At 68.4% G+C, this 56,540-nt stretch carries 51 protein-coding genes (1 of these 51 running past the window's edge); 28 read left to right on the top strand and 23 right to left on the bottom strand.

The window, feature by feature from the left end; translation table 11 throughout:
- The 3 genes in view from KHO18_RS09490 to KHO18_RS09480 are tightly spaced (at most 18 nt apart) and all read left to right on the top strand, a layout consistent with a single transcriptional unit that may run on beyond the window.
- A protein-coding gene (locus KHO18_RS09490) for a penicillin acylase family protein (protein ID WP_211943068.1) crosses the window boundary here: on the top strand, positions 1–674 show its 3' portion. The gene continues 1,789 nt to the left of window position 1, outside the view; 674 of the gene's 2,463 nt are visible here — the last part of the coding sequence; its start codon lies off the left edge, out of view; its stop codon occupies positions 672–674.
- An 18-nt stretch (positions 675–692) separates the two neighbouring features.
- On the top strand, positions 693–1,406 hold the full coding sequence (locus KHO18_RS09485; protein WP_211943067.1) for a glutamine amidotransferase: 714 nt from the start codon (positions 693–695) through the stop codon (positions 1,404–1,406).
- Entirely contained in the window at positions 1,403–2,143 is a 741-nt protein-coding gene (locus KHO18_RS09480; RefSeq protein WP_144195133.1) for an MOSC domain-containing protein, read from the top strand. Before KHO18_RS09485 ends, KHO18_RS09480 begins: the two co-directional genes overlap by 4 nt.
- Here KHO18_RS09480 and KHO18_RS09475 read toward each other — a convergent pair.
- Positions 2,130–2,354, bottom strand: a complete 225-nt coding sequence (locus KHO18_RS09475; RefSeq protein ID WP_144196212.1) for a DUF1289 domain-containing protein — start codon at positions 2,352–2,354, stop codon at positions 2,130–2,132. The genes KHO18_RS09480 and KHO18_RS09475 overlap by 14 nt on opposite strands.
- 188 nt (positions 2,355–2,542) lie before the next feature.
- Between KHO18_RS09475 and KHO18_RS09470 the strand changes: the two genes are divergently transcribed.
- Positions 2,543–2,977, top strand: a complete 435-nt coding sequence (locus KHO18_RS09470; RefSeq protein ID WP_144195135.1) for a PaaI family thioesterase — start codon at positions 2,543–2,545, stop codon at positions 2,975–2,977.
- A 49-nt stretch (positions 2,978–3,026) separates the two neighbouring features.
- On the opposite strand, the gene KHO18_RS09465 is transcribed toward KHO18_RS09470, so the two are convergent.
- The 5 genes from KHO18_RS09465 to prpB all read right to left on the bottom strand — a co-directional run bounded on the left by KHO18_RS09465 (position 3,027) and on the right by prpB (position 10,468).
- On the bottom strand, positions 3,027–4,178 hold the full coding sequence (locus KHO18_RS09465) for an asparaginase (protein WP_144195137.1): 1,152 nt from the start codon (positions 4,176–4,178) through the stop codon (positions 3,027–3,029).
- A 248-nt stretch (positions 4,179–4,426) separates the two neighbouring features.
- Positions 4,427–5,623 (bottom strand): 2-methylaconitate cis-trans isomerase PrpF, encoded by a 1,197-nt coding sequence (gene prpF, locus KHO18_RS09460; protein ID WP_211943066.1) that lies wholly within the window; start codon positions 5,621–5,623, stop codon positions 4,427–4,429.
- 28 nt (positions 5,624–5,651) lie between these two features.
- Positions 5,652–8,249, bottom strand: coding sequence for a Fe/S-dependent 2-methylisocitrate dehydratase AcnD (gene acnD / locus KHO18_RS09455; protein WP_211943065.1), 2,598 nt, complete (start codon positions 8,247–8,249; stop codon positions 5,652–5,654).
- A gap of 66 nt (positions 8,250–8,315) precedes the next feature.
- Complete coding sequence (gene prpC, locus KHO18_RS09450; RefSeq protein WP_144195143.1) at positions 8,316–9,470, bottom strand: bifunctional 2-methylcitrate synthase/citrate synthase; 1,155 nt, start codon at positions 9,468–9,470, stop codon at positions 8,316–8,318.
- Between the two features lie 89 nt (positions 9,471–9,559).
- Positions 9,560–10,468, bottom strand: a complete 909-nt coding sequence (prpB, locus tag KHO18_RS09445; protein ID WP_144195145.1) for a methylisocitrate lyase — start codon at positions 10,466–10,468, stop codon at positions 9,560–9,562.
- Between the two features lie 351 nt (positions 10,469–10,819).
- Between prpB and prpR the strand changes: the two genes are divergently transcribed.
- Positions 10,820–12,772 (top strand): propionate catabolism operon regulatory protein PrpR, encoded by a 1,953-nt coding sequence (gene prpR / locus KHO18_RS09440; protein ID WP_244844661.1) that lies wholly within the window; start codon positions 10,820–10,822, stop codon positions 12,770–12,772.
- A 125-nt stretch (positions 12,773–12,897) separates the two neighbouring features.
- On the opposite strand, the gene egtB is transcribed toward prpR, so the two are convergent.
- Both egtB and KHO18_RS09430 read right to left on the bottom strand, forming a co-directional pair.
- Complete coding sequence (gene egtB / locus KHO18_RS09435; protein ID WP_144195147.1) at positions 12,898–14,187, bottom strand: ergothioneine biosynthesis protein EgtB; 1,290 nt, start codon at positions 14,185–14,187, stop codon at positions 12,898–12,900.
- A gap of 311 nt (positions 14,188–14,498) precedes the next feature.
- Positions 14,499–15,119, bottom strand: coding sequence for an FMN-dependent NADH-azoreductase (locus tag KHO18_RS09430; RefSeq protein WP_144195149.1), 621 nt, complete (start codon positions 15,117–15,119; stop codon positions 14,499–14,501).
- 166 nt (positions 15,120–15,285) lie between these two features.
- Between KHO18_RS09430 and KHO18_RS09425 the strand changes: the two genes are divergently transcribed.
- From KHO18_RS09425 to KHO18_RS09415, 3 genes are all read left to right on the top strand, one after another.
- Positions 15,286–16,305 carry a LysR substrate-binding domain-containing protein gene (locus tag KHO18_RS09425; RefSeq protein ID WP_144195151.1) on the top strand — a complete coding sequence of 340 codons (1,020 nt, stop codon included), beginning with the start codon at positions 15,286–15,288 and terminating at the stop codon, positions 16,303–16,305.
- Positions 16,306–16,426: 121 nt separating this feature from the next.
- A complete protein-coding gene (locus KHO18_RS09420; RefSeq protein ID WP_144195153.1) occupies positions 16,427–16,840 on the top strand; it encodes a DoxX family protein in 414 nt (137 codons plus the stop codon).
- 4 nt (positions 16,841–16,844) lie between these two features.
- A complete protein-coding gene (locus KHO18_RS09415) occupies positions 16,845–17,444 on the top strand; it encodes a DUF4136 domain-containing protein (protein WP_144195155.1) in 600 nt (199 codons plus the stop codon).
- On the opposite strand, the gene KHO18_RS09410 is transcribed toward KHO18_RS09415, so the two are convergent.
- Positions 17,401–18,651, bottom strand: coding sequence for an EAL domain-containing response regulator (locus KHO18_RS09410; RefSeq protein WP_244844655.1), 1,251 nt, complete (start codon positions 18,649–18,651; stop codon positions 17,401–17,403). The genes KHO18_RS09415 and KHO18_RS09410 overlap by 44 nt on opposite strands.
- Positions 18,652–18,821: 170 nt before the next feature.
- Between KHO18_RS09410 and KHO18_RS09405 the strand changes: the two genes are divergently transcribed.
- The 3 genes from KHO18_RS09405 to KHO18_RS09395 all read left to right on the top strand — a co-directional run bounded on the left by KHO18_RS09405 (position 18,822) and on the right by KHO18_RS09395 (position 24,021).
- The gene (locus KHO18_RS09405) at positions 18,822–21,950 is read left to right on the top strand and encodes a DNA translocase FtsK 4TM domain-containing protein (protein ID WP_211943063.1); all 3,129 of its coding nucleotides are present in this window, start codon (positions 18,822–18,824) and stop codon (positions 21,948–21,950) included.
- Positions 21,951–21,980: 30 nt separating this feature from the next.
- Positions 21,981–22,370, top strand: coding sequence for a cupin domain-containing protein (locus KHO18_RS09400; RefSeq protein WP_211943062.1), 390 nt, complete (start codon positions 21,981–21,983; stop codon positions 22,368–22,370).
- 166 nt (positions 22,371–22,536) lie between these two features.
- A complete protein-coding gene (locus tag KHO18_RS09395; RefSeq protein ID WP_211943087.1) occupies positions 22,537–24,021 on the top strand; it encodes a glycine betaine ABC transporter substrate-binding protein in 1,485 nt (494 codons plus the stop codon).
- 18 nt (positions 24,022–24,039) lie between these two features.
- Here KHO18_RS09395 and KHO18_RS09390 read toward each other — a convergent pair whose 3' ends face one another.
- On the bottom strand, positions 24,040–25,452 hold the full coding sequence (locus KHO18_RS09390; RefSeq protein WP_144195163.1) for an aminotransferase-like domain-containing protein: 1,413 nt from the start codon (positions 25,450–25,452) through the stop codon (positions 24,040–24,042).
- A 188-nt stretch (positions 25,453–25,640) separates the two neighbouring features.
- On the opposite strand from KHO18_RS09390, the gene KHO18_RS09385 reads away from it, so the two are divergent.
- Together KHO18_RS09385 and KHO18_RS09380 are read left to right on the top strand one after the other, a co-directional pair.
- On the top strand, positions 25,641–26,918 hold the full coding sequence (locus KHO18_RS09385) for a cytochrome c (RefSeq protein ID WP_211943086.1): 1,278 nt from the start codon (positions 25,641–25,643) through the stop codon (positions 26,916–26,918).
- A 5-nt stretch (positions 26,919–26,923) separates the two neighbouring features.
- Positions 26,924–28,786 carry a flavin monoamine oxidase family protein gene (locus KHO18_RS09380; protein ID WP_211943061.1) on the top strand — a complete coding sequence of 621 codons (1,863 nt, stop codon included), beginning with the start codon at positions 26,924–26,926 and terminating at the stop codon, positions 28,784–28,786.
- 26 nt (positions 28,787–28,812) lie between these two features.
- On the opposite strand, the gene KHO18_RS09375 is transcribed toward KHO18_RS09380, so the two are convergent.
- Positions 28,813–29,253, bottom strand: coding sequence for a MarR family winged helix-turn-helix transcriptional regulator (locus KHO18_RS09375; RefSeq protein ID WP_092297785.1), 441 nt, complete (start codon positions 29,251–29,253; stop codon positions 28,813–28,815).
- Between the two features lie 481 nt (positions 29,254–29,734).
- Between KHO18_RS09375 and KHO18_RS09370 the strand changes: the two genes are divergently transcribed.
- Complete coding sequence (locus KHO18_RS09370) at positions 29,735–30,934, top strand: BamA/TamA family outer membrane protein (protein ID WP_211943060.1); 1,200 nt, start codon at positions 29,735–29,737, stop codon at positions 30,932–30,934.
- Positions 30,935–30,972: 38 nt separating this feature from the next.
- On the opposite strand, the gene KHO18_RS09365 is transcribed toward KHO18_RS09370, so the two are convergent.
- On the bottom strand, positions 30,973–31,509 hold the full coding sequence (locus KHO18_RS09365; RefSeq protein ID WP_211943059.1) for a carboxymuconolactone decarboxylase family protein: 537 nt from the start codon (positions 31,507–31,509) through the stop codon (positions 30,973–30,975).
- Between the two features lie 153 nt (positions 31,510–31,662).
- Between KHO18_RS09365 and KHO18_RS09360 the strand changes: the two genes are divergently transcribed.
- From KHO18_RS09360 to KHO18_RS09345, 4 genes are all read left to right on the top strand, one after another.
- Entirely contained in the window at positions 31,663–32,601 is a 939-nt protein-coding gene (locus KHO18_RS09360) for a helix-turn-helix transcriptional regulator (RefSeq protein WP_144195171.1), read from the top strand.
- A gap of 136 nt (positions 32,602–32,737) precedes the next feature.
- Positions 32,738–33,667: a non-homologous end joining protein Ku gene (gene ku / locus KHO18_RS09355; protein WP_144195173.1), complete on the top strand. Its 930-nt coding sequence runs from the start codon at positions 32,738–32,740 to the stop codon at positions 33,665–33,667.
- Between the two features lie 45 nt (positions 33,668–33,712).
- Positions 33,713–34,552, top strand: coding sequence for a tetratricopeptide repeat protein (locus tag KHO18_RS09350; protein WP_144195175.1), 840 nt, complete (start codon positions 33,713–33,715; stop codon positions 34,550–34,552).
- A gap of 18 nt (positions 34,553–34,570) precedes the next feature.
- The gene (locus tag KHO18_RS09345) at positions 34,571–36,151 is read left to right on the top strand and encodes an EAL domain-containing protein (protein WP_211943058.1); all 1,581 of its coding nucleotides are present in this window, start codon (positions 34,571–34,573) and stop codon (positions 36,149–36,151) included.
- A gap of 325 nt (positions 36,152–36,476) precedes the next feature.
- On the opposite strand, the gene KHO18_RS09340 is transcribed toward KHO18_RS09345, so the two are convergent.
- Positions 36,477–37,310 (bottom strand): class I SAM-dependent methyltransferase, encoded by an 834-nt coding sequence (locus tag KHO18_RS09340; protein ID WP_211943057.1) that lies wholly within the window; start codon positions 37,308–37,310, stop codon positions 36,477–36,479.
- A gap of 81 nt (positions 37,311–37,391) precedes the next feature.
- Here KHO18_RS09340 and KHO18_RS09335 point away from each other — a divergent pair, with 81 nt between their 5' ends.
- From KHO18_RS09335 to KHO18_RS09310, 6 genes are all read left to right on the top strand, one after another.
- Positions 37,392–37,814: a helix-turn-helix domain-containing protein gene (locus KHO18_RS09335; RefSeq protein WP_211943056.1), complete on the top strand. Its 423-nt coding sequence runs from the start codon at positions 37,392–37,394 to the stop codon at positions 37,812–37,814.
- A 155-nt stretch (positions 37,815–37,969) separates the two neighbouring features.
- Complete coding sequence (locus tag KHO18_RS09330) at positions 37,970–38,932, top strand: tripartite tricarboxylate transporter substrate binding protein (protein ID WP_377731484.1); 963 nt, start codon at positions 37,970–37,972, stop codon at positions 38,930–38,932.
- Between the two features lie 72 nt (positions 38,933–39,004).
- Positions 39,005–39,826 carry an enoyl-CoA hydratase/isomerase family protein gene (locus KHO18_RS09325; protein ID WP_211943055.1) on the top strand — a complete coding sequence of 274 codons (822 nt, stop codon included), beginning with the start codon at positions 39,005–39,007 and terminating at the stop codon, positions 39,824–39,826.
- A gap of 3 nt (positions 39,827–39,829) precedes the next feature.
- Complete coding sequence (locus KHO18_RS09320; RefSeq protein WP_144195189.1) at positions 39,830–41,992, top strand: acetate--CoA ligase family protein; 2,163 nt, start codon at positions 39,830–39,832, stop codon at positions 41,990–41,992.
- The gene (locus KHO18_RS09315; protein ID WP_244844654.1) at positions 41,989–42,819 is read left to right on the top strand and encodes an alpha/beta fold hydrolase; all 831 of its coding nucleotides are present in this window, start codon (positions 41,989–41,991) and stop codon (positions 42,817–42,819) included. Before KHO18_RS09320 ends, KHO18_RS09315 begins: the two co-directional genes overlap by 4 nt.
- A 43-nt stretch (positions 42,820–42,862) precedes the next feature.
- The gene (locus KHO18_RS09310; RefSeq protein ID WP_244844653.1) at positions 42,863–43,687 is read left to right on the top strand and encodes an IclR family transcriptional regulator; all 825 of its coding nucleotides are present in this window, start codon (positions 42,863–42,865) and stop codon (positions 43,685–43,687) included.
- Here the strand turns inward: KHO18_RS09310 and KHO18_RS09305 are convergent.
- Positions 43,674–43,958, bottom strand: a complete 285-nt coding sequence (locus KHO18_RS09305; RefSeq protein ID WP_144195194.1) for an FmdB family zinc ribbon protein — start codon at positions 43,956–43,958, stop codon at positions 43,674–43,676. The genes KHO18_RS09310 and KHO18_RS09305 overlap by 14 nt on opposite strands.
- 238 nt (positions 43,959–44,196) lie before the next feature.
- Between KHO18_RS09305 and KHO18_RS09300 the strand changes: the two genes are divergently transcribed.
- Positions 44,197–44,724 carry a DUF3016 domain-containing protein gene (locus KHO18_RS09300; RefSeq protein WP_186296727.1) on the top strand — a complete coding sequence of 176 codons (528 nt, stop codon included), beginning with the start codon at positions 44,197–44,199 and terminating at the stop codon, positions 44,722–44,724.
- On the opposite strand, the gene KHO18_RS09295 is transcribed toward KHO18_RS09300, so the two are convergent.
- Together KHO18_RS09295 and KHO18_RS09290 are read right to left on the bottom strand one after the other, a co-directional pair.
- On the bottom strand, positions 44,721–46,145 hold the full coding sequence (locus KHO18_RS09295; protein WP_211943083.1) for a sensor histidine kinase: 1,425 nt from the start codon (positions 46,143–46,145) through the stop codon (positions 44,721–44,723). The two genes, KHO18_RS09300 and KHO18_RS09295, sit on opposite strands and share 4 nt — an antisense overlap.
- A 55-nt stretch (positions 46,146–46,200) precedes the next feature.
- Complete coding sequence (locus KHO18_RS09290) at positions 46,201–46,905, bottom strand: response regulator (RefSeq protein ID WP_144195200.1); 705 nt, start codon at positions 46,903–46,905, stop codon at positions 46,201–46,203.
- A gap of 211 nt (positions 46,906–47,116) precedes the next feature.
- Here KHO18_RS09290 and KHO18_RS09285 point away from each other — a divergent pair, with 211 nt between their 5' ends.
- Positions 47,117–48,178, top strand: a complete 1,062-nt coding sequence (locus tag KHO18_RS09285) for a porin (protein WP_211943054.1) — start codon at positions 47,117–47,119, stop codon at positions 48,176–48,178.
- Positions 48,179–48,276: 98 nt separating this feature from the next.
- On the opposite strand, the gene KHO18_RS09280 is transcribed toward KHO18_RS09285, so the two are convergent.
- Positions 48,277–49,611, bottom strand: a complete 1,335-nt coding sequence (locus tag KHO18_RS09280; RefSeq protein ID WP_144195202.1) for a PQQ-dependent sugar dehydrogenase — start codon at positions 49,609–49,611, stop codon at positions 48,277–48,279.
- 99 nt (positions 49,612–49,710) lie between these two features.
- A complete protein-coding gene (locus tag KHO18_RS09275; RefSeq protein ID WP_144195203.1) occupies positions 49,711–50,196 on the bottom strand; it encodes a GFA family protein in 486 nt (161 codons plus the stop codon).
- 308 nt (positions 50,197–50,504) lie between these two features.
- Between KHO18_RS09275 and KHO18_RS09270 the strand changes: the two genes are divergently transcribed.
- Positions 50,505–50,855, top strand: coding sequence for a hypothetical protein (locus KHO18_RS09270; protein ID WP_144195204.1), 351 nt, complete (start codon positions 50,505–50,507; stop codon positions 50,853–50,855).
- Between the two features lie 32 nt (positions 50,856–50,887).
- Here KHO18_RS09270 and KHO18_RS09265 read toward each other — a convergent pair whose 3' ends face one another.
- From KHO18_RS09265 to KHO18_RS09245, 5 genes are read right to left on the bottom strand one after another with little or no spacing between them, the layout of a single operon-like run.
- Positions 50,888–51,823 (bottom strand): LysR family transcriptional regulator, encoded by a 936-nt coding sequence (locus KHO18_RS09265; RefSeq protein WP_144195205.1) that lies wholly within the window; start codon positions 51,821–51,823, stop codon positions 50,888–50,890.
- Entirely contained in the window at positions 51,823–52,725 is a 903-nt protein-coding gene (locus KHO18_RS09260; protein ID WP_144195206.1) for a 2-hydroxy-3-oxopropionate reductase, read from the bottom strand. The genes KHO18_RS09265 and KHO18_RS09260 overlap by 1 nt, the downstream gene beginning before the upstream one ends.
- Positions 52,726–52,749: 24 nt before the next feature.
- Positions 52,750–53,538 (bottom strand): 2-dehydro-3-deoxyglucarate aldolase, encoded by a 789-nt coding sequence (gene garL / locus KHO18_RS09255; RefSeq protein WP_144195207.1) that lies wholly within the window; start codon positions 53,536–53,538, stop codon positions 52,750–52,752.
- Between the two features lie 22 nt (positions 53,539–53,560).
- A complete protein-coding gene (locus KHO18_RS09250) occupies positions 53,561–54,655 on the bottom strand; it encodes a malate/lactate/ureidoglycolate dehydrogenase (protein ID WP_144195208.1) in 1,095 nt (364 codons plus the stop codon).
- 3 nt (positions 54,656–54,658) lie between these two features.
- Positions 54,659–55,654: a Bug family tripartite tricarboxylate transporter substrate binding protein gene (locus KHO18_RS09245; RefSeq protein ID WP_144195209.1), complete on the bottom strand. Its 996-nt coding sequence runs from the start codon at positions 55,652–55,654 to the stop codon at positions 54,659–54,661.
- A gap of 279 nt (positions 55,655–55,933) precedes the next feature.
- Here KHO18_RS09245 and KHO18_RS09240 point away from each other — a divergent pair.
- Positions 55,934–56,540 (top strand): thiamine pyrophosphate-binding protein (locus KHO18_RS09240; RefSeq protein WP_244844652.1); only part of this gene is annotated, 607 nt, incomplete at its 3' end.

The following is a 56,540-nucleotide window of genomic DNA, read 5'->3' as shown; positions in this document are numbered from 1 at the left end:
TGGCGGCAGACCGCGCCGAGCCGCTGGTCGCCACCGCATGGCTGCGCGAGTTGTCGCGCCTGCTGTTCGAAGACAAGCTGGACGAGACCCAGTTCAACCGGCTCTGGGACCAGCGCAACGTGCAGTTGCCGATGCTCAACGCGCTGCGTGCCCCGCGCGGCGCCGGTGCGTTCTGGTGCGACAACACCCGTACGCCGGCGCACGAGACCTGCGCCGAAACCATCGGCCTGGCCTGGCAGCGCGCCATCGCCGACCTGGACGCCCGCTATGGCAGCAATCCGGAAACATGGCGCTGGGGCCAGGCCCATACCGCGCGCGCCGAGCACAAGCCGTTCGGCAAAGTTTCGTACTTGTCAGGTTTTTTTAACGTGCGCGTGCCGACCGGCGGTGATACGTATACGGTGGATGTCGGCCGCCACAGCCTGCGTGACGAGGCCGCACCTTTCGAGAGCGTACATGCGGCCAGCCTGCGCGCGATCTATGACCTTTCAGATTTGTCCCATTCCCGCTTCATGACGTCGACGGGACAATCGGGCAATGCCTTGTCTCCGCACTACCGCGACTGGACCGAGCGGTGGGCGGCGGTACAGTTCATTACGATTGGCGCGCCACGCCGCAATCCCGGCGGCGACGCGTTCGACACACTGGTGCTCCGGCCAGCCGGCGCACCCTAAGCTTCAGGAGAGTTGACGATGACCGAGACCCGACGCCGCACCGACGTAATCCAGCATGTGCCGTTCGAGCATGCCGGCGTGATTGCCAATGCCGTGCGCGACCGCGGGCACGAGATCCGCGTGTTCCAGGCCGGCGTGGACGACCTGACGCTGGTCGCGGCCGATCCGGCGGACCTGCTGGTGGTGCTGGGCGGGCCGATCGGCGTCTATGAAACCGAGGCCTATCCGTGGCTGGAGGCCGAGATCGCGGTCATCCGCGAGCGGCTCGGCACGCGGCGGCCCATGATCGGCGCCTGCCTGGGCGCGCAGTTGATCGCGGCGGCGTCTGGCGCGCGCGTCTATCCGGGCACGCGCGAGATTGGCTGGGGGCCGGTCACGCCGACCGAAGCCGGCCTGCGCTCGCCGCTCGCGGCCCTGGCGGACGCGGACTGGCAGGTGCTGCACTGGCACGGCGATACCTTCGACCTGCCGGCCGGCGCCGAACTGCTGGCCTCCACCGCCGGCACGCCGCACCAGGCGTATGCGATCGGCCAGCACGTGCTGGCGCTGCAATTCCACCCCGAGGTGCTGCCCAGCGACATCGAGACCTGGCTGATCGGCCATACGGTGGAACTGGCCAAGGCCGGCATCGACCCGCGCACCATCCGCCGCCGTACGGCCGAGATCGGCGCCACTGTGGCGGCCGCCGGGGAACGCATGTTCATGCGCTGGCTCGACGAGGCCGGGCTGTGACGGTGCAGGTCATCGACATCGCCATTGATGCCTTGCTCGCCGGCAAGGTGCGCCCATTCGGCCCGAAGGCAGTGCCAAGCGGCATCGACAAGCAGTTGCAGGACGGCCCGCTGCGCGTGACCACGCGCGGGCTGGCCGGGGACGAGCAGGGCGATCCGCGCCATCACGGCGGCCCGGAAAAGGCCATTCACCACTATCCGCGCGACCATTACCCGGCCTGGGCGGCCGAACTGGCCGCAGAGGAGGGCGTGACCGTGACCGATGTACTGTCGCGCCCTGGTGCCTTCGGCGAAAACCTGAGCACCCGGGGTTTGACGGAGGCGGACGTGTGCATTGGCGACCAGTTCCGGCTCGGCTCGGCGCTGGTGGAGGTCTCGCAGGCGCGACAGCCATGCTGGAAGCTCAATCACCGCTTTGGCTACGCGGGCATGTCGCGCGCGGTGCAGCAGAGCCAGCGCACGGGCTGGTACTACCGGGTGGTCGAGGAGGGCGAGGTACGCGCCGGGGACCGGCTGGTGCTGGCCGCGCGGCCCTATCCGCAATGGACCCTGCAGCGGCTGCTGCACGTGCTCTATGTCGACCGGCTCAACCACGCGGCGCTGGCCGAGATGGCGGAACTGGCGCCGCTGGCGGAAAGCTGGCGAAAACTCGCCCGCGAGCGCGTGGCGCGGCGCGAAGTCGAGGATATGGAGAAGCGGCTGACCGGGGTCATCCCCGGATCCCTCAGCCCTGGCTGAAGCGGCGCGCGGTGCCCTCGCGCGTGATGCGGTCCCAGATCACCTGCTTTTCGGCATCGGAGTAGAACACCCAGTTACTGACCTCGGCGGCGGTGCGGCCGCAACCCTGGCAGATCTCATCGAACAAGGTGGAGCAGATGCCGATGCAGGGGCTGTCGGGCCGGTCGCTGAGACCCTGGGCTTCGGTAATGTCGGACGGTTCGGCAGGCATGCAGAGGCGGGGCGGGAACGGCAGGAACGATTGGGGGGCCATTATACCGGCCGACGCCCCGGCGGCTGGGTGTGCTGCCGGAGGCTCAGGACGTTCAACTACCCATCAGGTCATTGAGCGAATGGGCAGCGCCGGCTACGCTGGGTGGAATCGAATTCGTCCCATGCCGTATGTTCTGGAGCCTTGCCATGCCTGAATCGACCGTGGACCCGCGTCTGGCCGCGATGGTGGCGTCCGTGCTGATGGAATCGCCGGTGGCGCGCACGCTGGGCATCCGCCTGGATGCGCTGGCGGTAGACCGCGTGGAACTGGTGCTGCCGTTCAGCCCGAACAACGTCACGGTGCGCAAGGTCGTGCATGGCGGAGTGATCGCCACGCTGATCGACGTGGCTGGCGCCGCGGCTGCGTTCTCGAACGTGGATCTGGAGGTGGTACGCGGCGGCGCCACCGGGGCGCTGTCGATCCAGTATCTGGCGCCCGCCGATGGCGTGGCCTTGCGCGCGGTGGCGGAGGTGATCCGCCGGGGCAAGCGGCAGGTGTCGCTCGAGGTATCGGTCTACGCCGACGGCGCCGACGAGGGGCCGCTGGTGGCCAAGGCGCTGATGACCACGGCGCTGTTTTGAGGGGGCAGTGAGGATGCCCCCTCCCGCAAGCAGGAAGGGGCGGGGGACATCAATACTTCCAGAACATCTGCTGCAGCGCCTTCGGGTCGTTGGTCTTGGTCAGCGCCAGCGCCATCAGGATGCGAGCCTTTTGCGGGAGTTGGTCGTCGGTGACGATCCAGTCGTACTTGTCGTCCGGCTGCTCGGCGTTGCGCACCACCACGCCGCTGCCCGTGCGCGAGGCGCGCACGATCTGCACGCCCTTGGCGCGGGCCGCCTTGAGCGGCTCCACCATGTAGTCGCCCACGCTGCCGTTGCCGGTGGCGGCATAGACGATGGCCTTGGCGCCATTCTTCACTGCCGCGTCGATGCTGGCCGGGTTCACGTTGCCGTAGGCGTAGACCACGGCCACTTCGGGCAGCTTGTCGATCTTGTCGATGTCGAACTCGGTCTGCGTGGTGTGCGGGCGGGCCAGCGTGCGGTAGTACAGCGTGCGGCCTTCCACCACATAGCCGAGCGGGCCGAACGGCGAGCGGAAGGTCTCGGTCTTGAACGTGTTGGTCTTGGTCACGTCACGGCCGGTGTGGATCTCGTCGTTGAGCACCACCAGCGTGCCCTTGCCGCGCGACTCGGGCCGGGAGGCCACCAGCACCGCGTCATACAGGTTCAGCGCGCCATCGGCGCCCAGCGCCGTACCCGGCCGCATCGAGCCGACTACCACCACCGGCTTGTCGCTCTTGAGCGTGAGGTTCAGGAAGTACGACGTTTCCTCGATGGTGTCGGTGCCGTGCGTGATGACGATGCCATCCACATCCGGTTGCTTCAGCAGTTCGGACACGCGCTTGGCCAGCTTCAGCAGGCGCTCGTTGTTGAAGCTTTCCGAGCCGATCTGGAAGATCTGCTCGCCCTTGACGTTGGCGACCTTCGAGATCTCGGGCACCGAGGCGATGATCTTGTCCACCGGCACCACGGCCGACTGGTAGGCCGCCGTGTTGGTGGCCGATGCGCCGGCGCCGGCGATGGTGCCGCCCGTGCCGATGATGACCACATTGGCCTTGCGCGCCTCGGCGGGGGCGGCAGCGGTGGTGGCCGGGGCCGCGCCCGGGGCCGGAGCCAGTTGCGCATGGGCCAGGCCGGACATCAGCCCGGCGGACAGCAGCAGTGCGGCGATGGGTGTTGCCATCGGCTTGACAAGCGATTTCAGGCAGGCAGTACGTTGCATGATGCTCCTCATGTCGGCAGGTTCGGGCGTCTTGTGGAAGCGCCGCCCCGTGTCTTCGATTCATGGATACCGTCCGGCGTCGGACGGAGCGAGCACTATACCCACCGGCGCGGGTTGCGTCGACAACCGCCACGCCAGTGAGATAGCCCGCAAACGTATGCCCCATAAGACAAAGCGGCATCCTCCCCGGGGGGAAGGATGCCGCTTTTTAGAGGAATTACGAGTCCGGGACGAGTCGGGCGAAAGGATCAGAAAGCGTCGCCCGGCACGCGCACCCAGCCTTCCATCAGCACGCGTGCGCTGCGGCTCATGATGGCCTTGGTGACGGTCCACTGGCCGTCGGCCTGGCTGGCCTGCGCGCCCACCCGCAGCGTGCCGGACGGATGCCCGAAGCGCACGGCCTCGCGCTCGCCGCCGCCGGCTGCGAGGTTGACCAGCGTGCCCGGCACCGCCGCCGCAGTGCCGATAGCCACCGCCGCCGTGCCCATCATGGCGTGGTGCAGCTTGCCCATCGACAGCGCGCGCACCAGCAGGTCCACGTCGCCGGCGTTGACGGCCTTGCCGCTGGACGCCGTGTACGTGGCCGGCCGCGCCACGAACGCCACCTTCGGCGTGTGCTGGCGCCGCGCGGCTTCGTCGATGTCACGGATCAGCCCCATGCGCTTTGCACCGTACGCCCGGATGGTCTCGAACATCGCCAGCGCCTTCGGGTCGCCGTTGATGGCGTCCTGCAGCTCCGTGCCGGTGTAGCCGATGGCGTCGGCATCGACAAAAATCGTCGGAATGCCGGCGTTGATCATCGTTGCCTTGAGCGTGCCCACGCCGGGCACTTCCAGGTCATCGACGAGGTTGCCGGTCGGGAACATCGCGCCGCCGCCATCATCGCCTTCCTCGGCGGGGTCCATGAACTCCAGTTGCACCTCGGCGGCCGGGAAGGTCACCCCGTCCAGCTCGAAATCACCGGTTTCCTGCACCGCGCCGTCCGTCACCGGCACGTGCGCGACGATGGTCTTGCCGATATTGGCCTGCCAGATCCGCACGGTGACCACGCCGCTGCCGCTGCGCGGGATGCGTGCGGCATCGATAAAGCCGTTGCTGATGGCAAACGGCCCCACGGCGGCGGAGAGGTTGCCGCAGTTGCCGCTCCAGTCGATGAACGGCTGGTCGATCGACACCTGGCCGAACAGGTAGTCCACGTCGTGGTCCGGCCGCGTGCTGGCACTGATGATGACCGTCTTGCTGGTGCTCGACGTGGCTGCGCCCATGCCGTCGATCTGCTTGCCGTACGGGTCCGGGCTGCCGATGACGCGCATCAGCAGCTTGTCACGCGCCGCGCCGGGCACGCGCGCGGCCTCGGGCAGGTCCTGCAGGCGGAAAAAGACGCCCTTGCTGGTGCCGCCACGCATGTAGGTGGCGGGAATCTTGACTTGCGCTACGTGAGTCATGCTTCGTCCAGTTTCCGGTGAATTCCCATCAAGCTGCGGCACGCGCCGATTCCAGGAAGTCCTGCGCAAACCGTTGCAGCACGCCGCCGGCCTCGTAGATCGACACTTCCTCGGCGGTGTCCAGCCGGCACTGCACGGGTACATCCACGCGCTCGCCGTTCTTGCGATGGATCACCAGCGTCAGCTCCGCGCGCGGCTTGCGGGCGCCGACGATGTCGAACGTCTCGGTGCCGTCCAGGCCCAGCGAGGTGCGGTTCACCCCCGGCTTGAACTCCACCGGCAGCACGCCCATGCCAATCAGGTTGGTACGGTGAATGCGCTCGAAGCCCTCGGCCACGATGGCCTCAACGCCGGCCAGCCGCACGCCCTTGGCCGCCCAGTCACGCGACGACCCCTGGCCATAGTCGGCCCCGGCCACCACGATCAGCGGCTGCTTGCGCTCCATATAGGTCTCGATGGCTTCCCACATGCGCACAACCTTGCCTTCCGGCTCGATCCGCGTCAGGGACCCCTTCTTGATCGCGCCATCCACCACCGCCATCTCGTTGATGAGCGTGGGGTTGGCGAAGGTGGCGCGCTGGGCGGTCAGGTGGTCGCCCCGGTGCGTGGCGTACGAGTTGAAGTCTTCCTCGGGCAGGCCCATCTTCGCCAGGTACTCGCCGGCCGCGCTGTTCAGCATGATGGCGTTCGACGGCGACAGGTGGTCCGTGGTGATGTTGTCACCGAGCACTGCCAGCGGCCGCATGCCCCGCAGCGTACGCTCGCCGGCCAGCGCGCCTTCCCAGTACGGCGGACGGCGGATGTAGGTGCTCTGGGCGCGCCAGTCGTAGAGCGGGCTCACGGCCTCGCCCTGGTCCACCGAGATGGCGAACATCGGCTCGTACACCTTGCGGAACTGCTCCGGCTTCACGCTCTTGGCGACGATTTCGTCGATTTCCTCGTCGCTCGGCCAGATGTCCTTCAGGTAGACCGGCTTGCCGTCGGCGTCCTTGCCCAGCGCGTCGCGTTCGATGTCGAAGCGGATCGTGCCGGCGATGGCGTAGGCCACCACCAGCGGCGGCGAGGCCAGGAACGCCTGCTTGGCGTACGGGTGGATGCGGCCGTCGAAGTTGCGGTTGCCGGACAGCACTGCCGTGGCGTACAGGTCGCGGTCGACGATCTCCTTCTGGATCACCGGATCGAGCGCGCCGGACATGCCGTTGCAGGTGGTGCAGGCGAAGGCGACGATGCCGAAGCCGAGCTTTTCGAGGTCCGGCAGCAGCTTGGCTTCCTCGAGATAGAGTTCGACGGCTTTCGAGCCCGGCGCCAGCGACGACTTGACCCACGGCTTGCGCGTCAGCCCGTGCGCGTTGGCGTTGCGAGCCAGAAGTGCCGCCGCAATCACGTTGCGCGGGTTGCTGGTATTGGTGCAGCTGGTAATGGCGGCGATGATGACCGCGCCATCGGGCATTTGGCCCGGCACGTCGTCCCAATGCCCGGCGATGCCGCGCGCGGCCAGGTCGGACGTCGGCAGCCGCTTGTGCGGGTTCGACGGGCCGGCCATGTTGCGGACTACGGTGGACAGGTCGAAATGCAGCGTGCGCTCGTACTCGGCGTTGGCCAGCGAGTCCGCCCACAGGCCGGCGGTCCTGGCGTAGGTTTCCACCAGCGCGACCTGCGCGTCCTCGCGGCCGGTCAGGCGCAGGTAGGACAGCGTCTGCTCGTCGATATAGAACATCGCGGCCGTGGCGCCGTACTCGGGGGCCATGTTCGAGATGGTCGCGCGATCGCCCAATGTGAGGCTTGAGGCACCTTCGCCGCGGAATTCCAGATAGGCGCCGACCACCTTCTCCTTGCGCAGGAACTCGGTCAGGGCCAGCACGATGTCGGTGGCGGTAATGCCGGGCTGGCGCTTGCCGGACAACTCCACGCCGACGATGTCAGGCAGGCGCATCCACGACGCGCGGCCCAGCATCACGTTTTCGGCCTCCAGGCCGCCCACGCCAATGGCGATCACGCCCAGCGCGTCCACGTGCGGCGTGTGGCTGTCAGTGCCGACCACGGTATCGGGGTAGGCCACGCCCTGTTCGGCGTGGATCACCGGCGACATCCGCTCCAGATTGATCTGGTGCATGATGCCGTTGCCCGGCGGGATGACGTCCACATTGCGGAACGCCTTCTTGGTCCAGTTGATGAAATCGAAACGGTCTTCGTTGCGCCGGTCTTCGATGGCGCGGTTCTTGGTGAACGCATCGGGATCGAAGCCGCCGCATTCCACGGCGAGCGAGTGATCGACGATCAGTTGCACCGGCACCACCGGGTTGACCAGCGCGGGGTCGCCGCCCTGGTCGGCAATGGCGTCGCGCAGGCCGGCCAGGTCCACCAGCGCGGTCTGGCCCAGGATGTCGTGGCAGACCACGCGCGCGGGGAACCATGGGAAGTCCAGCTCGCGCTTGCGCTCGATCAATTGTTGCAGCGAGGCGGTCAGCGTGGCCGGGTCGCAGCGGCGCACGAGGTTCTCGGCCAGCACGCGCGAGGTGTAGGGCAGCTTGTCATAGGCGCCCGGCTGGATGGCTTCCACGGCGGCGCGCGCGTCGAAGTAGTCCAGTTTGGTGCCGGGCAGCGGCTTGCGGAAGGCAGTGTTCATGGCGTGGGGTAGTTATGGAGCGTCCGTGGCGGGCGGCGCGGGGCAGGGCGCCCCGCGCGGCACCGGTCAGCGCTTCTCGATCGGCACGAACTTGAGGTTCTCGGGCCCCGTGTAGTTGGCGCTCGGGCGGATGATCTTGTTGTCGATCCGCTGCTCGATGATGTGCGCGGCCCAGCCCGAGGTGCGGGCGATGACGAACAGCGGCGTGAACATCGCCGTCGGCACGCCCATCATGTGGTAGCTCACGGCGCTGAACCAGTCGAGGTTCGGGAACATCTTCTTGGCGTCCCACATCACCGTTTCCAGGCGCTCGGCGATGCTGAACATCTTGGTCGAGCCGGCGTCCTTCGACAGCTTGCGCGCCACTTCCTTGATCACCTGGTTGCGCGGGTCGCCGGTGGTGTACACCGGGTGGCCGAAGCCGATCACGACTTCCTTGTTCTCCACGCGGCGGCGCACGTCGGCCTCGGCTTCGTCCGGGGTGTCGTAGCGCTTCTGGATCTCGAACGCCACTTCATTGGCGCCGCCATGCTTCGGGCCGCGCAGTGCGCCGATGGCGCCGCAGATCGACGAATGCATGTCCGAGCCCGTGCCGGCAATCACGCGGGCCGTGAAGGTGGAGGCGTTGAACTCGTGCTCCGCGTAGAGGATCAGCGAGGTCTGCATCGCGCGTTCCCACAGCTTGGACGGCGCCTTGCCGTGCAGCAGGTGCAGGAAGTGGGCGCCGATGGAATCATCGTCCGTCTCCACCTCGATGCGGCGGCCGTTGTGGCTGTAGTGATACCAGTACAGCAGCATCGAGCCGAGGCTGGCCATCAGCTGGTCCGCGATGTCGCGCGCGCCCGGCGTGTTGTGGTCGTCCTTCTCGGGCAGCACGTTGCCGAGGACCGACACGCCCGTGCGCATCACATCCATCGGGTGGGCGCTGGCCGGTACCCATTCCAGCGCGGCCTTGACGTTGGCGGGCAGGCCGCGCAGGGACTTCAGCTTGGCCTTGTAGGCGGCCAGTTCGGACTTGGTCGGCAGCTTGCCGTGCACCAGCAGATGGGCGATTTCCTCGAATTCGCAGGTATCGGCGATGTCCAGGATGTCGTAGCCGCGATAGTGCAGGTCATTGCCGCTGCGGCCCACGGTGCAAAGCGCGGTATTCCCCGCGGTCACGCCGGACAGGGCGACGGACTTCTTGGGCTTGGGCGTGGCGAGCGGTTGAGCTTCGGACATTGTGGGTCTCCTTGTTGGTCTGGGTGCTGATTGGTGCAGATGGGTGCAGATAGTGGTAGGTCGATGCGGATGGTGTCGCGCGGAATGGCTTACTTGGCCTTGCCCTGCGCGAACAGCGCGTCGAGCTTCTGCTCGTAATCATGGTAGCCGATGCGCTCGTACAGTTCGGCGCGGGTCTGCATGGTGCTGACCACGTTCTTTTGCGTGCCGTCCCGGCGGATCGCCTCGTACACGTTCTCGGCGGCCTTGTTCATGGCGCGGAACGCGGAGAGCGGGTAGAGCGACATCGCCACGCCCACGCTGCGCAGGTCGTCGAGCGTGAAATACGGGGTGGCGCCGAATTCGGTCAGGTTGGCCAGCACCGGCACCTTCACGGCATCGACAAAACGGCGGTACATGTCGAGGTCGGTCATGGCTTCGGGGAAGATGGCGTCGGCGCCGGCTTCCGCGCAGGCCACGGCACGTTCGATGGCCTTGTCGAGGCCTTCCACGGCCAGCGCGTCGGTGCGGGCCATGATGACGAAATTCTCGTCCGTGCGGGCATCGACGGCGGCCTTGATGCGGTCGACCATTTCGCCCTGGGTGACGATTTCCTTGCCCGGACGGTGGCCGCAGCGCTTGGCGCCGACCTGGTCCTCGATGTGCATCGCGGCGGCACCGAACTTGATCAGCGAGCGCGTGGTGCGGGCCACGTTGAAGGCCGAGGCGCCGAAGCCGGTATCCACGTCCACCAGCAGCGGGGTGTCGCAGACATCGGTAATGCGGCGGATGTCGGTCAGCACGTCATCCAGGTTGGAGATGCCCAGGTCGGGCAGGCCGAGCGAGCCCGCGGCCACGCCGCCACCGGACAGGTAGATGGCGCGATAACCCGCGCGCTTGGCCAGCAGCGCGTGATTGGCGTTGATGGTGCCGGGAATCTGCAGCGGGCTTTCGTCGGCCAGGGCCTGGCGGAAGCGGGCGCCAGCGGAGCGGGCGAGTTCGGAGGCGGAATAGGTCATGGGCGTGTGCTTGGAATGTTCTGGAATCTCATTGAGAGCGGCCAGATAGAGCGCAAGGGGTGTGCCATGCGAACGCGGGTGTTCCGAAACGATCGTGCGAAAATGGATATTTGCTTTTAAATCATCGTGTTATGTCGATGAATTAAACCATTCTGACAGCTATTGCATCGGCGTTTGCGTCACATTCACATTTCAACTTTGAAATGCAAGGTGTTCAGAGTTGAAAGATTCCACCAGCCGGCGCACAATGCAGACCGACTATACGCCGTTCCCATCATGAGTCTCCTGCCTTCCTCCGCGCCCCTCCACGCGCCCGCCATGCCGGCCGGTGGCCGTCCCCGGATCTGGGCGATGGGCATCAGCCGTCTCTCGCGGGCCTTCGCCGAATTGATCCCGGCCTACGCGGCCCGGGCGGAGTTCCGCATCGTTGGGCGGGCCTTCGAGGCCGCCGCCAGTGCCATCAACCGCGAGGCGCGCGAGGGGCGTGTCGATGTGGTGGTGGCGGGCGGCTCCAACGGCGCCTATCTGCGCCAGCATGTGGATGTACCCGTGGTGCTGGTCAAGGTGACCGGCTTCGACGTGATGAGCGCGCTGGCCACGGCGCGTCGTATTTCGCCGAAGGTGGCGCTGGTCACCCATGCCTCAACCTACGCCGAAGTCGACGAATTCGTGAGCGCGTTCTCGCTCGACATCCCCCGCTACACCTATCTGACCGAGGATGACGCCACCGCGCGCGTGCGGGCGCTCAAGGAAGAGGGCATCCGCGTGGTGGTGGGGCCGGGCATGGTGACCGACCTGGCCGACAAGTACGGCCTGATGGGCGTTTTCCTATATTCGGGCAACGCGGTGCGGCTGGCGCTGGAGGATGCCATCGAGGCGGCGCGGCTGCGGCGCATCGAATCCACCCGGCGCGACTATGTGAATACGATCCTGGCCCACCTGAACGAAGGCGTGGCCGCCGTGGACACCGAAGGCCGCGTGCAGGCGTTCAATCCGGCCATGGAGCGGTTCCTCGGCACCCCGACCGGCGTGGCCGTGGGGCGCAAGCTGTCCACGCTGGCGCCGGGCCTCGCGCTCGACGCGGTGATGGAAAGCGGCACGCGCGAGCTGGAGGCCATCCACCGGCTGGGCGACCGCATGGTGGTGGTCAACCGCATCCCCATCGTCGGGGAAGCCGGCACCACGGGCGCGGTGCTGACGATTCAGGATGCCAACGCGATCCATCGCGCCGACCGCAACCTGCGCTCGCGCGCCCGCGCCCGGCCGGCCGGGGTGCGCTACAGCCTCGACGACCTGGCCGGCGCCTCCCCGGCAATGAGCGACCTGCGCGCGCTGGCACGGCGCTACGCGCTGGTCGATTCCACGGTGCTGGTTGGCGGCGAGAGCGGCACCGGCAAGGAAGTGCTGGCGCAGGGCATGCACGACGCCAGCCCGCGCCGCGCCTTCCCGTTCATCGCGGTGAACTGCGCGGCATTTCCGGAATCGCTGCTGGAATCCGAACTGTTCGGCTACGAGGAAGGCGCGTTCACCGGCGCGCGGCGCGGCGGCAAGGCGGGCCTGTTCGAATCGGCCCACAACGGCACGCTGTTCCTCGACGAGGTGGGCGACATGCCGCCGGCGCTGCAAACCCGCCTGCTGCGCGTGCTGCAGGAAAAGCAGGTGCTGCCGATTGGCGGCATCGAGGCCGTGCCGATCAATGTGCGCGTGATTGCCGCCACGCACCGTGACCTCGCCGCGCGGGTGCGCGAGGGCACCTTCCGCCAGGATCTCTATTACCGGCTCAACATCCTGCGCATAGAAATGCCGCCGCTGCGCGAGCGCGTGGCCGATCTGCCCGATCTCGCCGAACTGCTATACCGGCGCGCGCAGGAGCGGCTTGGCACCCAGTCCCCGCAACGCCTGCCCGCGATGGTGCGGGAGCGCCTCACCCGCTATGCCTGGCCCGGCAATATCCGCGAGCTGGAGAACGTGACGGAGCGGATTGCCGTGCTGGTGGCCGGCGCGGAACTCCAGCCGGCGGCGTTGCAGCGTGAGTTGCAGGCGGCGGTACCGGAGCTGTTTTCTTCGGAGAACGGCGAGGGGGTGGCCAGGGGGCCAAGGGCGCCAAAGGTGCCGATCGAGATGGAGATGGCGATGCTGACCGCGCCATCGGAAGAGAGCCGCTCGCTGGCCGGCGTGGCCAAGGCGAGTCAGGCGGAGCACATCCGCCGGGTGCTGGCCGAGTGCGGCGGCAACCGCACCGCCGCCTGCGCCCAGCTTGGCATCAGTGCTACCACGCTCTGGCGCCGGCTGCGGGAAGGCTGAGCGATGATCCGATCGGCCCATCCGAAGATGAATTTTTTCAATTAACCGCCGGGATTTCGCCCCACCACCGAAAGTTGGGCTGGCAGGGCCGGCGGTCGGCGTTAGTTCGCCGTAGTCAGCCCTGGTCAGACATCGTCCGCCAGCCGGACGCCGGTGAACTGCCAGCGCTGGTGCGGATAGAAAAAGTTGCGATAGCTCGCCCGGATATGGGATTCCGGCGTCACGCAGGAGCCGCCGCGCAGCACCATCTGGCTGCTCATGAACTTGCCGTTGTATTCGCCCACCGCGCCCGCGCTCGGGCGGAAACCGGGGTAGGGCAGGAAGGCGCTGGCGGTCCACTCCCAGACATCGCCGAACATCTGGCGCAGCGCGCCAGACGTGTTCTGCCGGTCGGGCAATGGCCGCAGCGTGCGGCCTTCCACGAAATTGCCGGTCGCCGGCAGGTTGCGCGCCGCGTGCTCCCATTCGGCCTCGGTCGGCAGCCGGCGCTCGGCCCAGCGCGCGAAGGCATCCGCCTCGAAGAAGCTCACGTGCGTGACCGGGCTGTCCGCGTCCACCGGCTGCATGCCGCGCAGCGTCATCTGCCACCACGTGCCGTCGCGCTCCTCCCAGTACAGCGGCGCCTGAATGGCGTTGTCGCAGACCCAGCGCCAGCCATCGGACAGCCACAGCCCAGCCGTCTGGTAGCCGCCGTCCTCGATAAATTCGAACCATTGATGATTGCTGACCGGATGCGATGACAGTGCATACGGCTGCAGCAATACGTTGTGGCGCGGGGTTTCGCAATCGAACGCGAAATCGTCGCCGGCATGGCCGATGGCCACCACGCCGCCCGAGAACTTCAGCCATTCCGGCGCCGGGCGCGGATCGGCGATGACGGGCGCGGTCAGCTCGGGCGCATACGCCGGACGCAGCGGATTCTGCGCGAACAGATGCAGGATGTCGGTCAGCAGCAGTTCCTGGTGCTGTTGCTCGTGATTGAGCCCGAGCGTGACCAGCGCGGCTTCCGCGTCGGTCTGGGCGTCGGTCAGCAGGGAGAGCATGGATTCGTCCACCGCCTCCCGGTAGGCCAGGATCTCGTCCAGCGATGGCCGCGTCAGCAACCCCCGGCGCGGACGCGGATGCCGCGCGCCGACTGCCTCGTAATAGGAATTGAACAGGTAGCGGTACTGCGGATCCACCGGCTCGTAGTCCGGGATGCGCGCAGCCAGCACGAATTCCTCGAAGAACCACGTGGTATGGGCCAGATGCCATTTGGCAGGACTGGCGTCGTCCATGGATTGCACGGTCGCGTCAGCGTCGGAAATATCCGCCACCATGGCTTCCGTGGCGGCGCGCACGTGCCGGTACTGGCCGAGCAGGGCGGGCTCGTGCGGCGGGTGATTGGCGGCGGCAGGCAACAGTGCAGAGGTCATGCAGGCTCCCAGGGACGACTTGAATGCGACACGACGGCAGGCCGATGGGAATCGACCCGAATCCGACCCATGATAGACCCGTTCGCCCGGCGGAGCGAGCCGGGGGAAGGTGTGGCGGGCCGTAGGCCGATGCCTACACCCGGGGTCATGCGTGATGCACCGCCGCAAGCCCCGGAGGCAAAAAAAGGGCCGCGCCCGGGAGGGCGCAGCCTGGAGGAAAAACCGGTGCCAAGGGAGGCGGCACCGTTACCACGGAGGAGCAGAAAGCGGATCAGTCAGCGAGCGGTCCCGTCAGCGGACCCGTCAGCGGATCAGGCTGCGGCGCGGGTGGCGTCGTTCAGCGCGGCGATGGCCGTGCGGGCGGCGGCGAGGCCGGCTTCGCGGCTGTCCGGGCCCATGGCCAGGCCGTGGGCGCGCACGATCGAGATATCGGAGATGCCCAGGAAGCGCAGGACCGTATCGACGGTGATCTCATGCAGATCCAGTGCGTCGGCGTTCTGGCGGACACCGCCGCGGGACGACACCACGATGGCGCGCTTGCCCTTGAGCAGGCCTTCCGGGCCGGCTTCGGTGTAGCGGAAGGTGCGGCCAGCTTGTGCCACGCGGTCGATCCAGGCCTTGAGCTGGCTCGGGATGCCGAAGTTGTATTGCGGTGCGCCAATCACGACGACGTCGGCAGCCAGCAGTTCGGCCAGCCAGGCTTCGGTGCGATCCAGTTCGGCTTGCTGCACGGCGTTCAGGCCATCCTTCGGGCCGCCCAGCACGGGCAGCAGGTTGCCGGTCAGGTGGGCCGGGGCGTCCTGGTCCAGGTCACGCACGGTCACCTTGGCGCCGGGGTTCTTGGCAACCAGGTCGGCCACCACGCTGGCGGTCAGCGAGCGCGAAACGGAGTTGTCACCAAGGACGCTGGAATCGATCTGCAGGATGTTCATGTCTTTCTCCACTAGGGTTCGGTTGGATGGAATGAACGATAGCGGCTGGGCATTGGTGCCGGTAGTGAGGCAAAATGCAAATAATTGTTCTACCTTCGCAACGACCTACCTCCTTCAACGCCCCCATCGCCCCCATCGCCCCCATCGCCCCCCATCGGAGAGCCGGATGCAAGACCTCAATGACCTGTCGCTGTTCGCCCAGGTGGTACAGCACGGCAGTTTCTCGGCCGCGAGCCGCGCCAGCGGCGTGCCGAAATCGCGGCTTTCGCGCCGCATTGCCCAGCTGGAACGCGACCTGGGCGTCCAGTTGCTGCGCCGGACCACGCGTCAAGTGCGCGTAACACCACTTGGCGAGCAGTACTACGCGCGTTGCCGTGACATGCTCCAGGCCGCCGAAGCCGCGCGCGAAGTGATCGAACATGCCCGTGAGCAACCGGGCGGCTCGCTGCGCATCAGTTGCCCCGTGGCCATCGCCCAGATCCTGCTCGCGCCGTGGATCGGCGGCTTCATGCGCGCCAACCCCGGCATCAAGCTGGAAATCGAGGCCACCAACCGGCGCGTGGACGTGATTGGCGAGGGCTACGACCTGGCCCTGCGCGTGCGCGACGTGCTCGAAGATTCCAGCCTCGCCGTGCGCACCTTCGGCAAGGGCGAATTGCGGATGGTGGCCAGCCCGGCGCTGCTGGACAGCATCGGCCGCCCGCGCACCCCGCAGGCGCTGGAAGGCATGCCCGGCGTCGGCCAGCGGCCCCATGACGGCAAGTTCATGTGGACACTGTTCGACAAGGCCGGCGAATCGGTCCATATCCAGTACGACCCCAAGCTCGTCTGCGACGAATTCGCGCTGCTGCGCGAGGCCGTGCTGGCCGGCGTAGGCGTGGCCATGCTGCCGGGGATGTACTGCCGGGACGAGATCGCGCGCGGTGAGATGGAAGTGGTGCTGCCCCAGTGGGATTTGCCGATGGGCGTCCTCCATGCGGTGTTTCCGTCACGCAAGGGCGTGACGCCGCCGCTGCGCCGCTTTCTCGATTTCCTGGCCGAGGTATTGCCCGAGACCGCGCGCCGGGTGGGCATGATGACGACGGGCGTCATGCCGATGCACGCGGCGCCGCCTTTCGCGGCACCCCCGCCATTGGCGCCGTCCTCGACCATCCTTTCGCCCCCGTCGGACAAGCCGCAGTCCTGACGCCCGGCTCGTCCGCATTGCGGCTTTACCTTCACGCCAGTACACACTAAGGTACTTGTGCGGCGCCCCGGAGGGCGGGGGCCGCACCCCGTTTCCAAACCAAGGGCAAGGAGGCGCAGCAATGAGTCGCACGCAAGGTTCGCAGGACCTGGGCAAGGCCATCATCCGGATCGTGTTGGGCGTGTTGATCCTGCTCCACGGCATTGCCAAGCTGATGGCGGGGCCCGGTTTCGTCATCCAGACGGTGACCCAGGCCGGACTGCCTTCTTTTGTGGCTTACGGGGTCTATATCGGCGAGGTGGTGGCGCCCATCCTGCTGATCATCGGGCTGTGGACGCGGCCGGCGGCGTTGATCGTAGCCATCAACATGATCGTCGCGCTGGCGCTGGTGCATGCGGGGCAGCTCAATATGATCAACAAGAACGGCGGCTGGGAGCTGGAGTTGCAGGGCATGTTCCTGGCCAGCGCCATCGCCGTGGCGCTGCTCGGCGCGGGGCGCCTCAGCGTGGGTGGCGTCGATGGCAAGTGGAACTGACACCATGCGCACCCCGCTTCCGATCCAGATCCTGAGCCGCGCCCGTGGTGCCCTCGGCGTCGTGGCACTCACCACGCTGGCCGGCTGCGCCACCGGCCCCGACATCCGCACCGACTACAACCGGTCGGCAGACTTCTCCGCCTATCGCACCTTTGGCTTCGTGCCCCGGCCCGGCACCGACCGGCAGGGCTACGAGAGCCTGACCACGCAGTATCTGAAGGCGGCGGTGCAGCGCGAAATGACGGCGCGCGGCTATCGGTATACCCAGCAGTCGCCGGATTTGCTTGTCAACTTCAACGCGCGGCTGCGCCAGAAGGTGGTCAGCGACCCGGCGCCGCTGCCACCGCCCGGGTACATGGGCTACTACGCCTATCGGGGCGGCATGTACGGGCCGTGGCCAGGCTACGGCTTCTATAACGATACCTACGTGTATACCGAGGGCACGCTCAATATCGATCTGGTCGATGCCCGGAAGAACCAGCTGGTCTGGGAGGGCGTGGCGCAGGGTGACGCGAGCCGCGTCGATCCGCAGGACAGCCAGCCGGCGATCGATGCCGTGGTCACTCAGATTTTCGCGAAATATCCGTTCCGGGCGGCGCCGTAAGCCCGGCCCATGCCGGCGCCGCGGCGAGGAAATCGTCCGGCGCCAGCGGGGCCGACCACAGGTAGCCCTGGCCCAGGTCGCAGCCAAGCGCCGCCAGCGCCGCGCGCTGCGACACCGTTTCCACGCCTTCCGCCACGCATTCGCGCCCCAGGTCGCGCGCCAGCGCAATCACGTGCCGGCAGATCGCCGTGCGCTGGTCCTCCCCCTCCACATGCCTGACGAACGAGCGATCCAGCTTGATCTGCGTGAATGGCAGATCCGCGAGTAATTTCAGCGTGGCGATGCCCACGCCGAAGTCGTCGATCGCCACCCCATAGCCCAGCAGCCGCAACTGGTTCAGCGCCACGGACAGCGCCACGGGGTCCGGCACGGGCAATTCCTCGGTCAGTTCGATCACCAGTAGCCGCCGGGGCAGGCCGGCGGCGGCCACCATCGCGTCCAGCTTTGGCAGTGTTTCCGGCCGGCAGAGCGTACGCGCGGAGGCGTTGACGCCCAACACGATCTCCAGCCCGGCCGCGCGCAGGCGCCGATGCATGGCCAGGCATGCCTTTATCGCCAGAAAGAGGATGGGATCGGCGGCGTCGAGCATTTCCAGCCGGCCGATGAAGCGGTCCGGCGGCACGTTGCCCAGCGTGGGATGGCGCCAGCGGCACAGCGCCTCGGCGCCCGCCAGCCGGCCCGTGGCGAGGGCGAATTGCGGCTGGAGCACGATGTGGAAGCCATCGGGCACGGCGGCGAGCAGGGTGGCATCGTCGGGCGTTGCCGCGTCCGGCCGTGCGCCATCGCCGTGCGCGGCCTCGGCCAGGATGCCGGCCAGCTCGGCCGGCTCCAGCGGCTTGCGCAACGCGTGCACGGCGCGCAGGCCGAGCGCCTCGGCCAGCCGCTGGTGCGAATCGAGGATGTCGGCGTCCTGCGCGGTCATCCAGACCCAGGCGGGCGCCGTGGCCGCGAAGGCCCGGTCCCCACGCCGCGCCAGTTCGGCCATCAGGCCCGGGCCGTTGAGCTGGGGCATCGCAATGTCGCAGAACACCACGTCGAACGATTGCGCGGTGAGCCGGTCCAACGCGTCCGTGCCATTTTCGGCTTCCACGATCTGCACTGCGCCGAGGGCGCGCAGCATGTCGGCGGCCACGGCGCGCTGGAACGCGTGGTCCTCCACCAGAAGAATGCGCAGCGCGGAAATCGGCGAGGTCAGGGAAGCGGCCACGGAGAGGGGTGCAGAGAGGAGCGTTGCGGCGATGGTACTCCCGCGCGGTCGCTGGTCATGCAGAGTCAGAGAATCCTCTGATTTTTGGCAATTGGCCGGGATTGGCGCCATCCGGGGCGCTCAGACCCGCTACAATCGCTGCCCGTAGTTTTGACGTTTTCATATTCATCATGGGTCTGGGCTGGTTCGGATTGTCGACCTTCTGGCTGTTGCCGCTGGCATGGCGCACAGCAACGCGCGCGCTTGCCGGCGACCGCCGGCCGTTTGGTCGTGGCTCGCTGCGGGTGTGGCTGGGTACGCTGCTGGTGCTGGGCGCCAGCGCCACGCTGGAGTCCCTGACGGCGGCCGAAGGCGAGGGCGCCGGCGGCGCCGTGGGGCATGCGCTGGCTGGGCTGGCGTCCAACCTGCTGGGCTGGACCGGCGCGCTGCTGATGATGCTGGCCGTGCTGGGGCTGGCCGCGCCGATGGTCTTTGGCGAGACTTGGCGCAGCCTGTTCCTGCTGCGCAAGCCGCGCGCGCAGGACGATGCGCCGCGTCAGCCGGCACGTCCCGCCGCACGCCCCGAGTCCCGCACCGATGCCGGCGCGTTTGCCGGCGTGGCGGCGTCGCCGTCGCTGGCAGCAGGGCGCGAGGGGCTGGACCGTTGGGAAACCACGTCCCTGCCCACCCATAGCGCCGCCGGCTGGAGCCCCACGCCGCCGCGCACCAAGCAGATTGAGGCGGTCTCCGCGCGCAAGCAGCCGGCATGGCAGCCGCCCCCGCGCACGCGCCAGTCGCCGCCGCAACCGGGCGAGATCTGGCTGCATCACGCCGATTCACCCGGCGCCGTGAAGGCGGCGCCCGCCAAACCGGCGGCCGTGGTGCCACCGCAAGCCGCGAAGCCGGCTCCGGCGCGGCAGCCGGCCCGGGCCGCTGTGCCCAACCCGGTGCCCACCCCGGTGCCCAACCCAACGCCCAATCCCGCACCCACCCCTGCGCCACAAAAGCCCGTCGCGCCGCGCGCGACCGTGGTGAGCAGCCCATTCCGCAATCCTGCACTCGGCCTGCGCTCGGCCATCACTACGTTGCCGGAAGCCGCACAGGCGGCCACGGTGGCGGTGTCCGCCGCCACGTCCGACGTGGCCGTCATGGAGCCGCCCGCCGTGACGGCGACGACGGCGATCGAGGCCAAAGTCGTGGCCCGCGCGGAAGCCATCGTGAACGGGATCGACGATCTTGCTGTGGTGGATGCAGTGGATACGATGGCGGCGCCAGCGCCCGCCGCCGTCCCCGCGACACCCGACGCGCCGGTGACGCTGGCCGCGATCCGCCAGGAGGCCATGGATCTGCTGGCCGAACTGCGCGCGCTGGCGGGCCGGGCAGGGCAGGAGGCTGCGCCGGTGGCGGTGGCGGAAACGCCCGTGGCCGAGCCTGAAGCGGTTGAAGAACCGGTGGCGGAGGTGCTTGCCGAGCCGGAAGCCGCGCCGGAGCCCATCGTTGCCGCCGAGCCCGAACCCGAGCCCGATCCCGAGCCCGATCCCGAGCCCACGTTCTCCGTGGCAGACGCCGTGGCGTCGGCCGATTTCGTCATCGAGGCGCCCACGCCGTCACCGGCCGCCGCCGAGGCATCGGACGATGACGCGAGCGACGACACAGGCGAAGAAAACACCCCCGCGTTCGACGCCAACACGCTGGTACAGCCCGCGCCCAAGCCGCGCATCGTGCTGCCTGCGGTAGTCGGCAGGACCGTGCCGCTGACGCCGGCTGTGGCCCCATCCGCGCCCGCCGCCCCCGTAGCAACCCCAGCCCCGGTCACCCCGCCGCCGCCGCCCCGCATCGTGGACTACCGCCTCCCGGATGCCGGCCTGCTCGAATCAGCGGTCGAGAGCGGCGAGGAAGTCTCCGAAGCGCATCTGCGCGAAACGGGCGAGCTGATCGCCCAGCGTCTGGCCGAGTTCAAGGTGCCGGTGTCGGTGGTTGGCGCCAGCGCCGGGCCGGTCATCACGCGCTTCGAGGTGGACCCGGCCATGGGCGTGCGCGGCGCGCAGGTGGTGGGGCTGATGAAGGACCTTGCGCGCGCGCTCGGCGTGACGTCGATCCGTGTGGTGGAAACCATTCCCGGCAAGACCTGCATGGGGCTGGAGTTGCCCAACGCGAAGCGCCAGATGATCCGGCTGTCCGAGATCGTGGCTGGCGCGGCGTTCCAGTCGCATGCCTCGCGGCTGGTACTGGCGATGGGCAAGGACATCACCGGCAACCCGGTAGTGACCGATCTCGCTCGCGCGCCGCACCTGCTGGTGGCCGGCACCACCGGTTCGGGCAAGTCCGTCGCGGTCAACGCGATGATCCTGTCGATGCTGTACAAGGCCACGCCGGAAGACGTGCGCCTGATCATGATCGACCCCAAGATGCTCGAGCTGTCGGTCTACGAGGGCATTCCGCACTTGCTGGCGCCCGTCGTCACGGACATGAAGCAGGCCGCGCACGCGCTGAACTGGTGCGTGGGGGAGATGGAAAAGCGCTATCGGCTGATGTCCGCGCTCGGCGTGCGCAATCTGGCCGGCTACAACCAGAAAATCCGCGCGGCCGAGGCAGCCGGCGAGAAGGTGCGCAACCCGTTCTCGCTGACGCCGGACGCGCCCGAGCCGCTGTCCACGCTGCCGCTGATCGTGGTGGTGATCGACGAACTGGCCGACCTGATGATGGTGGCTGGCAAGAAGATCGAGGAACTGATCGCCCGGCTGGCGCAGAAGGCACGCGCGGCGGGCATCCACCTGATCCTGGCCACGCAGCGGCCGTCCGTGGATGTCATTACCGGCCTGATCAAGGCCAATATCCCGACGCGCGTGGCGTTCCAGGTGTCGTCGAAGATCGATTCGCGGACCATCCTCGACCAGATGGGCGCGGAAAGCCTGCTGGGGCAGGGCGACATGCTGTTCCTGCCGCCCGGCACCGGCTACCCGCAGCGCGTGCATGGCGCGTTCGTGGCGGACGACGAGGTGCACCGGGTGGTGGAGCACTGGAAGCAGTTCGGCGAGCCTGACTATGATGAAGCCATCCTGGCCGGCGATACGCCGGAAGGCGCCACCGACCTCTTCGGCGAGAACGGCGGCGAGGGCGAGTCTGACCCCCTGTACGACGAAGCGGCCTCGTTCGTGCTGAATTCGCGGCGGGCGTCGATCTCCGCCGTGCAGCGCCAGCTGCGTATCGGCTACAACCGGGCCGCGCGGCTGATCGAGCAGATGGAAGCGGCGGGGCTCGTCTCGCCGATGGGCCGCAATGGCACGCGCGAGGTACTCGCCCCGGGCGGCCCCGAATAACCCGGCTGGCCAGGGCGGAGGAAACCACCAATGACACCGATCCACGGCAACCTGCTGCATGACGTGCCGGCGAATGCGCCGGGCGAGGTGTTTACGGCGCTGACGCAGTGGCAGGGTGCCGGCGACGTGCGGATCGAGCGGATCGTCTCCAACGGCCAGGCCAGCCCGCCGGGCTTCTGGTACGACAGCCCCGAGGACGAATGGGTGCTCGTGGTCAGCGGCAGCGGCGCGGTGGAGATCGAGGCCGGCGCCACGCACACGCTGGGCGCGGGGGACTGGCTGCACCTGCCGGCCCATTGCCGCCACCGGGTGGCCTGGACCGATGCGGCCCAGCCGACCATCTGGCTGGCCGTGCATGTCGCGCGCCAGCCGTCCGGCGCACAATCCGGCAACCAATCCGGCGCACAATCCGGCGATTAACCCGGCGCACAACCCGGCGCACAACCCGGCGCACAACCCGGCCGCCAGGCTGGCCCGACTTCCTGATCCACTGCCGTTATGATGTCGGGACATCCCCACGCGGAGCCCCGGCTTGCCTGCCTCGACCCAGCGTTTTCCCACCGTATTCCCGCTGCTCGTGGCGTGGATGGCGCTCATGGCGGCCCTGCTGTGGGCCCGCCCGGCCCAGGCCGAGCCGCTGCGCGTGGGCTCCAAGCGCTTCACCGAGTCGTACATCCTCGGTGAAATCCTGACCCAGACCGCCGCCGCCGCCGCGAATAGCGCGGCGCGCCACCTGCCCGGCCTGGGCAACACCGCCATCGTCTTCGAGGCGCTCAAGGCGGGCAGCATCGACCTCTATCCCGACTACACCGGCACGCTGGCCGGCGAGATCCTGAAGCTGCCGCCCGGCGCCACGCTGGCCCAGATCAACGCCGCGCTGGCGCCGATGGGCCTTGGCGCGGGCATCCCGCTGGGCTTCGAGAATACCTATGCGATCGCCGTCGCCGACGCCCGCGCGGGGAACCTGCGCAAGCTGTCCGACCTCGCCGGCCAGCCCCGGCTGCGGCTTGGCCTGTCGCACGAGTTCCTGGGCCGGGCCGATGGCTGGCCGATGCTGGCGCAGCGCTATGGCCTGCCGCAGCGGCCGGTCGGCATCGACCATGGCATTGCCTACGAGGCAATGGCCGAGGGGCAGATCGACGCCACCGACATCTATTCCACCGACGCCAAGATCCGCAAATTTCACCTGCGCGTGCTGGAGGACGACCGCCACGTCTTTCCGCGCTACGACGCCGTGGTGGTCTACCGGCTCGACGTACCGCGCCGGCATCCCGCCGCATGGCAGGCGCTGCAGGGGCTGGCCGGGCGGATCAGCGTGACGGACATGATCGACATGAACGCGGCGGCAGAAATCGATGGCGAGTCGTTCGCGGCCATCGCGCGGCGGTTCGTGGGCGGGGCGGGGGCCGCGTTGGTGACTGAAAAGAAGGGCGACCGGCGCGAGGGCCTCGGCGGCGTGCTCTGGAGCGCCGATACCTGGCGCCTCACCGTGCGGCATCTGGCGCTGGTGGGCGGCGCGGTGGGCGCGGCCACGCTGCTGGGCGTGCCGCTCGGGATCATCGCGGCGCGGCGGCGCCGGCTCGGGCAGGTGGTGCTGGCCGTGGTGAGCGTGTTGCAGACGATTCCGTCGCTGGCGCTACTGGCCATGCTGATTCCGCTGCTGGGCCAGATTGGCGTCTGGCCGGCCATGGTCGCGCTGTTCCTCTACGCGCTGCTGCCCATCGTCAGAAACACCTGTACCGGATTGCAACAAATCGCGCAGGGCATGCGCGATGCGGCGCGCGCGCTGGGTTTCCGGCCCGCGCAGGTGCTGCGCTACGTGGAACTGCCGCTGGCGATGCCGATCATCCTGGCCGGCGTGAAGACGGCCACCATCATCAGCGTGGGTACGGCGACCATCGCCGCCTTCGTCGGGGCAGGCGGCTACGGCGAACGGATTGCCACCGGCCTGGCGCTCAACGATTCCACGCTGCTGCTGGCCGGCGCAGTGCCGGCAGCGCTGCTGGCGCTGGCCATGCAGGGCGGCTTCGGGCTGGTGGAAGCGTACTGGGCCTGGCGCCGCCGCGCCTGAATCGTCGGGCTTCTGCCGCTATCGGCGGGCTTTGGCCAGCGTGCCCAGCGTCTTCACGGCGGCCTCGGCCGTATCGTTCCAGGCGTGCCCGTAGTTGATCCGGATGCAATGGCGATAGCCCTGCCGCGCCGAGAACACCGGCCCCGGCGCGATGCCGATGCCCGCGGCCCGGGCGGCCTGATGCAGCGCCAGTGCGTCGAAGCCTTCGGCCAGCTCCACCCACAGGAAATAGCCGCCGTCAGGCTGCGATACGCGCACATCGTCGGGGAAATGCCGGCCAATGGCTGCGATCATCTGCCCCTGCTGCATTTCCAGCACATGGCGCAGCCGGCGCAGGTGCTTGTCGTAGCTGCCATGGCGCAGGTATTCGGCCAGCGCCAGTTGCGTGGGTACGCCGGCGGACAGCGTGGTCATCAGCTTCAGATGGCGGATGGCCTCGCCGTAGCGCCCGGGCGCCACCCAGCCGATGCGGAAGCCCGGCGCGAGCGTCTTCGAGAACGAACTGCAGTGCATCACGAGCCCTTCGGTGTCGAACGCCTTGGCCGGCAGCGGGCAGCGATTGCCGAAGTACAGCTCGCCATAGACATCGTCCTCGATCAGCGGCACACCGTGGCGCGCGAGCAGGGCCACCAGCGCGCGCTTGCGGTCCTCGACCATGCTGGCGCCCATCGGGTTCTGGAACTGGGTCATGAACCAGCACGCCTTGATGCGATGGCGCCCGAGCGCCGCCTCCAGTGCGTCCAGATCGAGGCCATGCACGGGGTCGACCGGAATTTCCACCGCCTTGAGCCGGAGCCGCTCCAGCGCCTGGAGCGCGGCGTAGAACCCCGGCGACTCGATGGCCACCACATCGCCCGGCTCGGTCACGGCCATCAGGCACAGGTTCAGGGCGTCGAGCGCGCCGTTGGTGACGATGATGTCGTCCACCGGCTGCGGCGCGCCGGTACCGAGGTAGCGCAGCCCGATCTGCTGCCGCAGCACGGCGTTGCCCGGCGGCAGGTCGTCCACGCTGTTCCACGGATCGAGCTCGCGGCCGGCGCGCGCCAGCGCCTTGCCGAGCCGCTCCCACGGGAACAGTTCGGGCGAGGGGAAGGCGGAGCCGAACTGCACCAGATCGCGCTCGCGCGCGCCATCCAGCACGGAGAAGACCAGCCGGGACACATCGACCTCGGTGGACACCTTCTGCGGCGCGTGCGCCCGGGGCGCTGGCAGCACGCGGGTGGCGGCGCCCGCGACGTAATAGCCGGACCGCTCGCGCGCCCGCACCAGCCCGCGCTCTTCGAGCCGGTAGTAGGCCTGGAAGGCCGTGGACGGGCTCACGCCATATTGGGCCACCGTCTTGCGGATGGACGGCAGGCGCGTGCCGGGCGGCAGCGTGCCGTTGCGGATGTCGGCGGCCAGTGTCTCGGCCAACGCTTCATAACGTTTCATGCTTTGGGAATCGGCGCAAATCTGATACGGTAAAAAGTCATGCGGCTGATTCTGTTCCGTTTCGGGCTCAGGCCGCAAGATGTTGGGTCCAATCCGTCCCCATGCAGTCCGATTACAGGATGCGCCCCATGCGATGTTTCGGAAGGTGGTTGCCGGCCGCCCTCGCCGTGCTTGCGGCCTTGACCGTGATGACCGTACGGCCGGCGCGGCCCGCGCGGGCCGCGGCGCCGGCGAGCGCGCCGTCCCCGGAGCAGATCGCGCGCGGCCGCTACCTGGCGGGCATCGCCAACTGCGCCGCCTGCCATACCAGGGAGGGCGGGGCGCCCATGGCCGGCGGCCTGCCGCTGCGCACCGGCGCCGGCACGGTCTATTCGACCAACATCACGCCCGACGCCGCCACGGGCCTCGGCCAGTATTCGCTCGATGACTTCGACCGCGCCGTGCGCCGTGGCGTGGCGCGCGACGGCAAGCGTCTCTATCCGGCCATGCCGTACACGTCCTATGCGCGCATGACGCGTGACGACGTGGCGGCGCTCTACGCCTACCTGCGCGCCGAGGTCAAGCCGGTCAGCCAGTCCAACCCGGGCGCCGAGATGCGCTGGCCGTACAGCATGCGCTGGCTGCTGGTGCCCTGGAACTGGCTGAACTTGCGCGATGACCCGGTGCGCACCGACGCCGCCAGGGGCGCCGCCTGGAATCGGGGCGCCTACGTGGTGCAGGCCGTGGCGCACTGCGGCGCCTGCCATACGCCGCGCGGGCCGCTGTATGGCGAGAAGGGGCTGGACGAGCGCAGCCGGCACTTCCTGGCGGGCGCCTCCGTGGAAGGATGGTCGGCCACGAACCTGACCGGCGACCAGATCACCGGCCTCGGCGCGTGGTCGAAGGCGGATGTGGCCGAGTACCTGCGTACCGGCCGCAACGCCCACGCCACCTCCTTCGGGCCGATGTCCACGGTAATCGCTGCCTCCACGCAGCATATGGCGCCGGCCGATCTGGACGCCGTGGCCACCTATCTAAAATCGTTGCCGGGCACGCGCGGCGAAACCCAGCCATTCCGCTACGACCCCGCCGTGACCACGCTGCTGGAGCAGGGCCGTTTCGACGCTGCCGGCGCGCGCCAGTACGCCACGTTCTGCATGCCTTGCCACAACGCCAACGGACGCGGCTTCGCGCGGGTGTTTCCGCCGCTGGCGGGCAACCCGACCGTGGCCGATCCGGACCCGGCGTCGCTGATCAACCTGCTGCTCGAGGGCGCCGTGACCGCGCGCGTGGGCACCGCGCCCACCGATTACCACATGCCCGGCTATGGCTGGACCATGGAAGACCAGGAGCTGGCCAACCTGCTCACGTTCATCCGCGGCAGCTGGGGCAACCGCGCCGCGCCCGTGACGGAGGCCGCCGTGGCCGCCCGCCGGCGCGAACTCGGCACGCCCACGCCCGAACCCGTACGGCCCCCATCGCGCTGACGCCCATGACGATCACCCGTAGAGACTTCCTCAATGGCGCCGCGCTGAGCATTGCGGCCGGTATTGCCCCGGCGGGGCTGGTTGGTCAGGCACGGGCCCAGGCCGCAGCGGCCGGCTACCCGCCTGCGCTGACCGGGCTGCGCGGCAACCACGCCGGCACGTTCACGCTGGCCCACGGCCTGGCGCGCGAAGGCACTACGTACCCGACCGTGCTGGCGCGCGAATCGTATGACCTCGTGGTGGTGGGCGGCGGCATCAGCGGGCTGGCCACGGCGTGGTTCTATCGCCAGAAGTTTGGCGCGGACCGGCGCATCCTGATCCTCGACAATCACGACGACTTCGGCGGCCACGCCAAGCGCAACGAATTCACGGTGCGCGGCAAGACGCTGGTGAGCTACGGCGGCAGCGCCGAGATGCCGCCATCCGCCACCGACAGTACGGCCATGCGTGCGATGCTGGCCGGGGTGGGCATCGACATCCGCACCGCGCCGCCACCGAGCCAGGGAGACGCCTATCAGCGCCGGGGCCTGGGCCGCGCGGTGTTTTTCGACGCCGAGCACTTCGGCCGCGACCAGTGGCTCGCGGGCGACCCGTTCGCAGACGGGATCGATGCCCGGAACGTGGGCGGCCAGCCGCCCACTGACGCCATCGCCCATTTTCTCGATGCCGCGCCGCTGCCCCCGGCAGACCGGCAGGCCCTGCTGCGGCTGGCGCAGGGCGGGGTGGACTATCTCGCCGACATGATTGGGGCCGATCGCACGGCCTACATCCAGCGCACGCGCTACGCGGTATTCCTGCGCGAGAAAGCGGGGCTGGGCCTGCCGGGCGTGCGTTTCCTGCGCAGCCGCAGCCACGATGCCTATGCGCTCGACGCGGATGGCATCTCGGTGGCGCAGGCCATCGCCATCGGCCTGCCGGCGGGCGCGGGCATGCCTGCGCGGGTGCTCGATCCGCGCCTCGGCAAGTCGCCGGCCTCGCGGCTCTGGTTTGCCGATGGCAACGCCACGCTGGCCCGGGCGCTGATCCAGGCCCTGGTGCCGGGCGTGTCCACGGCGCCGCGCGGCGGTGCGGGGCTGGCCGATGCCCGCTTCGACTATGCCCGGCTGGACCGCGACGGCAGCCCGGTGCGCGTGCGCCTGAACAGCACGGCGGTGGCCATCGAACCCGATGTGCGCATCACGCGCGTGACCTATGGCTGGCAGGGCAACCTGCAACGCGTGGAGGCGCAGCACGTGGTGGTGGCCGGCTACAACATGATGGTGCCGTTCATCCTGCCGACGCTGCCGGCGCCGGCCAAGGCCACGCTGCGCGCGTGCGTGAAGGCGCCGGTGGTGTATACGAAGGTGGCGCTGGACGACTGGCGCGCCTTCGAGACCCTCAAGGCGTGGCGCGTCCACGCGCCAACCATGCCGTATTCGGACCTGTGGCTGGAGGCGCCGGCTGGCGCTGCTGTCGATCCCGCCAACCCGGTGGTCCTCCACATGCTCTACGTGCCCACCGTGCCGGACAGCGGCATGAGCGCGCGCGAGCGCTTCCGCGCCGGCCGGGCCTTCCTGCTCGGCACGCCCTTCGACGCCCTCGAACGCGAAATCCGCGCCCAACTGGACCGCATGCTGGCCCCGGGCGGCTTTGCCTCATCGAAACAGGTGCGTGCGATCACGCTGAACCGCTGGGCGCATGGCTACAGCTATATGCCTGGCGGACTGGCGCCGGACGACGCCACCCTGCAGGCCGCGCTGGAGCAGGCCGGGCGTGGGGTGGGCAATGTGCGGATTGCTGGCGCGGACAGCGCCGGCAGTGCATCGGTGACGGGGGCGGTCGATACGGCGTGGCGCGCCGTGGACAGCCTGTCCCGCCCCGCCGCCTAGCGGCGGCAGGGGGGAAACGGCTCCGGTCAGTTGCCGGTAACGAACTTCTGGAGCAGCCGGCGGAATTCCTCGAATTCTTCCTCGCTGAAGCCCTTCAGGTGGTGGTTCAGCACCTCCGGCGCGATATCGGGAATCTGCGTGGCAACCGCCTTGCCTTTCTCGGTCAGGATCAGGTTGACGACGCGCCGGTCGTCGATGCTGCGGCTGCGCTCCAGCAGCCGCTTTTCCTCCAGCTTGTCGAGCATGCGCGTCATCAGCCCGCTGTCGATGCCCAGCAGCTTGCTGATCTCGAACGGCGTGGTCGCCATGCCGCGGTTCAGCGACAGCAGGATGCCCATCTGCTGGCCGTTGATGTCCAGCGGGCGCAAGGCCGAATCCATCTCCAGCAGCAGGCTGTTGCGGGCCTTGTTGAGATGAAAGCCGATGCTCTGTGTGAGCTGGAAGTTGTCTTTGGTGTAGTGGTTCACTGCGCTTACCCCCTTTGCATCCAATCGATCAAGTCGCGCGATGACTCGCCGGCGCGTAAGCGCGGCGGAAATAGCCGTCTGTTCGTTGCCTTCGGTTGCGTGCGCGCATACGCCGTGCGCGCCGGAACATGTGCCGCATGCCATGTTCCGACTTAGTCTGGCAAATCTTGCAAAAAATGTGAATTCAATTTTATTGTGATTTGATTTAAATACCGCTGGTATCTAAATTAGCACCGGGAATAATCCCCTAGATAATCACCCATCCGGGTGGACTGATTTTCTGTCGAGTTAAACCGGATGACCCGAGCGGGTAAGTTGCAAGGTACGGCATCGACACTGGCCCGGGCCGCGCGAAAAAGAAAACTAAACACGCCCGCAAGAACGTTCATATCGGCAATCCGGTCACGGGGGCGCAGGCTACGTTACATTCGCCGCAGAGCGTCGCCCCATCGCGCACGCCAGCTCATCGATGAGAGCCACCATGCATCCATTCGCCCGGGCCCTGATCGCGGGCCTCAGTGCGGCTGCCGCATCGGGCGTTCTGGCCCAGCCCGTACCGGACGCGCTGGTCCCTTCGCAGGCGCAGCCGCCAGCCGCCGCGCCGGGAAAGACGGAAAAGCCGCCGCTGTCGTTCTTCGATCCCGAGGACGGCATGCTCGACATGAGCGATTTCCTGCTCCACCACAAGGGCGCGCTGCCCGTGCCGACCATCATCACGGAGCCGGCGGTCGGCTATGGCCTGGGGCTTGGGCTGCTGTTCTTCTCGCAATCGCTGGCGGACCGCGCCGCCGAGTCCCACGCCAGCGGTGAAGGCCCCGCGCCGCCCAATATCACCGGCATTGGCGGCGCCTATACCGAAAATGGCACCTGGGCAGCCGGGCTCGCGCATTTCCATACCTGGCAGGGCGACCGCATCCGCTATCTGGGTGCGATTGCCAAGGTGAGCGCAAATCTCGAGTATTTCGGGCTGTCGAACCAGCCGCGCCACTATTCGCTCGACGGCGTGTTCCTGGTGCAGCAAGTGCTGTTCCGTGTGGCCGATTCGCGCTGGTATGTCGGGCCGCGTTATACCTATTTCGATTCCACGGCCACATTCAAATTCGGCGGCAGCGCCCCGGAAGTGGGGGGAGTGACCAGCGAACAGCGCATCGGAAAGGGTGCACTCGTAGTCGATTATGACTCCCGCGACAATATTTTCTTTCCGGGTCGCGGTATTTATGCCGAATTCGAGGCCCAGTTCGCACGCGGGGCACTCGGCAGTTCGCAGGACTTCAATATGTATAACGCGCGCGGTTTCACCTGGCTGCCCATCGCGCGCACGCTGATCCTGGGGCTGCGCGCCGACACCAGGTTCTCGACCGGCGATGTGCCGTTCTATGCACAACCCTATGTCGATCTGCGCGGCGTGCAGGTGGGCCGCTACCAGGATCGCAACGCCGTCGTCTCGGAAGTGGAGTTGCGCTGGGACGTGACGCCGCGCTGGTCTGTACTCGCCTTCAGCGGGGTGGGCAAGGCGTACGGGCGCTGGAATGATTTCGCGGACGCCAGCACCGTGGTCAGCGTGGGCACCGGCTTCCGCTATGTCATCGCGCGCAAGCTCGGTATTTCGATGGGAATCGACATCGCCCACAGCCGTGACCAGAACGCCTTCTATATCCAGATGGGCAGCGCGTGGCGCTGACTGGCTGACCACGCACCGCCCATCATCGGCCCGGTTCCTTACACGGCCGGGAAGTCCAGCGTGGTGTCGTTCACGCGGTTGATCATATTGGTGAACAGGATGGCACCTACCGCGTGCACCGCCTCCACGATCTGCGTGTCGTTGAAGCCGGCGGCCCGCACCGCCTCCACGCTCGCGGCCGGCAGCGTGCCGCGCGTGCGCACCAGTTCGAGGGCAAATTGCACCAGCGCGTCGGTCCGGGCGTCCTGCGGATAGCTGCCCTGGCGCAGCTGGCGCGTTTCCTCGGCGGTATAGCCGGCCAGCTTGGCAATCATCGTATGGGCAGCCACACAATAGTCACAACCACTGTGCTCGCTCACGGACAGGTTGATCGCTTCCAGTTCACGCGCAGAGAGTGAACTTCCCTTCACGACTTCGCCGGCATGCAGCGTCTGCGCCAACACGGCCGGCGCGTTGCTGCCGATGGTGGCGTACATATTCGGCACCTTGCCGAGGCTCTTGCGGATCGTGCCGAACAGTTCGGCGGCCTGGCCGGTGGCTTGCTGGACGGGGGCGGTATGGAGACGGGTGGTCATGATTGAAGTTCCTTGCTGGTTCGATAGTTGAGAGATCGGGGTTCCTTTGCTGCGGAGGCACCGTGCTGCGTGGCGCTTCCTTGGACTCCATAGTAGGAGTGCCGGCGATCCGAATGGACTAGAATTCACTCAACTTTTTGCTCAATCGTCTCAATGGACAGTCTTAGCGAACTCATACGCCTCCTGGCCCCGTCGGGCACCGTGGACCTGCGTTGCCGCGTGGCGGGGGTCTGGTCCGACTTCAACGCCCAGGCCGCGCCGGGGCACGTGCCGTATCACGTGATCCTGGAAGGCCAGATCGAGATCACTGTGGGCGATGCGCGCCTGCGCGCCACCGCCGGTGATGTGCTGCTGTTCCCGCACGGTGCCGCCCACACGCTGATGGGCCTGCAGGCCGGCTCGCGCACCGTGGCGCCGTCGCGCCATTTCAACGGGGTGGTCACCGAAGTCACCGTGCCCGGCGCCGCCGCACCACTGGACATCCTGTGCGGCACCTTCGTGCTGGGCAGTTCGGCCGATGTGCTGCTGCGCACGCTGCCGGAGGTGCTGTGCATCGGCACCGACGATGCCAACCGGCACGGGGATGCAAGCTGGTTGCGTGGCCTGATCGGCATGATGCATGCCGAGGCGGACCGGCCACGGCCGGGCGGGGCGGCGATTGTGGCGGACCTGTCCACGGCGCTGTTCACGGTGCTGCTGCGGGCCTTGATCCAGCGGGGCGGGGTGTCGCGCGGGTTGATCGCGCTGATGGCGGATGCCCGCATGACGCGCGTGGTGGAGGCGGTGGTGCGGGCGCCGGAGCAGCCATGGACCGTCGATAGCCTGGCCGCGCTGTGCAACGTCTCGCGCGCCACGCTGGCGCGGCGCTTTGCCCAACTGGGCGGCATGACGCCGCTGGAACTGGTGACCACGTTGCGCATGGAGCGCGCCGCCCGGCTGCTGCGGCAGGATGGGCTTTCCGCCGCTGCCGTGGGCGAGCAGTGCGGCTACGCCTCGCAGGCTGCGTTCGGCCGCGTGTTCGCGCAGCATTTCGGCATCGCACCGGGCGCGTACCGGCGCCAGCATCGCGTGCGCCGTGTGGCGGAGGCGTGAAAAATGTGCATCATCGCCTACATTTACGTTGTAGGAGGTGACCCGTCACAAACTCGCGGCGTGCGCCCGCTGGCGGGCAGGGCCCCGCGTTGACTAGACTCGACGGAACCACAGGAGTCTTCAGGAGGGCTGCGCCATGGCCGCACGTTCCATCGCCTCGCTATCCATCAGCTTCGGGCTGGTGTCGATTCCCGTAAAAGTGTTCTCGGCCACCGAGAGCAAGTCCGGCATCAGCTTCAACCTGCTGCACAAGGGCTGCGGATCGCGCCTGCGCCAGCAGTACATCTGCCTGAAGGAAGACGTGGTGGTGGAGCGCGCCGACATGGTCAAGGGCTACGAGTTCGAGAAAGACCGCTATGTGACCTTCACGCCCGAGGAACTCAGCGCGCTGGAGGAAGCCGCGCAGCAGACCATCGACATCGTCTCCTTCATGCCCGCCGGCGCGATCGACCCGATCTACTACGACAAGCCCTACTATCTGGGCCCGGACAAGCGCGGCGCCAAGCCGTACAACCTGCTGGCCGAGGCCATGCGCAAGACCAGGACCTGCGCGCTGGCCAAATGGTCGTGGAAGGGCAAGCAGTACATGGTGCAGATCCGCGTGGGCGACGATGGCCTGATCCTCCAGCAACTGCTCTATGCCGACGAGGTGCGTGACATGGCCGACCTGCACGTCGAGGAAACCGATGTGCAGCCCGCCGAGCTGGCGCTGGCGCAGCAGTTGATCGAACAAAACTCGGTGAAAGGCTACGACGCCTCGGCCTATACCGACGAGGAGAAGCAGCGCATCCTTGACCAGATCGACAAGAAGATCGCCGGCAAGAAGATCACCGTGGCGGTCGAGGCCCCGGCGCCGTCCGGCGGCGAGGTCATCGACCTGATGGAAGCCCTGCGCAAGAGCATCGGCGCGAACAAGCGCCAGCCGGCGGCTGCCAAGAGTGCGGGGAAGGCCGCCGCGCCGGTTGCCGCGCCGGTTGCAGAGACCGCGCCGCGCAAGACCGCCCGCCGTGCCGCCGCGCCGGCCAAGACCGCTGCCGAGCCAAAACGCGCCCGCAAGCAGGGCTAGCGCCATGAGGGAAGCCGCCATGGAAGCCACGATGGATGCGTATTGATGGATGACTACTCCATGCGCGATGTCCAGGGCGTGCTGGGCATCTCGCGCACCGTGGTGACGGCGCTGATCGCCGCCGGCGTCATCGCGCCCCGGCGCGGCGCACGCCAGGCCTACCGGTTCACGTTCCAGGACGTGGTGCTGCTGCGCACGGCCCAGTCGCTGCGCGATTCGCGCATTCCCACGCGCCACATCACCCGCTCCCTGAAACGGCTGCAAGGGCTGGGCGAGGGGCGCCCGCCCACCGGCCTGCGGCTGTCCGCCGTGGGCGGCGACGTGACCGTGCAAGACCGCCAGGGCCGCTGGCATGTGGACACGGGCCAGTTCGTGCTGGACCTGGACGCGGCCGGCAGACTGCCGCAGCCATCGGGCAATATCGTCGATCTGCGACGCGCGCGGGCACCGTCTTCACTCACGGGCGACACCGATCCCACTGGCTGGTTCGAACGCGGCGTGGCCAGCGAGCAGCATGACGACGCCACCGGCGCGGAAGCGGCCTATCGGCAGGCCGTGGCAGCGGCGCCGGATTACCTCGATGCCTGGCTGAACCTGGGCTGCCTGCTGAGCGAGCAGGGCCGCCATGCCGACGCCGTGGCCAGCTACCGGGCCGCGCTGGCGGCATTGCCCGCGCAGCCGCTGCTGCACTTCAACCTCGGCGTGGCGCTGGAAGACGCCGGCGCGCCGCGCGAGGCGCTGGAGAGCTACCACGCGTGCATCGAAATGGCCCCCGATTTCGCCGATGCGCACTACAACGCCGCGCGGCTGCACGAAGCCCTCGGCGACCCGCGCCGCGCGATCCGGCATTACAACCAGTACCGCCGGCTAGAGCCGGTGGACTAGGGGAGGGGTATTTTTGGCATGGCATGGCGCGACCGCTTCGAGGGATGGTCTTTCTCGCCCGTCACATGGCTGGTGTCGCTGCTGGTGTGTGCGGTGACCACGGCGACTGCGTTGTGGGTGGGAGAGCAGTACGCCCAGCAGCTGGTGGACCGCCGCGAGTCGATGGTCGCCCGGGACGTGGTGGCCGCCATCGAACGCATCATCGCCACCGTGGAGCGCGAGGGCGCCCGGCACGTGGCGCCGCTGGCCGGCAAGCCCTGTGCGGAGATCGGCCGCCCGCTGCGCGAGCGCGAAAGCTACATCCCCTATGCCCGCGCGGCGGCCATGGTGGCCAATGACGTGATCTATTGCTCGTCGGCACGTGGCGAGATCAAGGTGCCGCTGAGCTGGTATTTCGGCGATAACACGGCCGCCGCACGACACCAGCGCATCGTGCTGGTGGGCCGCACGCCGTTCCGCGAGCAGGCGCCCGCGCTGGTGCTGTACCTGCCCAGCGCCAGCCAGCCCTCGCAGGGTGCGGTCTTCGTGATCGACAGCACCTACCTCGTGGACACCCTGGCGCACGGCAAGGAATTCGGCGCCGGCACCATTGCCCTGAGCGTGGGCGAGGCCATGATGGACCAGGACGGCACCTACCGTGATGCGCCCACCCCCATCCCGCGCAGCACGCTGGCCCGCTCCAGCGCCTATCCGCTCGCCGTGGCGGTGGTGGCCTCCCCGGCGTTCTCGTCGGAATTGATGCGCCGCTACGGGCTGTTCGTGGGCGCCATCGGGCTGCTGTTGGGGCTACTGGCCGTGGCCGGCTTCCTGATCGTGGCCGCGCCGAAGCGCCTGCTGCTCCAGGCCGTGCGGCAGGGCCTGCGGCGCCGCGAGTTCCATCTGGCCTACCAGCCGATCGTGGCGGTGCGCACGCGGGAGACCATCGGCGTGGAAGCCTTCCTGCGCTGGCGCCATCCGCGCTGGGGCATGATCCCGCCCGCGTCGTTCATCGAAACGGTGGAATCCACGGCGGTGATCGACGACATCACGCGCTTCGTCCTGCATCAGGCCGTGAACGACATGAACCGCTACTGTCCGACGCGTGCGCTCCATGTGGCCGTGAACGTGGCACCGCTGAACCTGCGGCGCAAGGGCTTCGCGGCGGAGCTGGCGGCATTGCAGGCGTCGATGCCGGCCGGCTCCGGGCTGGTGGTGGAGATCACCGAGCGCCACCTGCTGGCCGACCACGGCGCAGCCATGGAAGCGTTCGACCGCCTGCACCACGCCGGCATCCGCCTGGCCGTGGACGACTTCGGCACGCGCAACAACAACCTCGACATGATCCGCAACTTCCCGTTCGACTACCTGAAGATCGACCGGCAGTTCACCCAGGACGTCTCCCCGGACGGCCGGGCCCTGCTGCGCAGCATCGTGGCGATGGCGCACCACTTCCGGCTGGTGGTCATCGCGGAGGGTATCGAGTCGGAAGCCCAGCACGCCTTGCTGGCGGAAGTTGGCGTGGACTGCGCCCAAGGCTACCTGTACCGCCGCCCGGCCAGCGCGCGGGAGATTCTGGGCGACGGGGAGGTGCAGGAGTCGAAGGCGGTAGTGGCGGCTTAGGTGGCCGCCATCGCCATTACTTCAAAGGCAGGTCGACCAAGGCCCGCTGAAGCTGATCGGCGCGCCAGGCGTTGAGTTCGGCCTCGCAGGCCAACCGCCTGATTTCCAACGCGTTGCCAATCGCGCCGCCGCCCAGCGCTGCGGCAAGCGCGCACTGTTCCTTTCCGCTCGTCCAAGGCGTAAGCCGATCCAAACACGAGTGCCAGACAAGGGACGACGAATTTTGTTGCGCGCATGATGCGGGAGTGTCTCTCAAAAGGAATGCCACAGAAATCCGGCCATCCTATTCAGTTGCGCGGTGACTGCCAATGACCGGCGACAAAGCTCACCCCTCCGCCCCAATCATCCAGCACGCCACATCCAGCCTGACCGTCTTGCCGTGCACGTATGGGGCGAACGCCGGGCGCACGGCATCGATGATGGCTTTCCGGCGGCTTTCGTCGAGGTCGGGGAGGATGCGGCCCAGGGGGCCGAGGCGGGTGATGTAGGTGAGCAGGTCTTTTTTGGCGAAGGTGCACGTGACGTCGATGGGCTGGAGGCTGATGCCGTGCCAGCCGCTGTCTTTTAGGATTTGTTCGACGCGGGCGGCGTTGGCGAAGGCGAACTGACCGGGGGCGTTGGGTTGGCGCTGGGGCAGTTCGGGCAGCAGCGGGGCGGCGGCCTGTTCGGCGGTGGTCATGAAGGGGTTTTCGGCGGCGCTGCGCCAGGCGATGACGCGCAGCGCGCCGCTGGGGCGGAGGGCCTGGCGCAGGTTGGCGAAGGCGCGGACCGGGTCGTCGAAGAACATCACGCCGAAGCGGGACACGATCAGGTCGAAGCTGGCCGGGGCGAAGGCGTGCGTCTGGGCATCGGCGAGGATGAATTGCGCCGGCACTTGCTGCGCTGTGGCGCGCGCCTGCGCGGCGGAGAGCATGGGGGCGGAGATGTCGATGCCCGTCGCATGGCCGGCCGCCCGGGCCACGGCCACGGTGGTGCCGCCGGTGCCGCATCCCACGTCAAGCACGGCGTGCGCCTGAAGCTCGGCGGTGGTCTGGGCCAGCAGGTCTTCGAACGGCTGGAACAACTGGTCGAGGATCGCCTGGGCATCGACCCAGGCATTGCCGGCCGTGCCGTTCCACAGCGCGGTCTGGGAGTCATCGGTCGGGCGGGGCGCATCCATGCGGGTCTCCTGGTTGGTCTGGCTTGTCTGCGGGCGTCGAAGCCTGCAATATGCCAGTTCAAGTCAACTTGAGGTCAAGACGTGAGCCTGGAAATTTCCGAGGTGGTGCGCCAGTCGGGCGTACCGGCCTCCACGCTGCGGTTCTATGAGGAAAAGGGCCTGATCGTGCCCATCGGCCGGCGAGGGCAGCGCCGCGTGTTCGATGCCGGGGTGCTGGAGCGCCTTGCGCTGATCGCGCTGGGCCGTGCCGCCGGGTTCTCGCTCGACGAGATCGGCGCGGTCTTCGTGCCCGGTGGGCAGCCGCGCATCGACCGCACGATGCTGGCCGACAAGGCCGACGCACTCGACCAGACCATCCGCAAGCTCACCGCCATGCGCGACGGCCTGCGCCACGCCGCGGCCTGCCCGGCGCCGAGCCATATGGAGTGCCCGACCTTCCGCAAGATCCTTGGCCTTGCCGCCGCCCAGCAGGCCCGGCCCCGGCGGCGACGTCCTCCCACTTAATTCCATTGGATGGAATTGGACCATCGCGCCGATTCCCGCCGAAGCCTAACCTGTAGCCATTCCAGACACATGCCCCGCACCCGCGAGGGCGTGGCTAAACGCTACAGGAGACAGCCTTGGCACTTCCCAGCATTCGTTCCGTTTCCCTTGCCCTGATCGCCGCCGCGTGGGTGCCCTTGACGTCCTTGGCACCCGGCGCGGCGCAGGCCGCCAGCACCTTCCCAGACAAGCCCGTGCGCATCGTGGTGCCGTTCTCGCCCGGCGGCGGCACGGACCTGATCGCCCGGGCGATGGGCGTGGCCATGGCGCAGGACCTCGGTCAGGCCGTGGTGATCGATAACCGCCCCGGTGGCGGCACCATCATCGGCACGGACAATGTGGCGAAAAGTGCGCCCGATGGCTACACGCTGGTCATGGCGACCTTCGCCCATGCGGTGAATCCGAGCCTCCAGCCGAAGCTGCCGTATGCCACCGACAAGGCGTTTGCGCCGGTGATGCTCGTCGGCCGCTCGCCCAATGTGCTGGTGGTGCGCAAGGACAGCCCGTACAAGTCCGTGCAGGACGTGATTGCCGCCGCCAAGGCCAAGCCGGGGCAGGTCTCGTTTGCCTCGCAGGGGCCGGCCACGTCGGCGCATCTGGCCGGCGAACTGTTCAAGCGGCTGGCCCACGTCGACCTCAATCACATCCCCTACAAGGGCGCCGGCCCGGCCATCACCGACCTGCTCGGCGGGCAGGTGGACCTGATGTTCGCCACGGCGTCCGCCGTCGGCAATCTGCTGGAAGGGGGCAAGCTGCGCGCGCTCGGCGTGACCAGCGCCCAGCGCTCCGCCAGCCCCGACCTGGCCAGCGTGCCGACCATCGCGGAGGCCGGCGTGCCCGGCTACGTGGCGGAGAGCTGGTACGGGCTCTACGCGCCGGCTGGCACGCCGGGCCCGGTCATCGCCCGCCTGAACGCGGCGGCGCGCAAGGCCGTGACATCCGAGGCATTCCGCAAGCGCGCCGACGCCGAGGGCCTGATCGTGAGCCCCGGCACGCCCGACGACCTTGCCCGCTACGTGCGGGGCGAGGCGTTGCGCTGGAGCCAGGTCGTCAAGGACGGCCACATCAGCCTGAACTGAACGTTCCCAACCTGATTTCTTCCGATTTTTTCCGATTTTTTCCGATTTCATCCGATTTTTCCGAGCCCCGACATGACCCATCTTCCCGATTTCCAGCTGATCCAGTTCGCGGTGCGCGATGGCATCGCCGTGCTGACCCTGAACCGCCCGGACAAGCGCAATGCCATCAGCGATGCCATGCGCAGCGAGCTGATCGTCGCGCTCGAGCACGTCACCGCCAGCCGGGACATCCGCGCGCTGGTGCTGACCGGCAACGGCAAGGGCTTCTGCGCCGGGGGCGACGTGGCCGGCATGCAGCGCCGCATGGACGCGCCGCCGGGCGAAGTCGGCTTCAACGGCTGGACGCGCCAGCAGCGCGTGCATCATTCCGTGGCGCTGCTGCACAACATGCCCAAGCCCACCATCGCAGCCGTCAACGGCGGCGCCAACGGCCTGGGCGCGGACATGGCGATGGCCTGCGATTTCGTCATCGCCGCCGAATCGGCCAGCTTCACGTGGTCGTACATCCATCGCGGCCTGATTCCCGATGGCGGCGGCATGTACTTCCTGCCGCGCCGCACGGGCCTGGCCACGGCCAAGGCGCTGATTTTCTCGGGCCGCAAGGTGGAGGCCACGGAGGCGCTGCAACTGGGCATCGCCGACCGGCTGTCCGCCGCGCCCGAATCGTTGCTGGGCGATGCGCTGGCCTGGGCGGCCGAACTCTCGCATGGCTCCCCGACCGCGCTGGCGCTGGGCAAGAGCATCCTGAACCAGACCTTCGAGCTGACCGCCGACCAGGTCTTCGCGCAGGGCAGCCAGGCGCAGGGCATCTGCTACACCAGCACCGAGCACCGCGAATCGGTGATGGCGTTCCTGGCGAAGGCCGCCGCCGCCAAATCCACGCGGCAGGGCTGAGCCATGACATCCCACTCCCTGACTTCCTCCGCCACCGCCTCCACCACCTCCTCCGCCATCGCCCGGCTGGTCAAGCCGCGCAGCGTGGCCGTGATCGGCGCATCGGCCGATCCGAACAAGACTTCCGGCCGCCCGGTGTCCTACCTCACGCGGCACGGCTTTGGCGGGGCGATCTATCCGGTCAATCCGAAGGTGACCCGGATTGGCGACCTGCGCTGCTATCCCGATATCGGCTCGCTGCCGGAGGTGCCCGATGTCGGCATCGTGCTGCTTGGCGCCGAGCGCGCCCATCTGGCGGTGCGTGAGCTGGCGCAGCGCGGCACCGGCGCGGCCATCGTGCTGGCCAGCGGCTACACCGAGACCGGCGCCGATGGCGCGCGCCGGCAGGCCGAGCTGATCGAGGCAGCCGGCAGCATGCGGCTGCTCGGGCCCAACACCATCGGGCTGGTGAACCTGACGGACAGCATTCCGCTGTCCGCCAGCGGCGCGCTGGAGATGGAGCATTTCCCGGCGGGCAGCATCGGCGTGGTGTCGCAGAGCGGCGGCATTCTCGGCGCGCTGCTTTCGCGCGCGGCGGCGCGGGGCATCGGCCTGTCCAAGCTGGTCTCCACCAGCAACGAGGCCGATCTGGACCTTGCGGATTTCATCGACTATCTGGCGGACGATGACGCCACGCGGGTGATCGCCCTGTATGTGGAAAGTGTGCGGCACCCCGAGAAGTTCCGCGCGGCGGTGCTGAAGGCGGCGGCGGCCGGCAAGCCGGTGGTGGCCTTCAAGATTGGCCGCTCCGAGGCGGGCGCGCGCGCGGCGGTGTCCCATACGGGCGCGATGGCCGGCGCGGATGCGATGTACGACGCACTGTTCCGGCAGGTGGGCGTGATCCGGGCGCAGACGTTTGCGGACCTGATCGACATCCCGGCGGCACTGGCCACGGGCCGCGTGCTGCACGGCAAGCGCGTGGCTGTGCTGACCTCGACCGGCGGCGCCGGCACGCTGGTGTCGGACAGCCTGGGCATGTCCGGCTTCGAGACCCCGCCGCCGGACGCCGCCACGGCCGGGCGCCTGCGCGCGCTGCAACAGGGTGACCATGCCGCGCTCGACCGCAACCCCATCGACGTCACGCTGGCCGGCCTGCAGCCCGACCTGCTGCGCGGGGCGATCCGCGCATTGCTGGCCAGCCCGAGCTATGACGCCGTGGCGATCATCGTCGGCTCCTCCGGGCTGGCCATGCCCGACCTGATGGCCAACGCCATCCGCGACTGCCTGCCCGAGAGCGACAAGCCGGTGCTGGCCTACGTCAGCCCCCACGCGCCGCAGGTGGCGGCGGTGCTGAACCAGCGCGGCGTGCCGGCGTTCAGCGCGCCGGAATCGTGCGCGGTGGCGCTGGGTGCGATGCTGGCGGCCGGCGCGCTGGCCAGCCTGGGCGCCAGTGAGCCAGCGGCTGTGCCCGAGGTCGATACATCGGACCTGCCGCCCGGTTCTCTCGACGAAGCGGCCGCCAAGCAGCTGTTCGCGCGCTTCGGCGTGCCGGGGGTGCGGGAGATCGTGGTCGATAACGACGCGGATGCCCGGTCCGCCGCAGAATCGCTGGGCGAGCGCGTGGTGCTCAAGATCCTGTCGTCGACCATCACCCATAAGAGCGATGTGGGCGGCGTGGCCGTCAACGTGCGGCCGCAGGACGTGCCGGCGCGGCTCGCCCGCATGCGCGAGGACGTCAGCCGCCACCTCGGCCGCACCGGTCACACCGGCCCGGCGCCCACACGCTTCGTGGTGCAGGAGATGGTGGAGGGCGGCGTGGAGCTGATCCTCGGCATGCACCGCGACGCGCTGGGCACGGCGATCCTGCTCGGCATGGGCGGGGTGACGGCGGAGCTGTTCCAGGACACCACCATGCGGCTGCTGCCGGCGCAGGGCGGCCTGCCGCGCGACGAGGCCCTGGCGATGATCCGCGCGCTGAAGACCTGGCCGCTGCTGGATGGCTATCGCGGCCGGCCCAAGGCTGACGTGGAGGCACTGGCCGATGCTATCGTTGCGTTTTCGGCGATGGCCGCCGCCATGGGGGCGCGGCTCGTCGAGGCGGAGATCAATCCGGTCTTCGTGCTGCCGGCCGGGCAGGGGGTGCGCGCGGCGGACGGCGTGGTGGTTATCGGGGAGGCAGGACCTTGAAGGAAGACGCATCGGCGACGGCATTCGTCGCACGATTGGCGGCGCAGGGCACGACCCGCGTCACGGAAGCGGCCGGGTGCCGCATGGTGTGGCGCCGCTTTGGCAGCGGGCCGGACGTGCTGCTGGTGCACGGCGGCCACGGCAGCTGGCTGCACTGGGTGCGCAATATCGAGGCGCTGTCGGCACGCCATACGGTCTGGGTGCCGGATCTGCCCGGCTACGGCGCCTCGGGCGACCCGGTGGGGACTGACCTGCCGGCGCTGGTGGAAGCCGTGGCAGCAGGCTTCGCCCAACTGCCCTGCGTGGGCGATATCGATCTGGTCGGCTTCTCGTTCGGTGGGCTGACGGCCTCGCATCTGGCCTCCCGCCTCCCCGGCGTGCGCGGACTGGCGCTGCTGGGGCCGGGTGGCCATGGCGGCACACGGCGGCAGACCATCGCGCTGGTCGACTGGCGCCGCGCCGAGGGCGCCGAGGCGCTGGCGGCGGCGATGCAGCAGAACGTCGCCGCGTTCATGATCGCGGACCCCGTGAAGGTGGATGCGCTGGCGCTGCTCGCCTATACCGAGTCCTGCCGCGACACGCGCTTCCGCAGCAAGCAGATTTCGCGGGCGGGCGGGCTGGGCGAGGCGCTGGACCGCTTCGGCGGGCCTGTGCTGGTGGCCTTTGGCGAGCACGATGTGACCGCCGATCCGCCGGCGGTGCTGGCCAGCCTGATTGACGGGCGGGACGGCCGGCGCGGCGAGATCGTGCCCGGCGCCGGCCACTGGGTCCAGTACGAGGCCGACGCCGCCATCAACGCGCTGCTGCTGGCGTGGCTGGCGCGCTGAGCGGCTGATTGATGAGCACACAACACGTGCAGGAGAACCGATCGTGGACATGCAGGATGCCCGGCGCCGGGCGCGTGGCCGCGCGGCCAGCACGCTTGCCAATCGCTCGCTCGAACGCGGCATCGAGATCCTGCGCGCGTTCCGCCCCGGCGCTGATGTGCTCGGCAATGGCGAACTGGCGGAACGTACCGGGCTGGCCCGGTCCACGGTCTCGCGCCTGACCCAGAGTCTGGTCGAGACCGGCTTCCTCCAGTACGACGCCACGCTGCGCGCCTACCGCCTCGGCGCGCCGGTGCTCAGTCTGGCGCACGCGATGCATGCGGGGTCGGTGGTGCTGCAGGTGGCCGCGCCGATGATGCGCGAACTCGCGCAGGCCGAACACATCAACGTGGGGCTGGCCATGGCCGACCGCGACGAGATGGTCTATCTGGAATCGATCCGATATAGCCGCAAGGTGTCGCTGCGCACGGTGGTGACAGGGCAGCGGGTGCCGATGGCGCTGACCTCGCTGGGCCGCGCGTGGCTGGCGGTGGCGCCGGCTGAGGAACGACAGGCGCTGATGGACACCTTCGCGCGCAGGTCCCCGTCAGGCTGGCCGGCGCTGAAGCGCGAAATTCTCGACGCCATCGCCCAGGTGGCGCGGCAGGGCTGGTGCGCGGCAAGCTGGCAGCCCGAGGTGGTGGCGCTGTCCACGCCGCTGCGGCTGGCCCATCATCCGGTTCATATATTGAATGTCAGCGTGTCCACCAAGGCGCCGGTGGCGGAAGCCATCGCGGAACTGGCACCGCACCTGATGCGGCTGGCGGAGAAGATTCGGGAGGCGTTCGAGCGCGACGATCAGGCGACGCAGCGGTTCAGCCCGAGCTGAACTTGGACCACCCCGCGCCACCCCGGCCACCCCGGCCACCATCGGCGCGCCCGGCAAGCTTCACCGGCCCGCAGCAGCCACACCCCGCGCCATGGCCCGCCAACTCCGACGGCACGGCCCCCGGCGCCCCCGCCAACGCCGGCGCGGCCACCAGCGCCCGCGCGGCAGCCTTGCCACAGTGGGGGCAGCCAACCGGCTCGTCCCGCTGCGCCATCGGCCGCATCAACGCAAAATCGCCGCAATCGTCACACCGGTAGTCATAGGTGGGCATCGCATCTCCGCTGGGTCGGGGAATAAGAAGGGTTCAGCTTACGCCAGGGCTCGTAAAACGTCGATGGCGAGGAACCCGGGCGGTCAGGGGCCCAGAAGACTTTCCCCCGCTGACCTATCCTGAAACCAGCCCGGGCTCAGCGGCTGGATGCCGGGTGGCGCATGGGTTCCTGTCCTGTTTTATGTTCGGGCATCGTCCGTCGCGTTCCAGGCCGTGCTTTCGCAGGCGTGATGCCATCATGTCCACGTACTTTCTTCCCATCCTGGTTGCCGTTGCGGCGCTGGGGCTGTCCGGGGCGGCCGGGGGCGCGCCGGCGCCTTCGCAGGCGCAGCCGTCTTCCGCGTTGTCGGTGACGTTCATCCATCCGGAGACCTATACCGATGCGTCGTGGTCTCAGTCGTATGGCAGTGACCGGCAGGTGCTCGATGAACTTCGGCGGCACTTCGCCCGGCTGGCGGCGCGGGGGTTGCCGGCGGGGTATTCGCTGACCATCGAGGTGCTGGACATCGATCTGGCCGGCTATCTCGACTGGCGCTACGCGCAGCAGGTGCGCGTGATCCGGGATGCCACGTGGCCGCGCATGACGTTGCAGTACGAGCTGCGCCACGGCGACGAGGTGGTGGCCAGCGCGCAGGAGCGCATCTCGAACATGAACTTCACATGGGGCGTGAATCTGTACGGCCCCTCGGACCGGCTGCGCTACGAGAAAGTCATGCTCGATGACTGGTTCGGGCGCCGCATCGGCAAGCTGACGGGCAAGAGCTAGGCCGTCTTGCCCTCGCCCTGGCCCTGGCCCCCGGCGGGCGGGAAATGGAGCGCCACGGTCAGGCCGCCGCCGGGCGTGTCGCCGAGTACCACGGCCGCGCCGTGGAGGCGTGCGATTTCCCGGACGATGGACAGCCCGAGCCCGCTGCCGGCGCGCGCCGCGCTGGCTTCGCCCCGATAGAAGCGCTGGAACACGGCTTCCCGGTCCTGCGGCGCGATGCCGGGGCCGTTGTCCTCTACCTGTAGCCGCGTGCCGCGCATGCGCACCGTCACCATGGAGCCAGCGCCCGCGTAGCGCACCGCGTTGTCGATCAGGTTGCCGAGCAGTTCCTGGAGGAGTTCCGGCTGGCCGTCGATCTCGTCCTGTGCGTCGCCAGCTTCGACAACGTCCGCTTCGAAACCCAGATCCACCCCGTCCCGCCGGGCCAGCGGCGCCCAGTCCAGCGCCACCGCCTGCGCCAGCGTGCCGAGCTGCAGCCGGTGGAGCGTGGGGGCGTAGCCGCTGTCCGGCTCCAGCCGGGAGAGCGACAGCAGCTGCTCCACCTCCTTCGCAGCCTGTTGGACCGAGCCGTTGAGGCGGGCCAGATGCGCCTGCGCGCCGGCGACGTCGCGTTCCCGCAGCGCCAGTTCCGATTCGGCCTGGATGATGGCCAGCGGCGTCTTGAGCTGGTGCGCGGCATCGGCAAAGAAGCGCTTGCGCCCCTCGACCATGCGCTGGAGCCGCGCCACGTACTGGTTGACGGCGTTGACCAGCGGCTGGGTCTCCACGGGCAGCGTGGCGGCGTCCAGCGGCTGGAGGTCGTCCGGGCCGCGTGCGCTCATCGCCTCCGATAGCCGGTGCAGCGGCCGCAGCCCGCGCCGCACCCCGAACCAGACGATGGCCAGCGCCAGGCTGACCAGCATCAGCTCCTGCAACAGCGACCCCATCAGGATGTGCTTGGCCAGTTGCGCGCGCGGCTCTGTGGTCTCGGCCACGAGCACCCAGACCAGTTGCGTGCGCGCCGAGCGCACGTCGTGCAGCGGCAGCGGCATGGCGGCCATGCGCACCGGCTCGCCGCGATAGGCGGCATCGTAGAACTGCGTGCGATAGAGCGCGCGCACCGGCTGGGTGGGCATCGGCAGGGCCGGATAGCCGGTGATGGTGGCGCCGGTCTCGTCGCGGATCTCGTAGTAAATGCGCGAGCCGGCCTCGGCGTCGAAGACTTCGAGGGCGAGGTAGGGCACCTCCACCTCCACGCGGCCGTCGCGCAGGCTGATGCCTTCGCGCATGGCCTTGAGCGAGGCGGCCAGCGTGCGGTCGAACGCCTCGTGGGCGGCTGCCATGGCGCGGCGGTCGGTCAGCCAGGCGTCGAGCGCCAGCAGCCCGAGCAGGGGGAGCAGCAGCCACAGCGAGAGCTGCCAGCGCAGGCTCGCTGATTTCATCGCCCGCTTCATTGCCGGCTTCATCGCCGGCTTCATTCCCGGCTTCATCGCCGGCTCATGGCTGGGCGGCCAGCGGGGTGTCTTCAGCCGCCGGGGCGCGCGCCTCCAGCAGGTAGCCCAGCCCGCGCAGCGTGACGATGCCGACGCCGCTGCCTTCCAGCTTCTTGCGCAGGCGGTAGACGTAGATCTCGATGGCGTCCGGGTTCACCGACTCCTCGATCCCGAAGATCTTCTCCGAGAGCGCGGCCTTGTTGACGGCCCGGCCGTCGCGCAATAGCAGGATCTCCAGCACCGCGCGCTCGCGCCCGGTCAGCGCCAGCAGCGTGCCGTGCAGCGTGAAGGCGCGGCTGACGGTGTCGTAGTGGAGCGGCCCGCAATGCAGCGCGGTGCGGTCGTGGCCATGGCTGCGCCGGATCAGCGCGCGGGCGCGCGCTTCCAGCTCAGTCAGGGCGAAGGGCTTGGCGAGGTAGTCGTCGGCGCCGAGGTCCAGGCCGCGCACGCGGTCTTCCACGGAACCATGCGCAGTCAGGATCAGCACCGGCACCGGGTTGCGCCGCTGGCGCAGGCGCCGCAGCACTTCCAGGCCGTCCAGGCGGGGCAGGCCGATATCGAGGATGGCCAGCGCGTAGTCCTGCGTGGAGAGCAGGTTGTCGGCGCTGGCGCCGTCGTGCATGCAATCGACCGTGAAGCCGCTCTGGCCGAGGGATTCCACGAGGGAGGCGGCCAGTTTCAGGTTGTCTTCGGCAAGCAGGATACGCATGGCAGGGTCACGACAGGAACAGCGGGGGAGCGACGGGAACGGCAACAGCGCGTGAGTGATACCGGGAAGCGGCGGGTCGGGCTAGCTAGGGAAAGCCCCAATCCGCGCCCCCGCAACGGTCCGAATTTGAAGGATTTTCGAAAGCGATCTGAAAGTGTGCCTCCCATACCATTCGCGCCGTTCACTCACAAAAAAGACACAGGAGACAGGCATGAAACGGAAGGCATGGTTCGTTGCCGGAATGGCTTGCGTCGCCACGAGCGGTGCGGGGGCACAGTCCAGCGTCACGCTGTACGGCATCGTGGATTCGGGCGTGGAGTACCTCAACCACGCGGGGCCGGGCGGTGGTTCGGCGGTCAAGGTGATCTCGGGCGGCAAAAATACCTCGCGCTGGGGCCTGCGCGGCACCGAGGACCTGGGCGGCGGCCTGAAGGCCGTGTTCCAGCTGGAGAGCGGCATCGCCCTCGACACCGGCAAGCTGGACACCGACAACACGCTGTTCGACCGCCGCGCCACCGTGGGCCTGCAGAACAAGTGGGGCCGCCTGCTGCTGGGCCGCGACTTCACCACGACCTACGATTTCATGCTGCCGTTCGACCCGATGGGCTACGCGCCGAACTACTCGTGGGCCACCTCGTCCACGGCGTCGGGCGGGCGCAAGGACGGCATGTTCTCGCGCGCCACCAATGTGGTCCGCTATGACGGCAAGTTCGGCGGCGTGAAGCTGGGCGCCACCGTTGCGCTGGGCGAGGTGCCGGGCGAGTTCAAGTCTTCGTCGAAATATGACGTCGGCGTCGGGTATTCGTCGGGCGGCTTCGCCACGGCCGTGACCTGGGATCGCCAGAACGGCGCGGGCGGCAGCACCACGCCGGCCGATACGATGGACTACATCCAGGGCGTCCACGCGGGCGCCAGCTATGACTTCGGCTCGCTTGCGCTGTACGGCGGCTACCGCAACTACAAGCGCACCTTCACGAACGGCGCGGCGTCGCAGCTGAGCGACATGTACTGGCTGGGCGCGGCGTACGACTTCACGCCGGCCTTCACGCTCTACGGCGCGGTGTACAAGCAGAACATCAAGGGGGCGACGGACGGCGATCCGATCCTGTTCTCGCTGCGCGCTCAATACAATCTTTCCAAACGCACCATGGCCTACCTGTCCGCAGGCTATGCCAAGGCGCGCAACGGTCAGACCGTGAGTCTCTCGCGCGACCTGGTGGGCTCTGCCAACAACCAGGTCGGCGTCACGGCGGGTCTCCAGCACCGCTTCTGATTCTTCACGGTTGGACTGTTGTTCCGGACCATCGTGGTGGGTGGTCTTCCGGCGGCGCGAGGGGCTCGCACCGCCGGTTTTTGCTTTTGTAGCCGACGCTATCTAGTCGCGCCGGTCACGCGCCAGATCACGTTGCCGACGTCATCGGCCACCAACAACCCGCCGCGCTTGTCCACGGCCACGCCTACCGGGCGGCCCTGGGCGTCGCCATCGGCGGTCAGGAAGCCGGTCAGCACGTCGAACGGCGCGCCGTTGGGCTTGCCCTGCTCGAATGGGACGAAGATTACCTTGTAGCCGGCGCGCGGCTTGCGGTTCCAGGAGCCATGCTGGCCGACGAACATCCCGTGCTGGAAACGCGCCGGCAGGCTGTTGCCGGCGGCGCTGGCCAGCCCCAGCGAGGCCGTGTGCGTGCCCACCGCGTAGTCGGGCACGATGGCCTTCGCCACCAGATCGGGCGCGGGTGGCTTCACGCGCACATCCACATGCTGGCCGTAGTAGCTGTATGGCCAGCCATAGAAGGCGCCATCGCGCACGGAGGTGATGTAGTCCGGCACCAGGTCGCTGCCGATTTCATCGCGCTCGTTCACGGCGGTCCACAGCATGCCGCTGGTCGGCTCCCAGGCCATGCCGTTCGGGTTGCGCAGGCCGCTGGCGAACACGCGATGCTGGCCGGTCTGGCGATCCACCTCCCAGATGGCGGCGCGGCCCGCTTCCTTGTCGATGCCGTTCTCGGCCACGTTGCTGTTCGAGCCGACCGTGACGTAGAGCTTGTTGCCGTCCGGGCTGGCGATGATGTTCTTGGTCCAGTGGTGGTTCAGCGGCCCGCCTGGTAAATCGACGAGTTTCTGGCCCGGCGCAGTGATTGCCGGCTGCCCCGGCGCGTAGGGATAGCGCACCACGGCGTCGGTATTGGCCACGTAGAAGTCATTGCCGACCAGCACCATGCCGAACGGCGAGTTCAGATCCTTGAGGAAGACCGAGCGCTCGTCGGCCACGCCGTCGCCGTTGGTGTCGCGCAGCAGCGTGATGCGGTTGGCGCTCGGCACGCCGGCCCCCGCGCGCTTCATTACCTGCTTCATGACCCAGCCGCGGATGCCCTTGCCGTCGTCCGGCTTGGGGGGCGCGTTCGATTCGGCCACGAGGACATCGCCATTGGGCAGCACGTAGACCCAGCGCGGATGGTCGAGCTTGTCGGCGAAGGCGGTTACCGTCATGCCGTCCGCCGCCACCGGCTTCTTGCCGTCCTCCCAGCCCTTGGCCGGCGCGATATGCACGGTCGGGATCAGCGTCTTGTTCGGCTCGGGCAACTGCGGCGACGGGCCGATGCCGGCCGATTCCGGCAGCTTGGCGGACTCGCCGCAACCGGTGGCGAGCAGCGCGGCGGCGGTCAGGCAGAGAGCCAGGGGGAGAGGAAGACGGCGGAAGCTCGGCATGTCAGGCTCCTTGCGCGCGGGGCGCCTTGTTTGGAGCATAGGAAATCACTTGGCCGGCGTCTGTCGGCCAGTGTCCGACTTTGTGCTGCCGCCCCCATTTCAGGCGAGCAGGCCGTGCCGCTTGTGCCAGTCGTGCAGCGATTCCTCCGGCCAGGTCTCGCAATGCCGATGGCCTTTGCCGCGGGGCACATCCACCCATGGCGCGACGTTCTCCAGCGAAGCCTCGACCACCTCGGGCGGGCGGGGCAGGGGCGTGTCGATGGCGCTTGCGTTGGGGTAGACCATGTCGGGCCAGCGTGGGTCCCAGAGCCACAGCGGGCTGCCGCACGCGGCGCAGAAATGGCGGAACGCCTTCGAGCGCTTCGGGCGCTGGCCGGGCTCGCGCATCACGGCGTGATAGCGCGAGACGTGTTTCTTGCCGCGAACGCGCAGCGAGTGGGCATCCCCGCCGAGGTTGATGCCATAGCCCCCGCCGCCGCCGGTCTTGCGGCAGATCGAGCAATGGCAATGCATGTAGGGGCAGGGCGAGTCGGACTCCAGACTGAACTGCACGGCGCCGCATTGGCACGAGCCTTCGAGATGCATGATCCCTCCTGGTTGGCGCGGTCGATGCCTCCCAGTGTGGGCGACGGAGCCGGTCGCTTCAAGCACGCCAAATCTGCAGAATCCGCGAAAAGTGTGGCGTTGTCGGAGAGTGTCTGTCAGCGCGGATGCGTTTTTGTAAGGAGATGTTGGAATGCGGCACGCGGGGCACGAGTCGGCTTCTAAACTTCGGTGCGCGGCGCAGGAAGGCAAGACATCCTGCGCACGGCATTGCGTGGTGCCCTCGCTGCCAGAGCTTGTAGCTTGTACGTGGGCACCGTCCGAGATAACAACATCTTGAGAGGTCTCATATGTCCACGAACAAGTCCACGAACCGAATCATTCGTACTGCCTCGCTGATCGGTGCCCTGACCGCCGGGCTGTTGTCCGCCACCGCATTCGCCCAGACCACCGCCGCCCCGGCACCTGCTGGCGGCAACGCCGCCGTGCCGCCGGGCATGACCCAGATTCAACCGCCGAAGGACCCGCTGGTGGAGCGCCGTGAAGCCCGCAAGGCGGCGAGCGACCAGTACAAGGCCGAAAAGTCGGCCGCGAAGGGCGAATACAAGCAGGATGTGAGCGCCGCCAAGCAGGAGCGCAAGGACGCCAACAAGGCGGCCAATGAAACCGCCAAGCAGGAACTGCAGGCGCCGAAGCAGTAAGCGAATCCCACCCGGATGCCCGGGGGCGGGGCTCAGACCAGCCGCGCTCCCGGCCACGCCCCGGACATCACGATATTCCGCACGGACTGCCGCACGGTCTGCATGATGTCCCACAACTCGGGCACCACGGTGCGATTGCGCGCCGTGGCCAGCACCACCTGGCGCGTCACCACCGGCTCCACCAGCCGGGCCGAGTGCAGCCGACCCTGTGCCACGCGGTCCGCCACGGCGGCGAACGGCAGCAGCGTGGCGCCGCAACCATCCTCCACCAGCCGCATCGACACCGTATTCGAGGCATCGCACTCCAGCGCCATGTTCAGCGTGGTGCCGGCGCGCGCGGCCAGCGATTCGGCCAGCACGCGCAGGCCGTGGCCGGTGCTCGGCAGGATCAGCGGCACCTCGCCCAGCCGCCGCACCGGGAAGGTCAGGCCAAGGTGGCTCCACGAGGTGGGCGTCACCAGCGTCAGGTCTTCTTCCAGCAGCACATCCACCTTCAGCGCGCCTTGCTGCTCGGGCAGGTAGAGCAGGGCGACGTCGATCTCGCCGGCAGCCAGCCAGGCGAGGATCGGGCTGGCCAGCCCCTCGGCAAAGCGCAGCCTGGTCGCCGGAAAGCGCTGCTTGAGCGCCGTGCCGATGGACGCGAAGGCGGTATTGGCGATAGTCGGCTGCGCGGCGATAACCAATTGGGACGGCCCCTGCGCCGTGGACTTGCGCACGGCGGCACGGGCCTCGCTGAGCGTGACCGCCACCTGGCGCGCGTAGCCGAGCAGCGTGGAGCCGGACTCGGTCAGCACCACGCCCCGGCCGCTGCGGTGGAACAGGCGCGTGTCCAGCGCCGCCTCCAGCCGGGCGATCTGGCGGCTGACCGTGGACTGGTCCGCGCCAAGCTCCAGCGCCGCGCGGGAGATGCTCTGCGTGTTGGCCACGCAGACAAAGCACGCAAGGTCGTCGGAGTTCAGCGCCGACATCAGCCCGCCGTCTTGGGCTTGTCGCCGATGGCGAACGACGCCATATGCTCGATTGCCTTGACCAGCCCGGAATGGTCCCAGCCGGCGCCGCCCTGCGCCACGCAGACGTTGAACAGCTGCTGGCAGGACGCCGTGTTCGGCAGCCCCAGCCCCAGCGCCTTGGCCGTGGACAGCGCCAGGTTCAGGTCCTTCTGGTGCAGTTCGATGCGGAAGCCAGGGTCGAACGTGCGCTTGATCATCCGCTCGCCATGCACTTCCAGAATGCGGGAGCTGGCAAAGCCGCCCATCAGCGCCTGACGCACGCGCGCCGGGTCCGCGCCGGCCTTGGCGGCCAGCACCAGCGCCTCGCCCACGGCCTCGATGGTCAGCGCCACGATCACCTGGTTCGCCACCTTGGCCACCTGGCCGTCGCCGACATTGCCGACCAGCGTGATGTTCTTGCCCATCAGCTGGAGCAGCGGCAGCACGCGGTCGAACACGTCCTGCTTGCCGCCGGCCATGATCGACAGCGTGGCGGCCTTGGCCCCCACCTCGCCGCCGGACACCGGCGCATCCACATACTCGCAACCCAGCTTCTCGATGCGCGCGGCGAACTCGCGTGTCTCGATTGGCGAGATGGAACTCATGTCCACCACCGTCTTGCCCGGGCTCAGTCCATCGGCCACACCTTGCTCGCCGAACAGCACGCGCGCCACGTCCGGCGTATCCGGCAGCATCAGGAAGATGACGTCGGCCTGGCGCGCCACCTCGGTGGCATTGGCGCAGGCCTGCATGCCGGCATCCTGGAGCGCCTGCGGCACGCCGCTGCGCGTGTGGGCGTAGACCGTGTGGCCGCCCGCCTGAAGGTGCTGCGCCATCGGCGCGCCCATCACGCCGAGTCCGATGAATCCGATCTTGCTCATATCCGTATTCCTATATAGATAGCGTCATTGCGCAAAGCGCTCGCGCAGCGCGCGGGAGGCATCGCGCAGCAGCGTGTGGTCCAGCCCCACGGCGACGAAGTGCGCGCCCATGTCGATGTAGCGGCGGGCGTCGGCCTCCACGGGGGTGAGCGTGCCGATGGCCTTGCCGGCGCGGTTGGCGGCGTCGTAGATCTGCGCCACGGCGGCCTGCACCTCCGGGTGGTTGGGGTTGCCAAGGTGGCCGTAGGCGGCGGCCAGGTCGTTCGGGCCGATGAAGATGCCGTCCACGCCGGGTTCGGCGCAGATCTCGTCGGCAGCTTCCACGCCCTTGCGGCTCTCGATCTGCACCAGCACGCAGATGTTCTCGTTGATGGTCTGGAAGAAGTCCGGCAGCGTGCCGTAGCGGTTCTGGCGCTGCACGCCGGACACCCCGCGCACGCCGTCCGGCGGGTAGCGCGTGGCCCGCACCGCGCGGCGCGCTTCCTCGGCCGACTCCACGAACGGGATCAGGAAGTTATAGAAGCCGATATCCAGCAGGCGCTTGAGCAGGACGGGGTCGTTCCAGGGCGGGCGGACCACGGGCGCGCTGGTGCTGTCCTTGAGCGCCATCAACTGCGGCACGAAGGTCAGCACGTCGTTGGGCGCGTGCTCGCCATCGAGCAGCATCCAGTCGAAGCCGGCCAGGCCGATGATCTCGGTGGTAACCGGCTGGCCGAGCGAGGTCCAGCAGCCAATCAGGCGCTTGCGCGCGAGGATGTCGGCGCGGAACTGGTTGGGCAGCGGGGAAAGCTGGGGCAGGTGAGGAGTCGTCATGAGAATTCCTTGAGCCTTGGGTTCAGTCCGCCGCCAGGGCGGAGAGCGGGCCGGGGGACTGGCCGCGCGCCTGAAGCACGCGCGCCGCGGCGTCGTCGAGCTGGGCCAGCGTGCCGGCATCCACGGGGATAAAGTCGGCACGCGCCTTGCGCCATGCGCGTTCGGGGTCGCCGGGGAGGCGGATGGCATCGTTGCCCGGTTGCAGCCGGGACGCCTTCATCCATTCGACAAAGGCTTCCACCTCATGGCCGAAGGTGGTGCTGCTGCCGAGGCGGGCGGGGTCGAAGATGATCGCCAGCATGTTGTTCCAGACCGCATGCTCGTGCGTGAGCGTTTCCGGGCGGATGGTGTGGCCGCCAGTGACGGCGGCGCCGAGCAGCTCGCACATCACGGCCAGCACGTAGCCCTTGTGCTCGCCGAACGTGCGCAGCGCACCCTGCGGCGTGCCGGGCGCCGGGAACATGACCGAGGGGTCGTCGGTGGGGTGCCCGGCCGGGTCCATCAGGCTGCCAGCCGGCACCGGCACCCCCTTGTTATTGGCCACGCGCACCTTGCCCAGCGCGATGGCGCTGGTGGCAAAGTCCAGCACCAGCGGCGGGGCGCCCGCCACCGGCACGCCAATCGTGAACGGATTGGTGCCAAAGCGCGCGTCGTAGCCGCCATGCGGCGCCACGATCGGCTTGGACAGCACGTTCACGAAGTGGATCGAGATCATGCCGGCCGCGGTGGCCTGCTCGGCCCAGTGGCCCACGCGCCCCAGATGGTGCGAGCGCCGCAGCCCCATCACGCACACGCCATGCTCCTGCGCGCGGGCGATGCCCATGCGCATGGCCTCCTCGGTGACCGCCTGGCCCATGCCCCGGTTGCCGTCCAGGCTCAGGATGCCGCCGGACTCATGCACCACGCTGACCTGCTGGTTGAGCTGCAACTGCTCGCCCAGCCAGGACAGCACGTACTTCGGGATCATGCCCACGCCATGCGAGTCATGGCCCGAGAGATTGGCGCCGACGAGGTGGTCGGCGGTCAGTTGCGCCTCACGCGCATCGGACCCCGCCGCCAGCCACAGGTCCACGACCCAGCGATGCAGGCCGGCGGTCGGAATACGGTGTTCTGCCATGCGTTACTCCAGGTGAATATTGGCGACCTTGATCAGGTTGGCCCACTTGGCCACCTCGCTCTTCTGGAACTTGCCGAGTTCGGCCGGACCGGCGCCAGACGGCTCCACGCCCATGCCCGCCAGCTTCGCCTTGATGTCCGGCTGGTGGATGATCTTGCCGATCTCGGTGGCCAGCTTGTTGACGATGGGCATCGGCGTGCCGGCCGGCGCGAAGATCGCCTGCCACGAGACGATTTCATAGCCCGGCAGGCCCGATTCCGCCATGGTCGGCACATCGGGCAGCTCGGCGGCGCGCTTGGCACCGGTGGTGGCCAGCGCGCGGAACTTGCCGGATTGCACCATCGGCATGGCCGCCACGCTGTTCTCGAAGACGATGTCCACCTGGTTGCCGAGCAGTGCCTGCACCGCCTGGCTGCTGCCCTTATAAGGCACGTGGGTCATCTTCAGGCCGGCCATGTTGGCGAACAGTTCGGCAGCCAGGTGCTGGGAGGTGCCATTGCCGGACGAGCCGAAGTTGATCGACCCCGGCTTGGCCTTGGCCGCCGCCAGCACGTCCTGCACCGACTTGTACGGGCTGTTCACGTTCACCACCAGCACATTGGGCAGCGTGCCGATCAGCGCCACCGGCTGGAAGTTCTTGACCGGGTCGTACGGCATCTTGGGGTACAGGCTCACGTTGATGGCGTGCGAGCTGATGGTGCCGCCGAGCAGCGTGTAGCCGTCCGGCGCGGCCTTGGACACGTAGTCCGAGCCGATATTGCCGCCGGCGCCGGCGCGGTTCTCCACCACCACCGACTGGCCAAGCGCCTGGGACAGCCTCTGGCCGATCAGCCGGCCCAGCAGGTCCGTGGTGCCGCCCGCCGCGAACGGCACGACGTAGTTGATCGGCTTGCTGGGGTATTGGTCGGCGGATTGGGCTTGCGCCAGCGGGGCCGCCGCCATGCATCCAAGGCAAAGCACGGCGAGCGCCGGCCGCATCAGTCGATGAGGAAAGGGCATTGCATGGTCTCCTGTTGCGCGAACGTTGTTATGGGACGGCCGGGATGGCTGTCGGGGTGTCGCGGGCGGGCGCGCCGTCATGGCAGCATCGCCTCGGTAGCCAATCTACACGGGCGCGAGGCGCGCTGCCTTGCATAAAACGCATAACAGAAATGCACGATAGACCCCCCGGCGGCGCCCGTCAAACGGAAAAATCGCTGTCATCGCCGCCTGCTTCGGGTCTGGCGCCTGCTTGGCTCCACCTTGGCGCCGCCTCCGATCCTGTCCATACTTTTCGTCATGACCGCTCAAACCCCATCCTCCCAGGCCCGCACCGGCGGCCGTGTCCTCGTGGACCAACTGCGCCTGCATGGCACGGAGCGCATCTTCTGCGTGCCCGGCGAGAGCTTCCTGGACGTGCTGGACGCCTTGCATGACCAGCCGGCCATCGACCTCGTCGTCACCAAGCACGAAGGCGCCGCCGCCAACATGGCCGAGGCCGACGGCAAGCTGACCGGCCGCCCCGGCATCTGCTTCGTCACCCGGGGGCCGGGCGCCACCCACGCCAGCATCGGCGTGCATATCGCCCAGCAGGACTCCACGCCGATGATCCTGTTCGTGGGGCAGATCTCCCGCGCCCACAAGGGCCGGGAGGCGTTCCAGGAGGTGGATTACGCGGCAGTGTTCGGCACGATGGCCAAGTGGGCGGCCGAGATCGACGATCCGGCGCGGATTCCCGAGATGGTGGCGCGCGCCTTCCAGGTGGCCACGTCCGGCCGGCCCGGCCCGGTGGTGCTGGCGCTGCCCGAAGACGTGCTCGATGATCTGGTGGACTGCGCGGACGCCGCGCCGTACCGCACCGTGGCGGCCGCCCCGCGCGCCGAGGATGCCCGGGCGCTGGCCGACG

Origin of the sequence: Cupriavidus campinensis (genome assembly GCF_905397395.1) — a bacterium.
In the GTDB taxonomy this organism is placed as follows: Bacteria; Pseudomonadota; Gammaproteobacteria; order Burkholderiales; family Burkholderiaceae; genus Cupriavidus; species Cupriavidus campinensis.
This window is presented reverse-complemented; position numbering and strand designations above follow the sequence as displayed.

Excerpts from the sequence above, each read along its gene's own strand:
- KHO18_RS09485 (WP_211943067.1), top strand. The coding sequence starts at position 693 with ATGACCGAGACCCGACGCCGCACCGACGTAATCCAGCATGTGCCGTTC.
- KHO18_RS09475 (WP_144196212.1), bottom strand. The coding sequence starts at position 2,354 with ATGCCTGCCGAACCGTCCGACATTACCGAAGCCCAGGGTCTCAGCGAC.
- KHO18_RS09470 (WP_144195135.1), top strand. The coding sequence starts at position 2,543 with ATGCCTGAATCGACCGTGGACCCGCGTCTGGCCGCGATGGTGGCGTCC.
- KHO18_RS09465 (WP_144195137.1), bottom strand. The coding sequence starts at position 4,178 with ATGCAACGTACTGCCTGCCTGAAATCGCTTGTCAAGCCGATGGCAACA.
- prpF (WP_211943066.1), bottom strand. The coding sequence starts at position 5,623 with ATGACTCACGTAGCGCAAGTCAAGATTCCCGCCACCTACATGCGTGGC.
- acnD (WP_211943065.1), bottom strand. The coding sequence starts at position 8,249 with ATGAACACTGCCTTCCGCAAGCCGCTGCCCGGCACCAAACTGGACTAC.
- prpC (WP_144195143.1), bottom strand. The coding sequence starts at position 9,470 with ATGTCCGAAGCTCAACCGCTCGCCACGCCCAAGCCCAAGAAGTCCGTC.
- prpB (WP_144195145.1), bottom strand. The coding sequence starts at position 10,468 with ATGACCTATTCCGCCTCCGAACTCGCCCGCTCCGCTGGCGCCCGCTTC.
- prpR (WP_244844661.1), top strand. The coding sequence starts at position 10,820 with ATGGGCATCAGCCGTCTCTCGCGGGCCTTCGCCGAATTGATCCCGGCC.
- egtB (WP_144195147.1), bottom strand. The coding sequence starts at position 14,187 with ATGACCTCTGCACTGTTGCCTGCCGCCGCCAATCACCCGCCGCACGAG.
- KHO18_RS09430 (WP_144195149.1), bottom strand. The coding sequence starts at position 15,119 with ATGAACATCCTGCAGATCGATTCCAGCGTCCTTGGTGACAACTCCGTT.
- KHO18_RS09425 (WP_144195151.1), top strand. The coding sequence starts at position 15,286 with ATGCAAGACCTCAATGACCTGTCGCTGTTCGCCCAGGTGGTACAGCAC.
- KHO18_RS09420 (WP_144195153.1), top strand. The coding sequence starts at position 16,427 with ATGAGTCGCACGCAAGGTTCGCAGGACCTGGGCAAGGCCATCATCCGG.
- KHO18_RS09415 (WP_144195155.1), top strand. The coding sequence starts at position 16,845 with ATGCGCACCCCGCTTCCGATCCAGATCCTGAGCCGCGCCCGTGGTGCC.
- KHO18_RS09405 (WP_211943063.1), top strand. The coding sequence starts at position 18,822 with ATGGGTCTGGGCTGGTTCGGATTGTCGACCTTCTGGCTGTTGCCGCTG.
- KHO18_RS09400 (WP_211943062.1), top strand. The coding sequence starts at position 21,981 with ATGACACCGATCCACGGCAACCTGCTGCATGACGTGCCGGCGAATGCG.
- KHO18_RS09395 (WP_211943087.1), top strand. The coding sequence starts at position 22,537 with ATGGCGCTCATGGCGGCCCTGCTGTGGGCCCGCCCGGCCCAGGCCGAG.
- KHO18_RS09390 (WP_144195163.1), bottom strand. The coding sequence starts at position 25,452 with ATGAAACGTTATGAAGCGTTGGCCGAGACACTGGCCGCCGACATCCGC.
- KHO18_RS09385 (WP_211943086.1), top strand. The coding sequence starts at position 25,641 with ATGACCGTACGGCCGGCGCGGCCCGCGCGGGCCGCGGCGCCGGCGAGC.
- KHO18_RS09380 (WP_211943061.1), top strand. The coding sequence starts at position 26,924 with ATGACGATCACCCGTAGAGACTTCCTCAATGGCGCCGCGCTGAGCATT.
- KHO18_RS09370 (WP_211943060.1), top strand. The coding sequence starts at position 29,735 with ATGCATCCATTCGCCCGGGCCCTGATCGCGGGCCTCAGTGCGGCTGCC.
- KHO18_RS09365 (WP_211943059.1), bottom strand. The coding sequence starts at position 31,509 with ATGACCACCCGTCTCCATACCGCCCCCGTCCAGCAAGCCACCGGCCAG.
- KHO18_RS09360 (WP_144195171.1), top strand. The coding sequence starts at position 31,663 with ATGGACAGTCTTAGCGAACTCATACGCCTCCTGGCCCCGTCGGGCACC.
- ku (WP_144195173.1), top strand. The coding sequence starts at position 32,738 with ATGGCCGCACGTTCCATCGCCTCGCTATCCATCAGCTTCGGGCTGGTG.
- KHO18_RS09350 (WP_144195175.1), top strand. The coding sequence starts at position 33,713 with ATGGATGACTACTCCATGCGCGATGTCCAGGGCGTGCTGGGCATCTCG.
- KHO18_RS09345 (WP_211943058.1), top strand. The coding sequence starts at position 34,571 with ATGGCATGGCGCGACCGCTTCGAGGGATGGTCTTTCTCGCCCGTCACA.
- KHO18_RS09340 (WP_211943057.1), bottom strand. The coding sequence starts at position 37,310 with ATGGATGCGCCCCGCCCGACCGATGACTCCCAGACCGCGCTGTGGAAC.
- KHO18_RS09325 (WP_211943055.1), top strand. The coding sequence starts at position 39,005 with ATGACCCATCTTCCCGATTTCCAGCTGATCCAGTTCGCGGTGCGCGAT.
- KHO18_RS09320 (WP_144195189.1), top strand. The coding sequence starts at position 39,830 with ATGACATCCCACTCCCTGACTTCCTCCGCCACCGCCTCCACCACCTCC.
- KHO18_RS09305 (WP_144195194.1), bottom strand. The coding sequence starts at position 43,958 with ATGCCCACCTATGACTACCGGTGTGACGATTGCGGCGATTTTGCGTTG.
- KHO18_RS09300 (WP_186296727.1), top strand. The coding sequence starts at position 44,197 with ATGTCCACGTACTTTCTTCCCATCCTGGTTGCCGTTGCGGCGCTGGGG.
- KHO18_RS09295 (WP_211943083.1), bottom strand. The coding sequence starts at position 46,145 with ATGAAATCAGCGAGCCTGCGCTGGCAGCTCTCGCTGTGGCTGCTGCTC.
- KHO18_RS09290 (WP_144195200.1), bottom strand. The coding sequence starts at position 46,905 with ATGCGTATCCTGCTTGCCGAAGACAACCTGAAACTGGCCGCCTCCCTC.
- KHO18_RS09285 (WP_211943054.1), top strand. The coding sequence starts at position 47,117 with ATGAAACGGAAGGCATGGTTCGTTGCCGGAATGGCTTGCGTCGCCACG.
- KHO18_RS09280 (WP_144195202.1), bottom strand. The coding sequence starts at position 49,611 with ATGCCGAGCTTCCGCCGTCTTCCTCTCCCCCTGGCTCTCTGCCTGACC.
- KHO18_RS09275 (WP_144195203.1), bottom strand. The coding sequence starts at position 50,196 with ATGCATCTCGAAGGCTCGTGCCAATGCGGCGCCGTGCAGTTCAGTCTG.
- KHO18_RS09270 (WP_144195204.1), top strand. The coding sequence starts at position 50,505 with ATGTCCACGAACAAGTCCACGAACCGAATCATTCGTACTGCCTCGCTG.
- KHO18_RS09265 (WP_144195205.1), bottom strand. The coding sequence starts at position 51,823 with ATGTCGGCGCTGAACTCCGACGACCTTGCGTGCTTTGTCTGCGTGGCC.
- KHO18_RS09260 (WP_144195206.1), bottom strand. The coding sequence starts at position 52,725 with ATGAGCAAGATCGGATTCATCGGACTCGGCGTGATGGGCGCGCCGATG.
- garL (WP_144195207.1), bottom strand. The coding sequence starts at position 53,538 with ATGACGACTCCTCACCTGCCCCAGCTTTCCCCGCTGCCCAACCAGTTC.
- KHO18_RS09250 (WP_144195208.1), bottom strand. The coding sequence starts at position 54,655 with ATGGCAGAACACCGTATTCCGACCGCCGGCCTGCATCGCTGGGTCGTG.
- KHO18_RS09245 (WP_144195209.1), bottom strand. The coding sequence starts at position 55,654 with ATGCCCTTTCCTCATCGACTGATGCGGCCGGCGCTCGCCGTGCTTTGC.